We start from the raw sequence: 55074 nt of genomic DNA on the forward strand, positions 1-55074 counted from the left end.
CCCGCGATCGAGCCCTCTGTTGCTGGGTCGAGCCGGCGCGTTTCGACCCAGCAACTCAGGACTCGAGCGCGGGGCGGGGCGTGCGAGTGGGCAGGGGCAGGAGGGCAGGGGCGGTCAGGGTTTGGCGAGGGGCGCGAAGCGGGCGCCGGTCGCGCGCTGGAGGTCGCCGGGCGTGAGCTCGATGTCCAGGCCGCGCTTGCCGCCCGACACGAAGACGGTGTCGAACAGCTGCGCGGTCTCGTCGACGACCGTCACATGCTCGGTCTTCTGCCCGACCGGGCTGATGCCGCCGACGACGTAACCGGTGCGGCGTTCGGCGACGACGGGGTCGGCCATCGTGGCCCGCTTGGCTCCGATCGCGGCCGCAAGGGCTTTCAGGTCGAGCATCCCGGTCACCGGGACGACCCCGACGACGAGCCCGAGGTCGGTTTCGGCCAGCAGGGTCTTGAAGACGCGCTCCGGCTCGACGCCCAGCGCCTCCGCCGCTTCGAGCCCGAACGACGGCGCCGCGGGGTCGTGGTGATACGGATGCACGGTGAACGGGATTCCCGCCGCGGTCAGCGCGACCGTCGCCGGCGTTCCGGCCGAGGCCTTCTGCTTCGCCACTAGCCCGCGTCCGTGTCGCCCGCCGGCGTGTAGTCGGTGTGATCCGTCACGGCGTGATCGGTGTCCGTGTGCGCGCCCGCCTGTTCGCCGGGCGGGAGCGCGGCGCGCTTCTCGCTCGCCTGCGCCTCGGCTGCGTGGCGCTCCGCGGCCTGCTGGTCGCCGGCGTGCACGTCGTCGCTCTCACGCTCGGTCGGATGCTGCGCCCGGGCCGGCTGGACGGGCTCGACGCGGGGACCGTTCGCCCGATACAGCTGCATCGACGTGCCGCCGACGAGCCTGCGCGTGCCGGGGGCGAACTCCGTCGCGTCCTCCTCGATCGGCACCTCGGTCGCGCTGTCCCAGAGCAGCTGGTACGTGGTCACGCCGGGGGCGACGGGCAGGGCCACCTCCACGTCGTCCTCCACGCCGTGCACGATCAGCAGGATCCGGTTGAACTCCTCCTGATCGGGCGTCGACGCCGCCAGGTACTGCAGGGTGCGGTTCTCGGGGGAGTTCCAGTCCTCGTCGTCCATCAGGGCGCCGGTCGCGTCGAACCAGTCCATGTGGCTCGCGTTCTTCGTCGTCTCGCCGAAGACCGCGTACTCGCTCGGCCGCAGTGCGGGGTTCGCGCGGCGGAGCTCGAGGAGGCGCTTGGTGGTGGCGTAGAGCTCGCGCTCGTCCCGGGTGCGCAACCAGCTCATCCAGGTCAGTTCGCTGTCCTGGCAGTAGGCGTTGTTGTTGCCGCGCTGGCTGCGGCCGTACTCGTCGCCCGCCGTGATCATCGGCACGCCCGCCGAGAGCAGCAGGGTGCCCATCAGGTTGCGGATGGCCTTGTGCCGCTGCAGGAGGATGGCCTCGTCGGTCGTCACGCCTTCCATGCCGTGGTTGAACGAGCGGTTGTTGTCGGTGCCGTCGCGGTTGTTCTCCCCGTTGCCGAGGTTGTGCTTCTCGTCGTAGGCGGTGAGGTCGGCCATGGTGAAGCCGTCGTGGGCGGTGGCGAAGTTCAGCGAGGCGAGCGGTCCGCGCTCCGGTGAGAAGGTGTTGGAGGAGCCGGCCAGCCGGGTGGCGAAGCCGCCGATGCCGACGGGAGCCTGACCGTTGCGCCGTGCCTCGGCGATATCGGCCAGCCAGAAGTTGCGCACCCGATCGCGGTAGCGGTCGTTCCACTCGGAGAATCCGTCGGGGAAGTTGCCGGTCTGCCAGCCGCCCATGCCGACGTCCCACGGCTCGGCGATCATCTTGACGCCGGCGAGCTGCGGGTCGTGCAGGATGCCCTGGAGGAGTGGATGCTCGGGCGTGTACACGACGTCGCCGTCGCGTCCGAGGGTGGCGGCGAGGTCGAAGCGGAATCCGTCGACCTGCATCTCGTTCGCCCAGTAGCGCAGCGAGTCGAGCACCAGCCGCACCGGGACGTCGTGCCCGAAGTTCAGCGTGTTGCCGCATCCGGTGACGTCGATGTACGCGCCGTGCTCGTCCTGCCGGTAGTAGGTGGCGTTGTCGATGCCGCGGAAGCTGGTGCGCGGCCCGCCGATGCCCTCTTCGGCGGTGTGGTTGTAGACCACGTCGAGGATGACTTCGAGCCCGGCCTGGTGGAGGAGCTTCACCATGCCCTTGAACTCGGCGAGCACCGCCTCCGGGCCGGCGGCCTGAGCCGAGCGCGACGCATACGGCGCATGCGGGGCGAAGAAGTTGAGAGTGTTGTAGCCCCAGTAGTTGGTGAGGCCCTGCTGCAGCAGCCGCTGCTCCGAGATGAAGGCCTGGACGGGCAGCAGCTGGACGGAGGTGACGCCCAGGTCCTTCAGATAGCCGATCGTCGACTCGTGGGCGAGACCGGCGTAGGTTCCGCGCAGCTCCTCCGGGACATCCGGGTTCAGTCGGCTGATGCCTTTGACGTGTGCCTCGTACACGACAGTGTGATCGAGCGGGATGCCCGGCTTGCGCACTTCTCCCCAGTCGAAGCCGTCCTCCACGACGCAGCCCCGCCACTCGTTCGGCCCTACACGCACCAGGCCGCGGGCGTACGGGTCGAGCAGGAGGGTCTCGGGGTTGAACATGTTGTTCGGGCTCGCCGGACCCGAGACGCGGATGGCGTAGCGGGTTCCGACGGTGAGGGTGCGCGAGCGTCCGACCCAGACGTTGTTCGCGTCCTTCGACATCGGGACGGTCTTGACCAGCCAGTCGGGGTCTTTGTCGTCGAAGAGGCACAGCTCCATGCCGTCCGCATGCTCCGACCACACGCGCAGCTCGCCCCCGTGCTGGCTCAGGCGGATGCCCAGATTGCGCAGAGGATCGGCAGAGGTCATGCGATCTAGAGTAGTGAATACGCAAGCGCTCTCAGTTTCGAGGAGAAGAAGTGCCGGTCTACCTGGATCATGCGGCCACGACGCCGATGCGCCCGGAGGCCATCGCGGCATACGCCGAGGCCATGGGCGTCGTCGGCAACCCCTCGTCGATCCACAGCCAGGGGCAGCAGGCGAAGCGGATGCTCGAGGAGGCGCGCGAGACGGTGGCGGCCACGCTCGGCTGCGACCCGATCGAAGTGGTCTTCACCTCCGGCGGGACCGAGGCCATCAACCTGGCGCTCAAGGGTCTGTACTGGGCACGGAACGGTGCGGGCGACTCCCGGCCCCGTCGCCGCATCCTGGCTCCCGGGGGCGAGCACCACGCCACGATGGACTCGCTCGAATGGCTGGAGCGGTACGAGGGGGCCGAGATCGAGTGGCTTCCGCTGGACGCCGAGGGGCGCATCCGGATCGACGCGGCACGCGAGGCGCTGGCCCGCGACCCCCAGTCGATCGCCCTGCTGACGTACCTCTGGGTCAACAACGAGGTGGGCACCGTCGAGCCGGTCGCCCGGCTGGCGGCGCTCGCCGCGGAGCACGGCGTTCCGGTGCATGTCGACGCGGTGGCGGCCTACGGACACGTGCCGATCGACTTCACATCCCTCGAGCGCGCCGGGGTGAGCGCGCTGAGCGTCTCGGCCCACAAGATCGGCGGACCCGTCGGCATCGGCGCCCTGGTGCTCGGTCGCTCGGCGAGCGTCGTGCCGCTGGTGCACGGCGGCGGACAGCAGCGGCAGGTGCGCAGCGGCACCCAGGACGTCGCGGCCGCCGTCTCGTTCGCGGTGGCGGCGCGGGCGGCGGCGGGGGAGCTCGCCGCCGAGCGGGCGCGTCTCTCCGCCCTGCGCGACCGGCTCATCGCCGGGGTGCTGTCGGCGGTTCCGGATGCCCGGCTCAGCGGTCTCCCGGCGGGAGACGCCGACCGGGTCGCGTCGAACGCCCACTTCACGTTCCCGGGCGCCCAGGGCGACTCCCTACTCTTCCTGCTCGACCTCGCCGGGATCTCCGTCTCCACCGGCTCGGCGTGCCAGGCGGGCATCCCGGAGCCGTCGCACGTGCTGCTGGCGATGGGGCGAGACGACCGCGACGCCCGCAGCGCCCTGCGCATGACTCTCGGGCGCACGACGACCGAGGCGGATGTGGACGCGCTGATCGCCGCGCTGCCGGCGGCGTACGAGCAGGCCTCGCGGGCCGGTCTCGCCGAGCGCACGACGCGCCTCGGCCACTAGCGTCGCCCGCGTGGCGCCAGCGTGCGCGCGGCTGTCGTGACGCGTGGTCCAGCCCGCACTCGGCATGGGGGTCGTAGAATTCTCCGGTGAGAGTTTTAGCAGCGATGAGCGGTGGCGTGGATTCCGCGGTGGCGGCGGCCCGTGCCGTCGACGCCGGACACGACGTGGTCGGCGTGCACCTGGCGCTCAGCCGGATGCCGGGGACGCTCCGCACCGGGAGCCGCGGCTGCTGCACGATCGAGGACTCGATGGATGCGCAGCGGGCCGCCAACATCATCGGCATCCCGTACTACGTGTGGGACTTCTCCGAACGGTTCAAACTGGACGTCGTCGACGACTTCATCGCCGAGTACAGCGCCGGCCGCACCCCCAACCCGTGCATGCGCTGCAACGAGAAGATCAAGTTCGCCGCGCTGCTCGAGAAGGCGCTCGACCTCGGTTTCGACGCCGTGGTCACCGGCCACTACGCCACGATCCTCACCGACGCCGACGGCTACCGCGAACTGCACCGGGCGAGCGCCTGGGCAAAAGACCAGTCGTACGTGCTGGGGGTGCTCACGTCGGAGCAGCTCGCGCACGCGATGTTCCCGCTCGGCGCGACGCCCTCGAAGGCCGAGGTGCGCGCGGAGGCCGCCGAGCGCGGCTTCAGTGTGGCGAACAAGCCGGACTCGCACGACATCTGCTTCATCCCCGACGGGGACACCCGCGGCTGGCTCGCCGAGCGCGTCGGCGCCGAGACGGGCGACATCCTCGATCGCGAGGGCACCCGGCTGGGCAGCCACGAGGGAGCGCACGCGTTCACGGTCGGGCAGCGCAAGGGACTCAACATCGGTTTCCCGTCCGACGACGGCAAGCCGCGGTTCGTGCTCGAGGTGCGGCCGAAGGACAACACCGTCGTCGTCGGGCCCAAGGAGGCCCTCGACATCGCGGAGATCGCCGGCTCCCGCTTCACCTGGGCCGGCCGCGCGCCGGAGCACGCGGACGAAGCGTTCGCCTGCGAGGTGCAGATCCGCGCCCATGCCGACCCGGTTCCGGCTGTCGCAGTGGTCCGCCCGAGCGAGGACGGCGCCGCCGAACTGGTGATCACCCCCGGCATGCCGCTCAACGGCGTCGCCCCCGGCCAGACGGCCGTCGTCTACGTCGGCACGCGCGTGCTCGGCCAGACCACGATCGACCGCACGGTCTCCGCCGTCCCCGTCGGCTGACGCCGGCTCTGCGCACGGCGACTCGGCGGTGTCGGCGGCATTCCCTAAGCTGGGCGCGTGGCGAATGACAGTAACGACGACCTCGGCGCGGCCCAGGCCGAAGCGCAGGCGCTGACCACCCGCATCCTCGAACTCCGGGACGCCTACTACGAGCGCGACACCGTGCTCGTGAGCGACCAGGAGTACGACCGGATGCTCCAGCGGCTCGAGGAGCTGGAGCGGCTCTTCCCCGAGCTGCAGAGCCAGGACAGCCCGACGCAGACGGTCGGCGGTCGCGCCCAGACCACGCTGTTCGCGCCGGTCGAGCACGCCGAGCGCATGCTCAGCCTCGACAACGTCTTCTCGATCGCGGAGTTCGAGGCCTGGGCCGCCAAAGTCGAACGCGACTCCGACCGCGCGGTCGACTACCTCTGCGAGCTCAAGATCGACGGGCTCGCCATCAATCTGCGCTACGAGAACGGCATGCTCGTCTCGGCCGCCACCCGCGGCGACGGCGTGGTCGGCGAAGACGTCACCGAGAACATCCGGTACATCCCGGCGATCCCGGCGCGACTGAGCGGCTCCGGGCATCCGCCGCTCGTCGAGGTCCGCGGAGAGGTGTTCTTCCCGGTAGCCGAGTTCGAGGCGCTCAACGCCGCCCAGCTCGACCTGGGCGAGAAAGTGTTCGCCAACGCGCGCAACGCCGCCAGCGGCTCGCTGCGGCAGAAGGCCGAAGGCAAGAACCCGGCACAGCTCGCGCTCATGCGCGCCCGGCTGAACCGCCTGCACATGCTCGTGCACGGCATCGGCGCGTGGGCGAACCCCCCGGTCGACAGCCAGTCGAAGACCTACGAGCTGCTGAAGGAGTGGGGTCTGCCGACGTCCACGCACTACCGCGTGGTCGACAGCGCGAAGAAGGCCGCCGAGTTCATCGAGTACTACGGGCAGCACCGCGACAGCGTCGAGCACGAGATCGACGGCATCGTCATCAAGGTCGACGAGCTCGCCCTGCACGATGAACTGGGTGCGACGAGCCGCGCGCCGCGCTGGGCGATCGCCTACAAGTACCCGCCGGAGCAGGTGAACACCAAGCTGCTCGACATCGTCGTGAGCATCGGGCGCACCGGGCGTGCGACGCCGTTCGCCGTGATGGAGAAGGTGCGGGTCGCCGGTTCCGAAGTGCGGCAGGCGACCCTGCACAACCAAGACGTGGTGAAGGCCAAGGGCGTGCTCATCGGCGACACCGTGGTGCTGCGCAAGGCGGGTGACGTCATCCCCGAGGTCCTCGGGCCGGTGGTCGAACTGCGCGACGGCACCGAGCGCGAGTTCGTGATGCCGGAGAACTGCCCGATCTGCGGCACGAAGCTCGCTCCGGCCAAAGAGGGCGACATCGATCTGCGCTGTCCCAACGCGGAGTTCTGTCCCGCCCAGGTCTGGGGGCGCGTCGAGCACATCGGCTCGCGCGGAGCCCTCGACATCGAGGCCCTCGGCGAGGTCGCCGCCGCGGCGCTCACCCAGCCCGTGCATCCGTCGACCCCGCCGCTGCCGACCGAGGCGGGACTGTTCGGGCTGACCATGGCCGACATCTTCCCGGTCCAGGTGGTCGTCAGAGACCCCGAGACCGGGCTCGCCAAGCTGACGGATGCGGGCCAGGAGAAGACCGACACCCCGTTCCGCCGACGACGCCAGAAGAAAGACGGCCCGTACGATCCCGACGCCTCCGAGTTCTCGGGCGACGCCGACTACGTGCCGTCGAAGAACGCGACCGAGCTGCTCGCCAACCTGGCGGCCGCGCGCGTCAAGCCCCTGTGGCGCATCCTGGTGGCCCTGAACATCCGGCACGTCGGCCCGGTCGCCGCACGCGCCCTCGCCAACCACTTCGGTTCGCTCGACGCGATCCGCTCCGCCACCCGGGACGAGCTGGCGGCGGTCGACGGCGTCGGCGGGATCATCGCCGACGCGGTGCTCGCCTGGTTCGACGCCGACTGGCACCGCGAGATCGTCGAGCGCTGGGAACGCGACGGCGTGCAGTTCGTCACGCCCGGGCATCCGGGGCCGGGCGCAGCCGCCGAAGCCGGGGGAGTGCTCGCCGGGCTCACGGTGGTCGCGACGGGCTCGCTCGTCGGGTTCACCCGCGAAGGCGCGCAGGAGGCCATCATCGCCGCCGGTGGCAAATCGGCGTCGAGCGTCTCCAAGAACACCGACTTCGTCGCGGCCGGACCAGGGGCGGGGTCCAAATTGGCGAGGGCCGAACAGCTGGGACTCCGGATCATCGACGCCGACGGCTTCCGCCGACTGCTCGAAGGCGGGCCCGACGCCGTGTGACCCGACGCGGTTCGACCCGACGGGCGCATGGGGTGGACATCCGGTGCCGAAACAGCGGGATGCGCAACATTTTTTACGGCGGGACCGGCTGGTCTACTCCACAACAGGGGGTAGAACGAGCAGCCTTGGGGGAGAGAGCTACCGATAGGCTCAGGGCGTGCGCTCGCCCGGGGCGCACTGCAAGGGCTTAGCTCGTCGCTCTCGGAGGGACCCGGACGGAGTGCTGGTCGGCTTTGCAGCTATCGTCACGTTAACCTCGGTCATCGCAGGGATGACCGGGGTCACAGCTGTGCCCGCGGACGCCGCTCCGGCCACAGCGTACTCGGTGGTGGGAGACGCTCCGGCCGGCAGCAGCAACGGCTCCGCGGCCCTGGCGGGCGGAACGGTCCTCGAGTCGCTGACCCGGCTGAGCGCCTCGGAGCTCCCGGCCTTCGTCGACTCCCACCGGCCCGACCTCGACCGGCTCCTCTCCAATCCACCCCAGGCCGGAGATGTCAGCGGTGTGTGGCGGCTGCTCGACCCGGTGAAGCAGTCGGCACTGGTGAAGACGGCGCCGCATGTGATCGGCAATCTGGAGGGCATCCCGTACTCGGTGCGCGGCAAGGCCAACGCTCTCGACCTCAGGCTCACGATCGCGGACACGACGAAGCGCCTCACGACCGAGCACGGCAAAGCGGTGCGCATCGAGCTGCAGCGTCAGCTCAGCACCCTCGCGAATGTGAAGAAGGCGCTGGCCTCGAAGGACGGCGTGAAGCGCACCCTCGTCGCGCTCGACACGTCGGCCGACGCCCGCGCGTCGATCGTGATCGGCGACCTGGCGACGGCGCACTACGTGAGTGTGCTCGTGCCCGGGATGTACATGTCCGTCGGCGAGCAGGTGGTCGACTGGGCGAAGACCGCACAGAACCTCTACGACCAGCAGACCGACTGGCTGCGCCGCGTGCTCGGACCGCGGGGCGGCCACAGCATTCCGGGCGTCGCGACGGTCGCCTGGATCGGCTACCAGACACCGGTGCTCATGAACATCGGCGGCCTGGCGCTCGCCACGCAGGGAGCGAACAGCCTGGAGCGGACGCTCGAGGGGCTGCAGGCGATGCGCCAAGGCGACCCGCCCTACCTGAGCGTGTTCGCGCACTCCTACGGCTCGACCGCAGCGCTGCTCGCGCTGCAGCGGCATACGGTCACCGTCGACGCCCTGGCGCTGATGGGCTCGCCGGGCAGTGACGCGCAGTCCGTCCGAGCGCTGAGCGTGCGCGGCGGCAACGTCTTCGTCGGCCAGGCGAGCCTCGACCCGATCGTGCACAGCGCCTTCTTCGGCAGCGACCCCGGGTCGCCGTCGTACGGAGCGCAGCGGATGGGCGTCGACGGCGGGGTCGACCCCCTCACCGCCGCGAAGCTCTCCGGCTCTTCGGGGCACAACGAGTACTTCACGGCCGGCACGGAGTGCATGCGCAACCTGGCCCTGATCGGAATCGACCTCGGCCGACTGGTGATGAGCGACACGACGCCGACCGCACCGCCGACGGTGCAGAACGCCGCACGCTGGGTCGACCGATCGTGAGCGTCGGATCGAACGCGTTCGGCCGGGTCGAAAGCCGGGGAGTCGGTCTCCCCGGAACGACTGAATAGAATTGACGTATCCACCCACCGACGCACAGCACGGAGACGCATGTCCGAAATTAGTGCAGAGCAGGTCGCGCACCTGGCGAGTCTCGCCCGGATCGACCTCAGCACCGAAGAGATCGAGAGCCTGACGAGCGACCTCGGCCAGATCGTGGAAGCGGTCGCCAAGGTGACCGAGGTCGCCGGACCGAACGTTCCCGCCACCAGCCACCCGATGCCGCTCACCAACGTGTTCCGCCCGGATGTCGTGGTCCCGTCGCTCACGGTCGAGCAGGCGCTCTCCGGCGCACCCGACCGCCTCGGCGACAAGTTCAAGGTCGCGCCCATCCTGGACGAAGAGTAGGAGCCCCGCAGATGACAGACCTGACCAGGCTCTCCGCCTCGGCCCTCTCCGGCCTCCTCGCCTCGGGCGACGTGTCGTCGGTCGACGCCACACGCGCCCACCTCGACCGCATCGAGTCCGTCGACGCCGACGTGCACGCCTTCCTGCATGTGGCCGGCGAGAAGGCACTCGCCACCGCCGCCGCCGTCGACGAGCGCCGTGCATCCGGTGAGCGGCTCGGCCCTCTCGCGGGCGTCCCCGTCGCCGTCAAAGACGTGCTCGTCACGAACGACATGCCCACCACCGCGGGGTCGAAGATCCTCGAGGGCTACCTGCCGCCGTACGACGCCACCGTGGTCCGCAAGCTCCGCGAGGCCGACCTCGTGCTCCTCGGCAAGACCAACATGGACGAGTTCGCCATGGGCTCCTCGACCGAGCACTCGGCGTACGGCCCCACCCGCAACCCGTGGGACCTGGAGCGCATCCCCGGCGGTTCCGGCGGCGGTTCGGCCGCTGCCGTCGCCGCGTTCGAGGCGCCTCTGGCCCTCGGCTCCGACACCGGCGGCTCGATCCGTCAGCCTGCCGCGGTGACCGGCTCGGTCGGCGTCAAGCCCACCTACGGCGGCGTCAGCCGTTACGGCGCGATCGCACTTGCGAGCTCGCTCGACCAGGTCGGCCCCGTCTCGCGCACCGTTCTCGACGCCGCGCTGCTGCACGACGTGATCGGTGGCCACGACCCGCTCGACTCCACCTCGCTCAGCGACAGCTGGCCCTCGATGGCGGATGCCGCGCGCGCGGGGGTCGTCGACGGCGCCCTCCGCGGCGTGCGGGTCGGCGTGATCAAGGAGCTCTCCGGCACGGGCTTCCAGGCGGGCGTCACGCAGCGCTTCGACGAGGCGCTCGCCCTGCTCCAGAGCGCCGGCGCCGAGGTCGTCGAGGTGAGCGCCCCGAGCTTCGAGTACGCAGTCGCCGCGTACTACCTGATCCTGCCGGCAGAGGCCTCCAGCAACCTGGCGCGCTTCGACTCGGTGCGCTTCGGGCTGCGGGTCGACCCGAAGGACCCGCCGGTGACCGTCGAGCGCGTCATGGCCTCCACCCGCGACGCCGGGTTCGGCCCCGAGGTCAAGCGCCGCATCATCCTCGGGACCTACGCGCTGAGCGCCGGGTACTACGACGCCTACTACGGCAGTGCGCAGAAGGTGCGCACGCTCATCCAGCGCGACTTCGCCGCCGCCTTCGAGAAGGTGGATGTGCTGGTCAGCCCGAGCGCGCCGACCACTGCCTTCAAGTTCGGCGAGAAGCTGGCCGACCCGATGGCGATGTACCTCAACGACGTCACGACCATCCCGGCCAACCTCGCCGGCGTGCCCGGCATGGGCCTGCCGATCGGTCTGGCGCCGGAAGACGGACTGCCCGTCGGCCTGCAGCTGATGACACCGGCCCGCGCCGACGCGCGGCTGTACACGATCGGCGCCGCACTGGAACAGCTCCTGGAGCAGAAGTGGGGTCACACCCTGCTGAGCCAGGCGCCCGACCTGAGCGCCACTGAGATGTTCGCGAGCGAAGAGGGAGCCGTCTGATGGCCAAAGCGGAACTGATGGACTTCGACGAGGCCCTCGAGCTCTTCGAGCCGGTGCTCGGCTTCGAGGTGCACGTCGAGCTCAACACCAAGTCGAAGATGTTCTGCGGCTGCGCCAACGAGTTCGGCTCCGGTGCGAACACGAACACCTGCCCCACCTGTCTCGGGCTTCCGGGCGGGCTGCCGCAGGTCAACGCGAAGGCGATCGAGTCGAGCATCCGGCTGGGTCTGGCGCTCGATTGCCAGATCGCCGAGTACAGCCGCTTCGCGCGCAAGAACTACTTCTACCCCGACACGGCGAAGAACTTCCAGACGTCGCAGTACGACGAGCCGATCGCCTTCGACGGCCGGGTGACCATCGAGCTGGAGGACGGCCGCGAGGTCACGGTCGAGATCGAGCGTGCGCACATGGAGGAGGACGCCGGCAAGCTGACCCACGTGGGCGGTGCGACCGGCCGCATCCAGGGCGCCGACTACTCGCTGGTCGACTACAACCGCGGCGGCGTGCCGCTGGTGGAGATCGTCACCAAGATGATCGAGGGCGCCGAGTCGGACGCCCCGGAGCTCGGCCGCACCTACGTGCGGGCGATCCGGGACATCGTGAAAGGGCTCGGCATCTCGAACGCCCGCATGGAAGAGGGCAACGTGCGCTGCGACGCGAACGTGTCCCTCCGCCCGCGCGGCTCCGGCACGCTCGGAACGCGCACCGAGACGAAGAACGTCAACTCGCTGCGCTCGGTCGAGCGCGCCGTGCGTTACGAGATCCAGCGTCAGGCGGCCATCCTCGTCGCGGGCGGAGTGATCGTGCAGGAGACCCGGCACTGGCACGAAGACACCGGCACCACGAGCGCCGGGCGCCCGAAGAGCGACGCCGACGACTACCGGTACTTCCCGGAGCCCGACCTGGTCCCCGTCGCGCCGGCGCGCGAATGGGTCGAGGAGCTGCGTGCCACGCTGCCCGAGCAGCCGACGGTCCGCCGCAAGCGCCTGACGGCCGAGTGGGGCTTCACCGCGCTCGAGTTCCAGGACGTCGCCAACGCCGACCTGCTCGACGAGGTCGAGGCGACCATCGCCTCCGGAGCGAGCCCGGCGGCCGCGCGCAAGTGGTGGACAGGTGAGATCGCCCGCCTCGCCAACGCGCAGGGGGTCTCCGCCGGCTCGCTGGTCTCGGCCGAGCACGTGGCCGAGGTCGCGAAGCTCGTCGACGCCGGAACGCTCACGGACCGGCTGGCGCGCCAGGTGCTCGAAGGCGTGATCGCCGGCGAAGGATCGCCGCAGGAGGTCGTCGACGCCCGCGGGCTCGCGGTGGTGTCGGACGACGGCGCCCTGATCGCGGCCATCGACGAGGCGCTGCAGGCGCAGCCCGACGTGCTCGCGAAGATCCGCGACGGCAAGGTGCAGGCGGCCGGCGCGGTGATCGGTGCCGTCATGAAGGCGATGAAGGGGCAGGCCGACGCCGCCCGGGTGCGCGAGCTGGTGCTCGAGCGCGCCGGAAGCGCGGAGTAGTCCCCGGGTGCCCTCGATCGCGATCGAGCAGGCCGGCGGTCACGAGGTGGAGGCGATCGCCTCCGCACTCGCGCCGGTGCTGATCGACACGATCGAGGGCGGAGCGAGCGTGGGCTGGATCGAGCCGCCCACGCTTGCCGAGGCGGAGCTCTGGTGGTCGGGGGTACTCGCCGATCCCGGGTCCGTGACCTGGCTCGCCCGAGACGGGGAGCGCATCCTGGGCACCATCACGCTGGTGCGCGCGTCGAAGCTCAACGGGCCGCACCGCGCCGAGGTCATCAAGCTGATGGTGCACCGCGACGGGCGCGGGCGCGGCATCGCGCCGGCGCTGCTGGCCGCACTGGAGGAGTACGCCGCGGCAGAGGGCCTCACGCTGCTCGTGCTCGACACGCACACCGGCAGCCTGGCCGAGAGCCTGTACCGCCGCTGGGGCTGGCAGGCCGTCGGGGTCATCCCCGATTTCGCAGTGAGTCCGGACGGCACCCTCGGCGGCACGACGGTGATGTTCAAGCGGCTGTGACCGACGAGCGGCTGTGAAGGTGTCGGATCCGGTTGGCGTTCCCGACGTGGGTGCTGCACATTAGGAACATGGGCGTCTTCACACTCGGTGGTCTGACCACGGTTCCCGCATCCTCGGACACCGCGCTGCTGGCGCTGACCACCGCCGGAGCGCTCACCGTCGCCGGGCTGCTGGACGACGTCGGTGTGGTCGAGATCGACCCGTCGGTGTCCGACACGGCCGCCACCCGGGAGCAGTTCGGACTCGACGCCGCCACCCTCGCCAACTGCGTCGTCGTGGCGGGCAAGCGCGAAGGCGTCGAGAAGATCGCGGCGTGCGTCGTGCTGTCGACGACGCGTGCCGACGTGAACAACGCCGTCAAGCGGCTGCTCGACGTGCGCAAGGCCTCGTTCCTCTCGATGGACCGCGCGGTCGAGCTCACCGGAATGGAGTACGGCGGCATCACCCCGATCGGTCTGCCCGCCGAGTGGCCGGTCTACGTCGACCGCCGCGTGGCCGACACCGACGTGGTGATCATCGGCTCCGGTGTTCGCCGATCCAAGATCCTCCTTCCCGGCCGGATGCTCGGCGAACTGCCCGGCGCGCAGGTGGTCGACGGGCTCGGCCTCGACGTGGCGACCGGATGACCGGTGTTCTCGGCCCCGTCCGTTCGAGGCTGATCGAGACGCTCGCCGGTCAGTCCGACGAGGTGCCGGCGTGGGTGCTCGCCCTCGGCGATGGCCTCGACGCGGGCTGCTTCGGACCGCAGAGCGCATGCTGGGTCGTGCACGGCGGCATGCCGACGCTGGTCGCCGGTGTGCGTGCGCTGCTGCTGCAGGCGCTGCATCCGGGGGCCCTCGCCGGAGTGCGCGAGTTCTCCCGCTACAAGGAGGATCCGCTCGGCCGGCTCGCCGGGACCATCCGGTGGATCCACACCGTGACCTACGGCGGAACAGAGCAGGCCATCGCGGGCTCGACGATGGTCAGGGCGATGCACGAGCGGGTGACGGGCACGTACCGCGACGGGCACGGGATGCTCCGCCCGTACGCGGCGAACGATCCCGACCTCGCGTCGTGGGTGCACCTCGCCTTCACCGACTCGTTCCTCGCGGCGCATGAGCGCTGGGGCGGCCCCATCCCGGGCGGCGGCGACGCCTACGTGGCCGAGTGGGCGACGGCGGGCGAGCTGATGGGCGTCGCGAACCCGCCGCGGAGCGTGGCCGGGCTGCGCGACCAGCTCGCCGCGTTCACGCGAGCCGGCGAGCTCCGGGGCGGCGCCGAAGTCGACGAGATCGTCCGGTTCGTGCGCAGGCCTCCACTGCGCCGGATGCTCCGGCCGACGTACCGCGTGCTGTTCCGGGCCGCTGTCTCGACGCTGGAACCGGAGCATCGTGCCCTCCTCGGCTATCCGATCACCCCGTGGGAGCGCGCGCTTCCGCTGCACCGGGCGACCGCGCTCGTGCTCGACGGCGCCGGGACTCTCCTCGGGCCCGCCACCCAGGCCGAGCTGGCCGCTCGTCGGCGGCTGAGCCGTCTCGCAGACGAAGCTGCCGCCGGCTGATCCCATTTCGGGCGTTTCGGAGTTAGCCTGAGTCCAGCCGGCCCGCTCATCGGTGAGTGGACCCGTGTCGGTGGGAGAGCATGATGAGTGCGACCGGAACCTCCAGACCCGAACAAGTGGAGTCCAAAGGGCTGAAAGACGGTGCCCTGGGCCTCACCTCCGCCGTCGTCGTCGGCGTGGCCTCGACCGCTCCCGCGTACAGCCTCGCCGCGAGCCTCGGCTTCATCGTGGTCGGCGGCACGTTGGCAGCGGGGGTGAAGGCGCCCGGCATCGTCCTGCTGGCGTTCATCCCGATGTACCTCATCGCGGTGGCGTACCAGGAGCTGAACAAGGCGGAGCCCGACTGCGGCACCACGTTCACGTGGGCGACCAGGGCTTTCGGGCCGATCACCGGCTGGATGGGCGGCTGGGGCATCATCGTCGCCGACGTGATCGTGATGGCGAACCTCGCGGCGATCGCCGGAGCGTATTCGTTCACGTTCGTCGGGAGCTTCGGCCTCCCGCAGGTGGCGGAGCTCGCGAACAACACCGTCGCGACCACGATCGCCGGTCTGCTCTGGATCGCCGTCATGACCTGGATCTGTTACCGCGGCATCGAGATCTCAGCGCGCCTGCAGTACGTGCTGCTCTCGTTCGAGGTGCTCATCCTGATCTTCTTCGCGGTGTTCGCGCTGGTGAAGGTCTACACCGGCAACGCGGAGCCGTACTCGCTGATCCCGCAGTGGAACTGGTTCAATCCGTTCACGCTCGACTTCAGCCAGACGATCGCTCCCGCCATGCTCACTGCGATCTTCATCTACTGGGGCTGGGACACCGCGGTCTCGATCAACGAGGAGACGAAGGACCCCGGGAAGACGCCCGGCCGCGCGGCGATCATCAGCACGCTGCTCCTCCTCGCGACCTACGCCGTCGTCACGGTCGCAGCCATCGCGTTCGCCGGGGTGGGCGACAAGGGCATCGGGCTCGCCAACCCGGACAACTCGAACGACGTCTTCGCGGCGATCGGCCCGACCCTGTTCGGCGGCGGTGTCGTCGGATCGATCCTGATGGCGCTGCTCGGCTTCTCGATCCTCACCTCGGCGTCCGCCTCCACACAGACCACCATCCTGCCGACCGCGCGCACGGCGCTCTCGATGGCCGCGTACAAGGCGATCCCGGAGCGGTTCGCCCGGATCCACCCGAAGTTCCTCACCCCGACCTGGTCGACGATCGGCATGGGCATCGTCTCGGCCGTCTTCTACCTGATCTTCACGTTCATCAGCCCGGTGCTGCTCAACGCGCTGATCGGCTCGATCGGCCTGATGATCGCCTTCTACTACGGTCTCACCGGCTTCGCCTGCGTCTGGTACTACCGCAAGACCCTCTTCACCTCGTTCCGTCACGCCATCATGCGCGGCCTGTTCCCGCTGGTCGGCGGGATCATGCTCCTCTGGGTGTTCGTCTACGGGCTGATCAACTTCGCGGCGCCGGACTGGCTGGTCGACGACAACGGCAAGAACGTGACGATCTTCGGGATCGGCGCTGAGGCGGTCGTCGGTATCGGCGGCCTGCTCATCGGCGTGGTGCTCATGGGGATCTGGTGGTGGCGCAAGCCCGACTACTTCCGCGGCCGGACGCTTCCACGCCGCTCGGACGACCTCGTGCTCGCACCGGCCGGCGGGCCCAGCTTCGGGCTTCCCGACTCCGGCAGAGAGGCGACCCTGATCGCCCCCGACCTCTCCAACCTCCCTCCCGGACGGATCGCGGTCAACGCGGAGACACTCGAGCCGGTCGAGGAGCCGTCGGAGCTGCCGCCCGCCGACCCGAGCCTGCCGCGCGACCCCGAGCACAATCCCGACCTCAGGCGCTCCGCCGACCACGACAGAAAGGATGACGCGTGACCGAACGCACACGGCTCGTCGAATGGGAGGACCCGGCGCCCGGCGTCGCGGTGATGCCCACCATGAGCGGGCTCGACTACCTGAGGTCGATGCTCGACGGTGAGCTCCCGCCTCCGCCGATCACCAGCCTGATGAGCATGAGGCTCACGGAGGCGGCTCCGGGGACGGCGACCTTCGTGTGCGACCCGGACGAGTCGCATTACAACCCGATCGGGACCGTGCACGGCGGGCTGGTGTGCACGCTGCTCGATTCGGCTCTCGGATGCGCGGTGCAGACGACGCTGCCCCAGGGCCAGGGCTACACCTCGATCGAGATCAAGGTGAACTATCTGCGGCCCGTGCTCGCCGGCTCCGGACCCCTGACATGCGTGGCCACGGTGACGAAGCCCGGCAACCGGGTCGCCTTCGCCGAGGGGACGGTCACGGACGCGTCGGGCAAAGCGGTGGCGACGGCAAGCGGCTCTCTGCTGGTGTTCCCGATCGGCTAGCCGGCGCCGGGGCGAGCTGCACCCGTCTGGCCGGCGCCTGCCTGGCCGGCGAGGAGCTGGTCGCGCACCTTGCGCCGGATGACCTTGCCCACGATGGACCGCGGGAGCTCGTCGACCTGCACCACGTGCTTGGGCACCTTGTAGGCGGTCAGCGAGTCGCGGGCGAACGCCCGGATGGCGGCCTCGTCGAACGAAGCGCCCGGCTCCGTGACGACCGCGGCCACCACGTCCTCACCGCCGCGCGGGCTGGGAAGGCCCACGACCGCGACGTCGGCGACGCCCTCGAACGCCCGCACGGCGTCTTCGACCTCGGTGGGGGACACGTTGAAGCCGCCGGTGACGATGAGCTCCTTGATGCGGTCGACGATCCGCACGTAGCCGTCCTCATCCATGGTGACGATGTCCCCGGTACGGAACCAGCCGTCGTCGGCGAAGACCGTGGCCGTCTCGTCGGTCTTGCGCCAGTAGCCCGAGAAGACCTGCGGTCCGCGCGCCAGCAGTTCGCCCTCCTCGCCGAACGCGCGGTCGGTCGACGGGTCGTCTGGGTCGACGACGCGCAGCTCGGTGCCCGGCAGGGCGAGCCCGACCGTCCCTTCGCGGCGGGTGCTGCCCACGGGGTTCGCCATCAGCACCGGCGAGCACTCGGAGAGCCCGTAACCCTCGACCAGGTAGCCGCCCGTCTTGCTCTCCCAGAGCTTCACGATGCTCTGCGGCAGGCTCATCGCGCCCGAGATGGCGATCTCGATCCCGGAGAGCGAGACCTTGCGCTTCTCGGCAGCCGCGACCAGTCGCTCGTAGATCGGCGGGACCGCGGGCAGGAAGGTGGCCGGATGCTTCTTGACCACATCCAGCACCAGGTCCGGGTCGAACTTCGGGAACAGCACCAGCCGCGAGCCCATACTCATCGCGAAGGTCAGGCACAGCGTCAGACCGTAGGCGTGGAAGAGTGGGAGCACGGCGTAGACCACCGACGTGCCGCGCTCGATCGACGGCACCCAGGCCCTGGCCTGCGCCGCATTGACACCGAGGTTGAGGTGGGTGAGCATCGCCCCCTTGGGCTGCCCCGTGGTGCCACTGGTGTACTGGATGAGCGCAAGGTCGTCGCGTTCCGGCCGAGGGTACGACGCCTTCAGCTTCTTCGAGGAGAGGAGCGTCTCCCACGTCACCGTGCCGGAGACCTTGGCCGTGAGCTGTTCGCGGGCCTTGCGCGCCGCCGGCACGGGCAGTCGCAGGGCGAAACGTTTCGAGGCGGGCATCCCGCGCGTGATGTCGATCGACACGACGGTGGTGACGCCGAGGTCGGCCGGCAGGTCTTGCACGGTCTTCGCGACCTTGTCCCACACGATGGCGACCTGGGCGCCGTGGTCTTCGAACTGGTGGCGCAGCTCGCGGGCCGTGTAGAGCGGGTTGTGCTCGATGACCACGGCTCCGAGGCGCAACGCCGCGTAGAAGGCTACGACGTGCTGCGGGCAGTTGGGCAGCACGAGCGCGACCCGGTCCCCCTTGCGGACCCCCAGCTTGCGCAGCCCCTCCGCGGCGCGCGCGATCTGCTCGCCGAGCTGGGCGTAGGTCGTCGTCGCTCCGAAGAACTCGAGGGCGACGTTCGCGCCGTACGTGGCGACCGACTCGTCGATGAGGTGGGCGAGGGAACCGGCGGGCGGTTCGACATCGGAGGGGACGCCCGGGGCGTAGTTCGGCAGCCAGGGGCGTTCAGAGTAGATGCTCACGCCGAAACTCTACGCGGGCGTGACCAGCGCGCGCACGGCGTCGGCGATGGGGGTGTCGCCGCCGATGACCTCCCACTGGTGGCCGATCGAACCGGGCTGCGCGATGCATTCGGCGATGAGCTCCGCGACGTCCGCGCGGGGGATGGAGCCGCGCGGAACGCTGTCACCGAGGGTGATCGCGCCGGTGCCCTCGTCGAAGGTGAGGCCGCCCGGACGCAGGATCGTCCAGTCGAGCCCCGACTGCCGGAGCACCGCATCCGCATCGCGTTTCGCCTCGACGTAGGCTCGCCAGCTCGGTTCGGTGCCCTCGGGGAGAGGGGTGTCGACGCCCCACGCCGACACCTGGACGAACCTCCGGATGCCCGCGATCACGGCCGCCTGCATCGACTTCACCGATCCGCCGTAGTCGACGGTGCGCTTGCGCTCGATCCCGGAGCCGGCGCCGGCGCCCGCGGTGAAGACGACGGCCTCGCAGCCGGAGAAGGCGGCGGCGAGCTCGTCGGCCGTGGCGGTCTCGATGTCGACGAGCACGCCCTCGCCGCCGAGACGATAGACGTCTTCGGCGTGGTCCTCATTGCGCACGACGCCGACGAAATCGTCCCCTCGGTCGTAGAGGACGCGCATCAGCTGCTGTGCGACTTTTCCGTGGGCACCGACGATAGCTACACGAGTCATGCTTCCATCATGGCCCTTGCGACACGGATGCGCCCACGGCGAACACCTCGCGACGAAACGGCCGCGATTTGTTAGCGTCATCACCATGATCCCGTTCCTCGAGCTCGTCGGGCGCCTCTTCGCGTCCACGCTCGAGACGGTGCTGAGCGCATCGAGCCCGGCGAGTGTCATCGCCCTCGCCGGTATGGCGGGCGCCATCGGCCTGTTCGCCGTACTGGCGGCTGCCGGGGTGCGCTCGATCGTCGCGCTGGCGGCATCGCTGCGCCTGACGGGCCGGCTCGAACAGCCGGTCGAGCCCGCCGATCGCGGTGAGCTGCTCAGTCAGTCGAATCCGGATGCCGACGGCCGCCCGCGCCCGCGAGCGCCCGGCTTCACCCTGCAGACCGCGTAGCGGGAGCCTCTGCTCCCTGCCGCACGCGGTCAGACGGAACATCCACCTCCGTTCGACAGCAGGGACTCTCTCATGGACATCTTCTCTTCCGGGCCCATCGCGGCCATCCTCGACGCGGCCTACGGCTTCGTCACCGGACTCTCGACGGCGGTCGCACCGATCGCCGGAACGGCGAGCGGCCTGGTCGCCGTCGTCGTGCTCACCATGCTCGTCCGCGCACTCCTCGTCCCGGTCGGGATGAGCCAGGTGCGCGCCGAGTTCACCCGTCGGCGCCTCGCGCCGAAACTCGCCGAGCTGCAGCGCAAGCACGGTAAAGACCGCGAGACGCTCGCCCGCAAGACCATGGAGCTCTACCGGACCGAGAAGGCGTCGCCGTTCGCGGGGATGCTGCCGCTGCTCCTGCAGCTCCCGGTGATCTCGCTGGTCTACGCACTCTTCACGCATCCGATGATCGCGGGCCATGCGAACGCCCTGCTCGCCGAGAAGGCGTTCGGCGCACCGCTCGGAACGAGCTTTGTCGGGCTGACGAGCGCCGGGGCGGCCGTCTGGCCGGCCATGCTCGTCTACCTCGTCACCCTGGCGCTCATCGCGATCGTCACGACCGTCTCGCGGCGGGTACTCGCCCTGCCTCAGGCCGACGGGCAGACACAGCCGGCAGGCATCATCCGGGCGCTCTCCTTCCTGCCCTACGTGACGGTCGTCTTCGCGGCCTTCGTGCCGCTGGCTGCGGCGGTCTATATCCTGACGTCGACGGCGTGGACCGTTGCCGAGCGGTTCATCCTGCGCCGCCTGCTCGACCCCGAGCGCAATCCGCCGTCCGGAAGGATCGAACCATCGACATCGCACTGACTCCGACGCCGGTCCTGACCACCGCGCGGCTCCGGCTCGAGCCCTTGGGCCCGGCGCACTTCGACGGAGCCTGGGCGGCGCTCCAGGACGCCGAGGTCAGACGGCTCACCGGCACGCACGCGTCGTTCACCGAGGAGACCATCCGCACCTGGCTGGCCTCGCTCGGGGCGCGCGACGACCGCGCGGACTGGGCGATCATCCGGGTGTCCGACGGCGAGTACCTCGGCGAGGTCGTGCTCAACGATCTCGACGACGACAATCGCTCGGCGGGATTCCGGATCGCGCTCGGGTCGTCCCGCTGGTTCGGCCAGGGGTACGGCACCGAGGCGACGCGGGCCGTACTCGCCCACGCCTTCGGAACCGGTGGGCTGCACCGCGTCGAACTGGAGGTCTTCGCGTTCAACCCCCGGGCCCTGCGCGCCTATGAGAAGGCGGGCTTCGTGGTCGAGGGTCGGCGCCGCGACGCGCTGCTGTGGGACGGCGAGTGGGTCGATGCCATCGTGATGGGATGCTTGAGCGATGAGGAAGCGTAGCGAACAGCCCGACTCGGATCCGCGATTCGGCATCGGCGTGCAGGTGCACGTGAGCGAGCCGGATGCCGCGGGCGGCGACGACTGGGTGGGGGAGCCGACCGGGGTCATCGTGGCTCCCGGAACGGCGAGCCTGCGGTCGGTGAACCTTCCGGCCGGCTCCACGACGAACTGGGTGGTCGCGTTCGACGAGCCGCAGTACCGCCGTGACGGTCGCGGGCCGTTCGAGCGGGCCTCCATCGAGCAGCACCTGCTGGTGGTCGCCGAGCCGATCGAGGGCTGACGGATGCACGGAGTGGGCCTCGTGCGCGGCATCAACGTCGGCCCGACCACCCGGGTCGCCAAGGGAGACCTCCTCGCCGCCTTCGAGGACGCGGGGTTCACGAACGCGAAGACGTTCCTCGCGAGCGGCAACGTCGTGTTCGATGCGGACCGGGCGCCGGGCGGATCCGAGACGTCGATCGTCGAGGAGGGCATCCGGAGCCGTTCGCGTGTCTCTGCGCGCGTATTGCTCGTCGATGAGCTCGAGTTCCGGCGGATCGCGCACGAGAACCCGCTGCTCGGCGACGGGGACGACTTCTCGAAGCTCATGGTGACGTTCCTCGGCGCCGAGCTGCCCGACGGTTTCGCGCTGCCGCCGGCCGCCGACCTGGCACCGGAGCTGGTGCGCACCGGCACGCGCGCGATCTACCAGTGGTGCCCGCTCGGCGTCTCGAAGTCGAAGCTGAAGCCGTCGTTCTGGAAGACGGCGGGGGAGTTCGCGACGGGGCGCAACTGGCGCACGGTGCTGAGGCTGCTCGAGGAGCTCGACGCGCGAAACTGAGAACTCGCCACTAATAGTGCATTTATGAATTGTTGCAGTTGCGCAATGTTACGCGCACCGCAACAATTGAAGAGTGACCAACGAATCCCTCGGACTGCGTGAGCGCAAGCGCCTCGAAACGCGCGCGCAACTGGAACGCGCCGCCGTCCTGCTCGCGCGGGAAGCGGGGCTCGAGAACGCCACCGTCGACGCCATCTGCGCGTCCATCCCGGTCTCGCCCCGCACGTTCTTCAACTACTTCGAAAGCAAAGAAGACGCCATCCTCGGCGTCCGCGACATCCCGATCGACGACGCCTTCGTCGCGGCGCACCTGGCCGAGACCGCCGGGCAGTCGCTGACCGAGCAGGTCATCGCGCTGCTGCTGCGAGCCCTGGGGCCGGGCATCGCCGACACCGAGCTGCACGAAGCGCGTATGGAGCTCATCAAGGAGCATCCGGGGCTTCTCAGTCGCCAGATCGCTCAGATGACCCGCATGGGGGAGCAGCTCGCCACGGCGACGTCCGCCCTGCTCGCTCACGATCCTGCGTTCGCCGGCGCCACCGCCGACGAACGGAACACCCTCGCCGAACTGATCCTCCCGCTCTGCGGAGGCGCCGTGCGCGTCGCCGTCAAGGAATGGGTCTCCACCGGCGCAGAGCGTTCACCCCACGAACTCCGCATGCGGGCCGTCGAGCTCGCAAGAAAGGCAATCGAGACACTCAGATGAGCTCACCGACCACGACGGCGACCGCGGAGAAGACCTCCGCGGGTTCACCGCAGAAGCGCACCATCATCCTGCTGTTCGCAGGACTCATGGTCACGATGCTGCTCGCATCGCTCGACCAGACCATCTTCAGCACCGCCCTCCCGACCATCGTCGGCGAGCTCAACGGCGTGGACCACATGCTGTGGGTCACCACGGCGTACATCCTCGCCTCCACCATCATGCTGCCGGTCTACGGCAAGCTCGGCGACCTGATCGGCCGCAAGGGCCTCTTCATCGGGGCGATCGGGCTGTTCATCGCCGGATCGGTCGTCGGCGGCCTCGCCCCCGACATGACCTGGCTCATCACCGGGCGCGCCATCCAGGGCCTCGGCGGCGGCGGTCTGATGATCCTGTCGCAGGCGATCATCGCCGACGTCGTCCCCGCCCGCGAGCGCGGCCGTTACATGGGAGTCATGGGCGGCGTGTTCGCCCTCTCCTCCGTGGCCGGACCGCTCCTCGGCGGCTGGTTCACCGAGAGCATCGGATGGCGCTGGGCGTTCTGGATGAACATCCCTCTCGGCATCCTGGCCATCGCATCGGCCGTGGTCTTCCTCCGCCTCCCGAAGGGTGCGCAGCGCAAGCCGCGTCTCGACTTCGCCGGCATGGGCCTGCTCGCCATCGCCTCGACCTGCCTCGTGCTCGTCACCACCTGGGGTGGGACGACCTACGACTGGGACTCGGGCGTCATCATCTCGCTGATCGGTGGAACGGTCGTCGCCGGCCTCGCCTTCGTGCTCGTCGAGAGCCGGGCCGCCGAGCCGATCATGCCCCTGAAGCTGTTCCGCGACCGCAACTTCAACCTGACCACGATCGCCGGCCTCATCATCGGCATCGCGATGTTCGGTGCGCTGGCCTACCTCCCGACCTACCTGCAGATGGTCACCGGCGCCAACGCCACCGAGGCCGGCCTGCTGATGATCCCGATGATGGCCGCCCTGCTGATCACGTCGATCGTCGCCGGACAGCTGGTGAGCAAGACCGGCCGCTACAAGTGGCTGCCGATCGTCGGAACCGTGATCGTCGCCGGCTCGCTGGTGCTGCTCTCGACCATGACCCCGAGCCTGCCGGTGTGGGTGCTCTGCACCTTCCTCGCGGTGATGGGCATCGGGCTGGGCATGAGCATGCAGATCCTGATCCTGATCGTCCAGAACTCGTTCCCGGTGTCGCAGGTCGGAACGGCCACCGCGTCGAACAACTACTTCCGCCAGATCGGGGCCTCGCTCGGCTCCGCGATCGTCGGCAGCCTGTTCGTCGCCCGCCTCACCGGACTGCTCGCCGACCGGATGCCCGCCGGAGGCTCCGACGCCAGCGGATCGAGCAACTCGTTCACCCCGGCTATCGTCAAGGCGCTGCCGGGTCCGGTGCGCGACGTGATCGTCGGCGCGTACAACGACGCGCTCACCCCGGTCTTCCTCTACATGGTGCCGCTCGTGCTGGTCGCCGCTGTGCTGCTCTGCTTCGTGAAGGAGAAGCCGCTGGCCACGACCGTCGAGCGCGACGTGCTGCCGACCACGCTCGAGACGGACGGATCGACGCATCCGGTGCTCGACCCGGCCGACGCCGACCGCGACAGCACCACCGCACCGGAGGGGTTGTCGCCCGACACGGCGAACGACCTCGACGGCGACGAGCGCGAGCGGGAACTCGTGACCCGCTGACGCACTCGTCGTGACACGCGAACCGCCCTCCGACAGGCTTCCGGAGGGCGGTTCGTCATCGTTGTGCCGACATCCACTGGTGGGTGTCACCGGCGCCTTCTACAATGACGGCATGTTCGTCGAAGGGACCCTTCGATGGCAGGTCACCGAGGATTGTCCGTGGGACCTGCTGATGGCGCTCGCCCTCCGCGACCTCGGGCACCTCGCGCCTGTCGGGACGACGACCATCCCGCGGGTGTCTCCGGACGTCGCTCCGGTGCTGCACGCGGCCGGCGGGACGCTCCCGGTGCAACGCGGCTCCGTGCATCCGCGGGCCGAGAGGGCGGACGGCGGGGCGGGCGCCGACCGGACGGCAGGCGAACGGACGGCAGGGGATCCGGGCAGCGGCATCTCGCTGGAACAGCAGTGGCTGGCCTGGTTCGAGCTGACGGTGGACCGCGAGCGGCGACCGATCGGGAGCCTGCTGCATCCGCCGCACTTCGAGGCCTTCGATCGCGCGATCGAGCTGCAGGACCTGGTGATGGAGCACTACGAGGAGGCGCTGACCTGGACGCGCGACCGGCACGCCGAGTACGCGCGGACGAGCGAGGAGCAGCACGCCAGGAGGGCCGCGGACATCGTGGACGTGGTGCGCGACCGCGAGCACGTCCTCCGGCGTCAGGCGGGCTACTTCCGCCTGGACCTGTATGTGCTGCCGCTGGCCGAGCCGGGGGCCTGGATCGTCGGGCCGCACACGGTGATCGTCAGCACGTCGCTGCGGGACGACTCGGCGGCGTTCCGCGAGTGGTTCACCCCCGTCGTCGCTGCGCTCGTCTGAGCGCCCCGTCCGCCGCGCGGGGCGGACGGGGCGGAGCGGACGCCGGTCAGGCGGGACGGCGCGCCGGGGAGAGGGTGAGGGCCGGATCGGTCACGGAGACGTCGCCGACGGCCTCGTCGATGCGGGCGAGCACGTCCGCGGAGAGCACGATGCCCGAGGCGGCCGCGTTCGACGCCACCTGCTCGGGCCGGGATGCTCCGACGATCGCGCCGGCCACGTTCGGGTTCTGCAGCACCCACGCCACCGCCAGCTGGGCCATCGTGATGCCGAGCTCGCCGGCGATCGGCGCGAGGCGCTGGACGGCGGTGAGCACGTCATCCCGCATGAAGTCCTTGATGGCGTTCGCGCCGCCCTTCTCGTCGGCCGCACGGCTGCCGGCGGGAACCTGGGCCCCCGGCTGGTACTTGCCGGTGAGCACGCCCTGCGCCACGGGCGACCAGACGATCTGCGAGATGCCGAGCTCGACGGAGGTCGGGACGACGTCCTTCTCGATCACGCGCCAGAGCAGCGAGTACTGCGGCTGGTTCGAGATGAGCTGGATGCCGAGGTCCTTCGCGAGGGCGTGGCCGGCGCGCAGCTGGTCGGCGTTCCACTCGGAGACGCCGATGTACAGCGCCTTTCCGGCGCGGACGACGTCGGCGAACGCCTGCATCGTCTCCTCGAGCGGAGTCTCGCTGTCGTACCGGTGCGCCTGGTAGAGGTCGACGTAGTCGGTGCGGAGCCGGCCGAGCGAGCCGTCGATCGACTCCAGGATGTGCTTGCGCGAGAGCCCGACGTCGTTGTGACCCTTGGGTCCGGTGGGCCAGTAGACCTTGGTGAAGATCTCGAGCGAGGCGCGGCGCTCGCCCGCGAGTGCGTCGCCGAGCACTTCCTCCGCCGCGGTGTTCGCGTAGGCGTCGGCAGTGTCGAACGTGGTGATCCCCGCATCCAGGGCCGCCCGGACGCTCTGCGTCGCGATGTCGTTCTCGACCTGCGAGCCGTGGGTGAGCCAGTTGCCGTAGATGATCTCCGAGATCTTGAATCCGCTGTTTCCGAGGTATCTGAATTCCATGGCTCAACGCTACGCCCAGCGGCGGGCCCCGGATGTCGGGGGAGCGTGGCAGGCTGGGGGAGTGGGACGAGCGGACGGCAGTGACAGGCGGGTGAGCACGTCGGCCGTCGACGACTCCACGGCCACCATCCTGCACGTCGACATGGACGCCTTCTTCGCGTCCGTCGAACTGCTCGATCATCCGGAGGCGCGTGGAAAGCCGGCGATCGTCGGGCATCCGGGGCCGCGTTCGGTCGTGACCAGCGCCACCTACGAGGCGCGACGCTTCGGCGTGCGCTCGGCCATGCCGGTCGCGCAGGCGCTGCGGCTGTGCCCGCAGGCGATCATCCTGCCGCCGCACATGCACAAGTACAAGGAGTACTCCGACGCGGTGATGCGCATCTTCTCGGAGGTGACGCCTCTCGTCGAGCCGTTGAGCATCGACGAGGCGTTCCTCGATGTCGCGGGGGCGCGCCGGCTGCTCGGGTCGCCGCGCCGCATCGCCGAACTCATCCGCGCCCGGGTCTTCGCCGAGACCGGCCTCACCTGCTCGGTCGGCGCCGCCTCCACCAAGTTCGTCGCCAAGCTGGCGTCAGGTCGTGCCAAACCCGACGGCCTCCTGGTGATCCCGGCGGCGGCGACGCTCGACTATCTGCGGCCGCTCCCGGTCGGCGCGTTGTGGGGCGTCGGCGCGAGCACGCAGGAGTCCCTCGCCCGGCTCGGACTGCGCACGGTTGCCGACCTCGCCGACACACCGCTCCACGTTCTGCAGAAGGCGGTGGGCGACGCGTCGGGGCGCAAACTGCACGAGCTGGCCAACGGCCGGGATGCCCGCAGCATCGTCACCGAGTCGCGGGAGAAGAGCGTCGGGCACGAGATGACCTTCGAGGTCGACGTCACCGACCAGGATCGCCTCCGGCGCGAGCTCCTCCGGCTCTCGAACCAGGTCGGCGCGCGCTTGCGCACGCACGAGCTCGTGGGCCGCACGGTCGCGCTCAAACTGCGGTTCTCCGACTTCCGCACGGTGAGCCGCTCCCGCACGCTCGGCGAGGCGACCAACGTCGGCAGGCGCATCTTCGAAGAGGTGTGGCAGGTGTACGAGGCGCTCGACCTGGGGCGCACGCCCATCCGGCTGATCGGGGTGCGGGTCGAGCAGCTCAGCGACAGCGGCGGAGATCGTCTCGCGCTCTGGGATCCCGATGAGGAATGGCGCGAGACCGAGCGCACACTCGACGCGGTGAGCGCGCGCTTCGGACGGGGCATGATCGGGCCGGCGTCGCTCGTGAAGCCGGGGCGCGACGCCGACGCGGCTGCCGACGACGGCCGAAATCCGCGCTGGCTCAGTGACTAGCTGCGCCTGGCCTGGGTGGCCCGTCGGTTGCCACCAGGTGCCGGCGACACGTCCGCGATGACGACAACGAGCGGCAAACGGCAGGCGTTCAGCGCAGGCCGACCAGGATCCCGCGGTGGTCGCTCCCGTTGTCGGGGAGAACCGTGCTCGACACGGTGGTCACGCCGCGGACGAGGGCGTGGTCGAGCCGCGCGACCGGGAACTTCGCCGGCCAGGTGAAGCCGAGCCCGAGGTCGCTGTCCGGGGCCTCCGTCATCGCCGACAGCAGCGGCGTGAACTCGCGGTCGGTCGTCGCCGCGTTGAAGTCGCCGACGACGACGACGCGATCGGACGTGTCGGCCTTCAGGGTGCTGTTCAGCCGGCCGAGCATGGTGTCGCGCTGCTCGTACTGTCCAGGCCGCACGGAGGCGAGGTGCACCGCGTAGAGACGCGTCGAGACGCCCGGCGTCGCCAGGTCGATCGAGAGGGCGCGATCCCAGCCGAGGCCGAGATCGAGACGCTGCTCGTCGGTGATCGCGAACCTGCTCCACACGCCGACCGTCCCGACGACAGCACTGTGGGGGTAGGCCGCGTCGAGCACGGACGACACGGCCTTCCGCGAGGTGTCGTCGAGCTCCTGCAGGGCGATCACGTCGGCACCGCGTGATGCGAGGTCGCGGGCGATGCTCGCCGCGGCCGAATTGTCGGCATGGATGTTCTCGCTCGCGACGGTGATGCCGGCCGATCCCGAGCCCATCCCGGGCAGCAGCGAGGGGACGAAGATGCCGGCCCAGATCGCGGCCGCCGCGGCGACGCAGAGACCGGCGAACAGCGAGAGACGCAGGAGCGCCGCGAGACCGAGCGCGAGGATGACCGCCCCGAGCCACGGGAGGAACGTCTCGAACAGGGATGCGGAGCCGGCGAGATCGGGCAACAGCCCGTGCCAGAGCAGCAGAGCGCCGACGCCGAGTGCGAGGAGACCTGTCATGACACCACGGGGGCCAGGGCGGGAACGGAGCATCGACACTCGGACGATTATTCAGGGTGAACCACCGAGAACACGCCGCAAACGCTGTGCGCGGCCTGGGGGATGCCCTGGTGACGCTGGGAGCAGAAGGGTAGCGTGGCCACCATGACGAACATCTCGCTGAAGCTCGCGGAAACCATCACCTCGAACGGCATCAAGGCGGTCTACGGCGAGCCCGTCGTGATCGACGGCACCACGATCGTGCCGGTCGCTGCGATCCAGTACGGCTTCGGCGCCGGCTCCAGCGGCGAGGGAGACGACGCCGCACCGGGCGTGGCAGGCGGCGCAGGTGGCGGTGGAGGCGGCGTGAGCATTCCGTTCGGGGCATACGTGAGCGACGAGCGCGGCGTGCGCTTCCGGCCGAACCTCATCACGCTGCTCGCCGTCGGCATCCCGTTCCTCTGGGTGGCCGGTCACGCCTGGTCGCGCGTCATCCGCGCGCTGAAGAAGTAGCGCGAGCCTCCGGGCGGCTCGAACCGCACTAGACTGATCGCGAACACGGGAGTCCGGTGAGCCGGGCTGAGAGGAAACTTCTCAAGTTTCGACCGTTGAACCTGATCTGGATCATGCCAGCGCAGGGAGACATTCTCATATCCCGTGCCCCATTTCACGAGTGAAAGGGCACGATCAGTGCATTCGACAATCGCATCCACAACCGCAGCGCGTCCCACGCGCATCCTCCGCTGGCGGGTCGTCGACATCGTCGTCGCCAGCGTCATCGCCGTCGCGAGCGGCGTCGTCTTCTGGGCCTGGGGTCAACTCGCCACGCCGATCTCGGCACCGCTGCAGGCGGCGCTCCCCGGGCTGCAGGGACTCGCGAACGGCCCGTGGCTCTTCGCCGGGGTCCTCGGAGCTCTCGTCATCCGCAAGCCGGGCGCCGCGATCTTCACCGAGCTGGTCGCGGCGAGCGTCTCGGCACTGATCGGCACGCAGTGGGGTGGCCTCACACTGCTCTCCGGGCTGGTTCAAGGCCTCGGCGTCGAGATCGTGTTCGCCCTGTTCCTCTACGCCAACTGGCGGCTGTACGTCGCGCTGATCGCCGGTGCCGGCGCAGGGATCGCCGAGTCGATCCTCGACCTGACCGTCTGGTACCCGGGCGCCAAGGTCGAGTTCGCCATCGTGTACACGATCTCCACCATCGTCTCGGGCATCGTGATCGCGGGGCTGGGTTCGTGGCTCCTGGTCCGGGCGCTCGCGCGAACAGGCGCCTTGAGCCGGTTCGCGGCGGGCCGCGAGGTGACGGGACGGGTCTAGCCATCGACGCTCGATCGAGGTCGTCGGTCCCAGCCGCCGTTCGGGTCGGCGGCTGGGGCTGGCGCTATTCCGGCCGCAGGGCGTGGGCGGTGCGCGACCTGACGGTGAGCATCGAGCCGGGCGAGCGCGTTCTGCTGCTCGGAGCATCCGGAGCGGGCAAGAGCACTCTGCTCGCCGCACTCGCCGGCGTGCTCGGCGGCGACGACGACGGCGAATCGCAGGGCTCGCTCTCGGTGGCAGGCGAGTCACCGCTTGCGGCGCGCGGCACGAGCGGGCTTCTGCTGCAGGATCCGGACTCGCAGGTCATCCTGGCCCGTGTCGGAGACGACGTCGCGTTCGCCTGCGAGAACCTCGGGGTGCCGCGCGAGCAGATCTGGCCGCGGGTGCGGGAGGCGCTCGACGCGGTGCGGTTGCGGCTGCCGCTCGACCATCCGACGGCCGCGCTCTCCGGCGGGCAGAAACAGCGCCTCGCACTCGCGGGCCTGCTGGCGATGCGACCGGGACTGCTGCTGCTCGACGAGCCGACCGCGAACCTCGACCCCGACGGCGTGGGCGAAGTGCGCAGCGCGGTGGAGTCGGCGCTCGAGTCGTCCGGCGCGACGCTGCTCGTCGTCGAGCACCGGGTCGGCGTCTGGCGGGACCTGGTCGACCGGGTGATCGTCCTGGCCGCGGACGGGGGCGTTCTCGCGGACGGGCATCCGGATGCTGTGCTGGCCGACACCTCGAGCGAGTTGCGACGGGCGGGCGTCTGGCTTCCTGACGAGCCGGTGCCGACGGCGCCGCCTGTCGCGACCGGCGAGCGGCTGCTCACGGCGGACGACCTCGTGATCGGACGCGGCCCCGCCGTGCGCAGGAGGCGTCGCAAGGGCGCGCCGGCGGTCGAGCCGCTCGCGCTCCGCGTCGGGCTGGGAGTCTCCGAGGGATCGGCCGTCGCGCTGATGGGTCCCAACGGCGTCGGCAAGTCCACGCTCGCCCTCACCCTGGGCGGCCTGCTCGCGCCGCTCGGCGGAACCCTGCGCGCCGAACCGGTCTTCGCCGGTGACGCGGGGGCAGAACCGTCCGCGTGGCGCTCCAGCGAGCTCCTCACCCGGATCGGCAGCGTCTTCCAGAATCCGGAGCACCAGTTCGTCGCCTCGACCGTCCGCGACGAGCTGGCCGTCGGGCCGCGCGCCCTGGGGGAGTCCCCGGCCGACGTCGGCAGGCGGGTCGGCGAACTGCTCGACCGTCTCGGGCTCGCCGGTCTCGCCGAGGCGAACCCGTTCACGCTCTCGGGCGGCCAGAAGCGGCGGCTCTCGGTCGCGACCGCGCTGGCCACCCGACCCCGGATGCTCGTGCTCGACGAGCCGACGTTCGGCCAGGACGCCGTCACCTGGGCCGAGCTCGTGACGATGATCGGGGAACTGCGGGCCGAGGGGCACGCGATCGTGGCCTCGACGCACGACGCCGAGTTCGTCGCCGCGATCGGCGCGGAGGTGCTGCGCCTCGACGGGCCGGCCACCGGGACCGGGAACCGTGGGACGGGGAACGTCGGCGCCAGACGCATCGGCGGCGACCGTGCCGGGGAGGCGGCGGCATGAGCATCCTCGCGCCGGTCCGCCAGGGGCCCCTGGCAGCGATCAACCCCGTCGCCAAGCTCGGCGCCACGCTGCTCATCAGCGTCGTCCTGCTGATCTCCATCGACTGGGTCTCCGCCGCGGTCGCCCTCGTGCTGGAGCTGGCGCTGCTCACCGTCGCGGGCATCCCGTTGCGCACGCTCGTCGTGCGGACCGCTCCGATCTGGATCGCCGCGCCGCTGGCGGGACTCACCACGGTCCTCTACGGGCAGACGAGCGGGACCGTGTACCTCGACTGGTGGCTGGTGGAGGTGAGCGACGGGTCGATCGCGCTCGGCCTGGCGACGATGTTGCGCATCCTGGCGATCGGGCTCCCCGCTGTGCTCCTCTTCATCACGATCGACCCGACCGACCTCGCGGACGGTCTCGCTCAGGTGCTGCGCCTTCCGGCGCGATTCGTCCTCGGCGGGCTCGCGGGACTGCGCCTGGTGGGATTGTTCGTCGACGACTGGCGCGCGCTCACTCTCGCCAGGCGGGCGCGCGGCATTGCGGAGACGGGGGCGGTGCGCCGGATGCTCGGCCAGGCGTTCGCCCTCTTCGTGCTCTCGATCCGCCGCGGCAGCAAGCTGGCGACGGCGATGGAGGCGCGAGGGTTCGGCGCGCCGGTGACGCGCACGTGGGCCCGGCCGTCCGTGTTCCGCGGACGCGACTGGGCGACCCTCGCCATCGCACTCGCGGTGGCGCTGATTGCAGCCGGAGTGGCCATCGCGGTAGGGAGCTGGAATGTCGTTCTCGGGTCCTGAGGCGGCGGCGGCGCTCTGGACGGCGGTCGCAGCGGCGGTCGCCGGAGCCCCCGGGCGCGCCCCGGTCGTGCTCATCGACGGGCCGAGCGGCGCGGGGAAGAGCTCGCTGGCCGACTTCGTCGTCGCGGGGTGGCCGTTCGACGGTGAGCCTCGTCTCGTGCGGATGGACGACCTCTACCCGGGCTGGGGAGGTCTCGACGCGGCGAGCGACGCCCTCGGGCGGGAGTTGCTCGCGCCGCTCCGCGTCGCCGGCCACGGGCGCTGGCGGCGGTGGGACTGGGCGGAGGACCGTCCGGCCGAGTGGCACGCGGTGCACGGCATCCGGCCGCTGGTGGTGGAAGGCTGCGGGACGCTCGCGGGTGCGAACGCCGCGAATGCCGACCTGCGGCTCTGGCTCGACGCCGACGACGCTCTGCGCAAGCGTCGCGCCCTCGCGCGCGACGGTCTCGCCTTCGAAGCGCACTGGGACCAGTGGCAGCACGAGTTCGAGGAGTACGTCGAACGCGAGCATCCGCGTGACAATGCCGATCTGGTGCTCGACGTGACGGAATGGCCGCTCTCGGTGCGCCGCTCGTCGCCCGTCGAGGGCTAAGTTTGAGGCATGAGCGATGCGAACCAGACCGAGACCGAATACATCGTCGAGTACGCCGACGGACCCCTGGCGGGGACGACCGAACGGCGACTCCTGATCGGTGGCAAGGTCGACGACCGCATCGGAGCCGTCGCCGCGATCGAGGGGCTGGAGTCCCTCTTCTGGTATGTCGCGGGCGAAGAGCGTTCGGTCGGCGGCGAGAAGTACGTCAAGTACCACTTCGACGCGCCCGACAGCGACCCGGTCGAGGCCGACCTGGAGGACGAGTCGCTCTAGCGGGTCGCGCCAGCGGGTCGCGCCTCCGCGGCCGCTAGGCCCAGCCCAGTTCGTGCAGGCGGTCGTCTTCGATGCCGTAGAAGTGGGCGATCTCGTGCACCAGCGTGATGTGGATCTCGTCGCGCAGCTGCTGCTCGTCGTCGCAGATCGCGAGCAGCGGCTCCCGGTAGAGGATGATCCGGTCGGGCATCTCGCCGAACCCGTAGGTGTCGCGCTCGGTGAGCGCTACGCCGTCGTAGAGCCCGAGCAGGTCGAGGGAGCCGTCCTCGGGGCGGTCCTCGACGACGAACACGACATTGTCGAGCCCGTCGACCATCTCATCGGGCAGCTCGTCGAGCTCGTCGGTGACGAGAACCTCGAAGGCGTCGGCATCCAGCTCGAGCATCCGGGTCACCAGGCGTCGGCGACGGCTGCGTGCAGGTCGAGGAGTGCGGGTGTGCGCTCGGACGGGCCGCGGCCGAAGCCGCACTCCGTCGCGACGCCGAAGCGGGGCTGTGCCGTCGCGGCTGCGGCCGCGCGTCTCCGGGCACCGTCGACGCCGTCCTCGTGGTGGAGCAGGCCCAGGTAGAGCTCGGTTCCGGCCGGGAGCTCGACGGAGGCGAGCGGGGCGAAGAAGGCCTCGTCGTCGCGCTCGATCGGCACGGGGAGATGGAACCACGAGATCGGCCGGGGTGCTGCGTCGAGGACACCGGCCACGACGTCGGCCAGGTGACCGGCATCCGTCGGCTGCACGAAGTGCGCTTCCTCGACGTCGCCGTAACAGAGGTGGTAGCCGACCTGGACGTCGGCGGGGACGGCGCCGGCCTGGCGCGCCGCGCGCTCGACGACACCGCCGAGCACGTCGTCGAACCAGGGCGTGATCGCGTGGGTCGACCGGATGTTCGCCGACTCGAGCAGGGCGAACTCCACGGCCGTGTCCCACTGGATCGCGAGACCTTCGTGAGGAATGCCGTCGACGATGCGATCGAGCTCGGCGAACAGGGCGCGCTCGTACGCCGGCTCGAACGCGGCCCGGTCTGCGGCGACCACGAACGCTCCGGTGATCGCGGCCGGGGTGGGGAGCGAGACCTGGAAACGGGTGCCGGGAGCGATCGCGCCCTCGTCTCGCAGGCGGGCGAAGGTGGCGTACGACGCGAGCGCCGCATCCGCGTAGCCGAGATCGGGGAACACCAGGTCGTCGGCGGACACGCCCTCGTCGATGACGAAGGGCCGCCCGTCGAAGATGCCGCGGATGTAGAAGGGCTCGACCGGGATGCGGGAGAGGCCGCTCATCGTGTCGAATCGCTTCGTCTGGAACTGGATCCAGTAGAAGCGCTCACCCACCTCCCCGTCGGGGATGCGGCGCATGCGGTCGCCGAGGTGGGTGCTGACGGAACGGAACACGCTCTCGGCGTCGGGCAGATTGACACTGCCGACCAGATGCGCGCCCTGGATGACGGGGATGCTCACCCGGCGAGTTTACCGGTCGGTGCGCCGGCCCCGGAGATGCTCGGACGCCCGGGAGGTCGGTCCCGGGCGTCGGAGAGTGTGTCGGTAGGGGAATCAGTACCAGTTGACGGACTGCGAGTGCGACCACGCGCTGCACGGAGTGCCGTAGGAGCGCGCGATGTAGTCGAGGCCCCACTTGATCTGCGTGCCGGCGTTCGTCTGCCAGTCGCTGCCCACGGTCGCCATCTTGCTTCCGGGCAGAGCCTGGGGGATGCCCGTCGCGCCGCTGCCGGCGTTGTAGGCCTGGTAGTTCCAGCCCGACTCCTTCTGCCAGAGATTGCTCAGGCAGCTGAACTGGTCGCCGCCCCAGCCGTAGGAGTTCGCGGCGATCGTGCGGGCGGTCGCCTGCGCGCCGGCGGGGGTGTTGGCGATGGCTGCGGCGTGGGCGGCAGCAGCTGCTGCTGCGGCTGCGGCGGCAGCGGCCTTGCGCTGCACCTCGGCGGCGGCAGCGACCACAGCGGCCGTTGCGGCCTTGGTGTGGTCGATGGTCTTGCGGAGCTTCGTGTCGTCGAGCTTCTTGTAGTCGTCCAGACCGGCGATGGCGGTCTTGGCGGCCGACGTGTCGACCTTGGCGGCGTGCGCGGCGACGGTCGAGGTGGCGCCGGCGAGGGTCTTCTGGGCTTCGGCTTCGAGGCGATCGCGGACGATGCCCTCGTAGACGGAGAGCTGTTCGTGGTGCATTCCGGTCGCCTCGGAGAGCTGGGCGGTCGAGGCCACGCTCTGCTGTTGCGCGAGGGCGGGGCCGATGAGGGTGGCGGTCGCCAGGACGGCGGCGACTCCCTTGACGATGCGGCCGAAGGGGACGGAGGTGTTGCGGATGGTTCTGAGCATTCTCTTCCAGTGTTCGGGCGATCCCGTTCGCCGGTCTCACGGCGTGGCCGTGCGACAGCGTGGACCGTCCCTCCCTCTCGGGTGGAGAGAGTGCGATCCTGCGGGTTGGTGACCGCGTCTGGACGCACGAGAACGACCGTCGACCCGGTGGGCCAGAGGACGCGCGATGCGCGACGCGGGTGTGTCACGCGACAGAGGGCGGGCATCCGGGGTATTCGGGGGTGGATGCGCCGCATACGCGACACGACGGCATACGGTGCTGCCAACCCCACAACAGTACGAGGTCAATCTGGACAGAACAGGCACATAGCCTGGGAGGGTCGTGTGTACGGGCATCCGGGGGCGGATGCTCAGCGGGACTCTGCGGTCAGGCGAGGACCTTGTGCTCGGCGTCGGCCATGTGCTTGTCAGTGACCCAGATCATCCCGACCAGCAGGCCGAGCGCCAGCACTCCCATGATGAGGAAGGTCGCCGGGAAGCCGAGGAATTGCGCCAGGACCCCGCCGACGATCGCGCCGAGGGGGATCGTGCCCCACGCGACGAGCCGATAGGCGCTGTTGAGCCGGCCGAGCAGGCGGATCGGTGTGATGCGCTGACGCAGCGACACCGTGATCACGTTCCAGGTCGAGACCGTGACGCCGCCGATGAAGAAGCCGGCGGCGATCACGTAGGGGTTGGTCGTGAACGCCGGGGTGGAGAGGCTGATGAAGCTGCCCAGGATGGTGATGGAGAGGGTGCGCGCCCGCCCGAACCGCTGCTCGAGGCGCTCGGCCAGGAAGGAGCCCAGCACGCTGCCGGCGGCCGAGGCGGTGAGCAGCAGACCGTAGCCGGGGTCGGTCAGGCCCATCGCCGAGGACGGACCGACGGCGTAGAGCACCAGGACGGTGAAGGTTGCGTTCCCGGCGAAGTTGAAGACGCCGACCATGATCGCCAGGACACGGAGCAGGGTGTTGTCCCACAGGAAGCGGAGCCCTTCTGCGATGTCGGTGCGGATGGTCGTGGTGCGCGGATGATCGGTGCTGAAGTCGCCGCGCATCAGGAGCAGGATCCCGACAGCGAGCACCCAGAGGATGACCGGCAGGCCGAACGCGACGGCGACGCTGGCGGCGACCAGGAACCCTCCGAGAGGCGGCCCGATGAACTGGTTGGCGGTCAGCTCGGCGACATTGAGGCGGCCGTTGGCGCGCGAGAGGGCGTCGCGCCCGACGACCTGAGGCAGGATCGACTGGGCCGACGTGTCGTAGATCGTCTCGGCGACGCCCACGCAGATCGCGGCGACGTAGAGCACCCAGATCGACCCGATGCCGAAGAGCGCCGCGACCGTGAGGATGCCGAGGAAGGCGGCTCGTGCGCTGTTCGCGATGAGCATGAGCCTGCGACGGTCGAAGCGGTCGGCCAGCGCGCCGGCGGTCAGGGAGAAGAGCAACCAGGGGAGCGTGAACGCGAGGGTCAGCCCGGCGATCAGCGTGGGGGAGTCCGTGAAGCGGATGGCGACGAGCGGCAGCGCGACTTTCATCACACCGTCGGCGAGGTTGGAGAGGGCGGACGAGGTCCAGAGCTTCCAGTACGCGGCGCCGAGTGGAGAAGGCATAATTGAAGAATCCCACATCGATTGAGAAAATTCAATCGATGGGGAAAAGTCATTTCAGGCGTATCCTGTGAGCATGGACCAGTCCGAGAATCCGGTCGACGCCAAGCGCCGGCCCGCCACCGTCAAAGAGGCCAAAGCTCTGGCGCACCCCCTGCGGGTGAGGATGGTGCGCCTCCTCGGGCAGTACGAACTGACCAACAAACAGCTGGCGGACAGGCTCGGCATCGACCCCGGCACGGCGCACTACCACGTGAAGCAGCTTCTCGACGCGGCCTTCATCGAACAGGCCCCGGTTCGCACCGGCGAGAGCGGAGCGCTCGAGAAGCCGTACCGTTCGACGCGGCGCACGTGGTGGCTCTCCGACGCGCTCGACGTCGCCGACCTCGACGAATCGTTCGCACCCATCGAGGCGTTCCAGCAGGAGCTCGCCGAGGCCGGCCCGCGCTCGATAGCGACGTACGCCCGGTTCTCCCTTCATCTCTCGCCCGACGACGTGGCCGAGCTCGACCGACGCATCGTCGCGGTGCTCGACGACTACGTCGAGACCGACGACCTCCGGTCCGAGTCGCCGGTGCACGGCGGACTCTTCGTGCTGCACCGCTCGGCCGACTGAGACAGTGAGGCCGGGCATCCGCCCGAATGGATGCCCGGCCTCGATCTCCCTCAGCGCGTCAGTTCCACGGAGAGGGCGCAGGCGGAACGACCACCGGCGGCCGGTCGTCGCAGGTGATGGTGTTCGGCAGCTCCCACGCGGCCAGCCACGGTCCCGTCGTGCCGCCGCCGTCGTTCCCGCCGAGATCGGTGAGTGAGAACTCGGAGCCGGCCGGCGTGAAGTTGAACGACCCGCAGTTGTTGACGCCGACGGCGCCCACGTTGCGGGCATCCACGTTCTGGAAGCTGGCCGAACCGGCCGAGCGGGCGCTCACCACCGACGTGCCGGTGCCGTCCACCCGGATGTCGGCGAAGTGCACGTTCGTGATCCGGTACTGGTCTTTCACCGGGAAGTCGGTGACCAGCATGATCGCGTTGTACGTGTTGTCGAGGAAGTGGTCTCCGACGACCTGGATGTCGGCGTCGATGTTCCTCTCCAGCGCGTAGAACCAGATCGCGCCCAGTCCGATCTCCCAGTTGAGCTCGTAGGTCCCCGCCCGCACCGTGGTGTTGTCCGTGATCCACAGATGCCCGGCGAACGGTTCGGCACCGAACCGCGAACCCACCTGGATGCCGCTGCCCTCGCGGAGCGGATCGGCCACGAGGTTGCCGGACACGGTGTTGTCGGTTCCGCCGTAGATCGCGATGCCGTTCGCCAGGGTCGGCGTCTGCACCGTGTTGTGGTCGAACGTGTTCCCGGCGTCGGTGCTCTTCTCCGACCACATCGCGAGCCCGTCGTCACCGGTGTTGCGGATGAACGAGTTCGAGACGCTCGAGTGCGTCACCCCCGTGTGGAAGTTCACGCCGTCGGCGATCTGGTCGGCGATCACGGTGTTCGTGATGTGCGTGTCGTGCATGGGCCCGTCGAACCAGGCGCCCACCTTCGTGTGGTGGATGTAGAGGCCGTCGATCGTCGAGTCGCTCATCGCCCCGCCGATCCCATTGACCTGGTCGGTGTCGATGCGTTCGCGCACGTCGCCCTCGATGGCGAACCCGGAGAGGTGCACATTCGTCGATCCGCCCGCCGAAGCGTCCTTGCCGTAGAAGCCGACACCCGTGTGGATCGAGCCGTCCGGCGCCGGGGCGGCCAGCGTCACCTGCGCGCCCTTGATGATCGTGTACCAGCTGCCCGCACCCTCGACCGTGACGTCGTCGACGATGATGTGCCGGTTGACCTGGTACGTGCCCGGCGGCACGTAGACCTTCAGGTGCGCCTTCTTGGCGAACGCGATCGCCTTGTCGAAGGCGTTCGCGGAGTCGCGCTTGCCGCGGGGGTCTGCGCCGAAGAGCAGAACATTCGCGGCGACGACCCGGATGTGCGGAGCGCCCACCAGCTGCGAGTCCAGCAGGTCGATCGTGGTCGTCGACGCGCTGGTCCCCTTCGGCGCCGTGAGCCGCACCGTCGAGCCCGCGGCGTAGGTGTGACCGAGCAGCAGCCGCTGTTCGTCGTAGAAGTGCATCGGCCGGAACGGCTTCGAGATGACCGGCGCCGGGGTGGTCTGCGACGGGACGCACTTGCACTCGGTGATCCACCAGTCCGCGTGCAGCAGGTCGGCGTTCGGGTCGTTGGTGAACGAGTACTGGTTGTACAGCCAGGAGTACTGCGACGTGAGCGTCATCGACTGTTTGGCGCCGCCGTTCACCGTCACGGCGAGCGGCGCGGTGATGCCGCCACCGGTCGGGGCATCCGGGATGCTGTAGCGCACAGTGATCGCATTGGACGCCTTGGGCAGCCTGAACTCGACGTACTCACCGGGCTTCAGGGAAACCGCGGACCGTCCAGAGGCCTCGGCGGGGAGGGTGTACGCGGTCCGGTCAGGGCCGATGATGGTTCCGTTCGTCGTCGCCTTCTCGGCTTCCTGCTCGACGAAGTCGACGGCTGCGCCGCGTCCGGTCACGAGTGATGGGTCGAGCGCAGCCCGGGTGACAGGGCTGGGTGCGGCCGGCGCGGCCGGCGTGGCCACTGCGGGCCCCGTGAATCCGACGATCGAGATGGTCGTGGCGAGCGCAGCCGTCGTGGCGAGGGCCGCGGTCCACCGCGTGCGTCGGGAGAGACCGCGTGGGGGGGCCGGGTCGTTGCGTGTCATCGTTGACTCGTTCCTCTCGGAAGGGTGTACGTCGTTGGACACAATCGGGACGCAGGGCGTCCGGAGAGTTGGCCCGACGATACGACCCCTGCGAGCCGATCCACAAGACCTTCAGAGCAATTGTCGACGATTTGTCGATTTCTTGCATGGAAGAGTGCAAAACGATGAAAGCATTGCGTTGTTCCGTCACCGCGGGGTGGCGTGCGAACCGCCCAGCCGGATGCTAGTTCGTGCGAGTCGCCGGCGGAGTCGCGTTCGGGTCTTCCGGTGCCGCCGAGTGGCGCGCGCCCTCGGGGGTGGCGGCCGGAGCCGCGGTCGGAGCTGCGGTCGGAGCTGCGGTCGGAGCCGCGGTCGGAGCCGCGGTCGGAGCCGCGGTCGGAGCTGCGGCCGGGGCCGCGGTGCTCGTGCCGTCTGCACGGACATCCGGGTCGATTCCGTCGGCCTTGCGAAGCTTCTCGTCGGAGGCGGTGCGAGCCTCGGCAGCAGCGTCCTGCCTCGATGCCGCCTCCTGGCGGAGGCGTTCCGCGTCGACTTCGGCCTGCTGCGCGTCGGCGGCGGCGCGGGCCGCCGTCGCCTCGCGTTCGCGGGCGGCGAGGTCGTCCTCGACGGCTGATTGACGCAGTTCGCCTGCGCGCTTGCGGTCGGCTTCGGCCTTGCGACGGCGCCCGACGGTGGCAAGGACGATGATCAAGGCGATCACCAGGACCACGACGACGATGATCACAACGATGAGTGCGGTCGTATTCATGCCTCGGAGAGTACGCGCACCAGCCCATTCCGCCAGGGGCACCTTCGGAGTCCGTCGAGGGCATGGACCGGCCGGGATCCCGGCTCAGACCGGTCGGTGGGTCAACGTCGCGCGGGCCTGCTCGACGCGGACCAGCAGGTAGAGGGTGAGGAGGCACAGCATCGCGGCCACGATGCTCACGAAGTACGCCACGAATCGCGGCGATCAAGCCAAAAGGTCGGCGATCAAACTATTGGGGTGAGTAACGGGGCTTGAACCCGCGACCTCCTGGACCACAACCAGGCGCTCTACCAACTGAGCTATACCCACCATGTCTTCAAGCGTCTCATGCGATTCGCTCAAAGCAACTTGACGATTCTATTACATCTGAGGCGTCCATTTTTCCACCACGCTCGCGGAGACCGCTTGAACGTCTTCGGTGGTGGGTCCCGGCTCGCTCACGAAGGCGGCCAGGCGGTAGTACTCGAGCTCGCGGATCGACTCCAGGATGTCGGCCAGGGCGCGGTGGCCGCCGTGCTTCTCGGGCGCGTTGAAGTAGATGCGGGGGTACCAGCGGCGCGAGAGCTCTTTGATCGACGAGACGTCGACGCTGCGGTAGTGCAGGTGGTTGTCGAGGCGCGGCATGTATTTGGCGAGGAACATGCGGTCGGTGCCGATCGTGTTGCCGGCCAGCGGGGCGGTGCGGGCGCTGGGCGCGAACTTGAGCACGTACTCGAGCACCTCGTATTCGGCTTCGGCCAGGCTTTTGCCCTTGGGGATCTCTTCGATGAGTCCGGAAGCGGTGTGCATGTCGCGCACGAACTCGCTCATATTGGCGAGTGCCGACGCGTCGGGCTTGATGACGATGCTGAGTCCCGGGTCGAGCACGTTCAGTTCGAAGTCGGTGATGACCACCGCGATTTCGACGAGTTCGTCGACCTCGAGGTCGAGTCCGGTCATTTCGCAGTCGATCCAGACCAGTCGATCCGAGGAATTAGCCATGCGGAAAGTCTAGTGCTGGGGTCCGACGGGGTAGGGCACGGGGCGTTTGGCGTCGAGTCCGTCGCCGGCCGAGATGTGCCGCAGTCGGCGGGCGACCCAGGGGATCGCGTACAGCCGCAGCCAGGTGCGCATCGGCAGTGATGGGGGAGGCTCCGGCGGCGGCTCCGCTGTGTTCGTGGCCGCGATCTCGGCGTAGGGGACCCCGAGCGTGTGTGCGGCCCTGGCGGCCAGCAGCCGGTGCCCGCGGGCGCTCAAGTGGACCCGGTCGGATGCCCACATCGAGCTTTCCTGGAATTCGCGCACACCCCACACGTCCAGCACGACGGCCTGGTTGGCCCGGGCGATGCTCCAGATGTTGGCATTGAACACGGCCGCGCGTCCGCGGAACGGTTTGAGGAAGAAGGCGAACTGCGGGTCGAAGATGTTGGCGAGCAGCACCGTCGCCCCGCTGGCTCGCAGGGAGCGGATGCCCGTGTCGAGACGCTCGGCCAGAGCATCCGGATCTGCCGCCGGACTCATGAGGTCGTTCCCTCCGACCATCACCGAGACCAGGTCGGCGCCGAGGTCGAGCGCGTGGGGGATCTGATCGTCGACGACGTCGGAGATGCGCCGGCCTCGCACGGCAAGGTTGGCGAACTCGAACTCGTGGCCGCCCAGCCGCGCGTCCCCGTCGAGGATGGCGGCGAGCCGGTCGGCCCAGCCCAGCAGCACCGTCGGATGCCCGGGAGCAGCATCGCACAGGCCCTCGGTGATCGAGTCCCCGAGGGCGACGTAGCGGGTGTATGCGGCGCGGCTCACATCTGCGATTGTCGTCATCCGGGGCAAACGCGAGGTGTCCGGCGCGTGACTGTCGCCCGATGGTCTCCGGATGTTCGCCGGACGTACACTGAGGGAGTGGATTCGATATCGGCGGTTCGCCGTCGCGTCACTGATTCGGGAGCGTGAGCGGCGTGAAGCTGACCTTGTACACGTCGGCGTTCTGCGAGCCGTGCATGCAGACGCGGGCGGTCCTCGCCGAGGCGTCGCGGCTGGTGCCGGAGGCGTCGGTGACCGAGCTCGACATCGCCCGCAACGAGGATCGCGCCGAGGCCGACGGCATCCGGGTCACACCGACCGTGATCGTGAGCACGGCGGCGGGCGAGGAGGTCTTCCGTGCGGAGGGCGTGCCGACCTTGGCGCAGGTGCTGGTCGCCGCGGCGAAGGCGCTCCCCGTCGACTGAGCGCCGCCGACCCGGTGGTTTGCCACTTGTTGCGGCCGACACGCCCGGGATGACGACACCTAGTCGCAAACGACGCCGTTGGGGTCGGGTGCCCTCGGCAGGAATCGAACCTGCGACCAAGAGATGAGAAGGAGCCGCGATCAGACGCTCCGGGTGCCCTCGGCAGGAATCGAACCTGCGACCAAGAGATTAGAAGGCTCCTGCTCTATCCGCTGAGCTACGAGGGCGGGGCGCTTCCACGATACCGTAGCCCGCCCGGCCGTCCCGGCAGCGGCCCCTGCGGCTGCCCGGGGCGCAGGCCGTCAGAGGCGCGCGCTGGTCTTCCCGGCCCGGTTGACGATGGCGATGCTCGGCCGGCGTCCGCGCAGGCTGACCTTGAGCCGGAGGCTGGCACGGCGCGCGATCAGCAGCGCGATCACGACGGCCGCCGCCGCGGGCACCAGCCCCGAGATCATCATCGCGATGTGCGGGCCAGCCGTTTCGACGATCCAGCCCATGAGCGGGCCGCCGAGCGCCTGACCGCCGAGCAGCACCAGGATGTACAGCGAGATCACGCGGCCGCGGATCTGTACGTTCGACGACATCTGCACGAGGGAGTTCGCTCCGGTGATGAACAGCAGGTTGGCTACGCCGATCCCGACGAGCAGCGCCCCGAACCCGATCTCGCCGGGCGCGAATCCTGCCGCCGCCTGCACGATCCCGAGGGCGGCGGCCGTGCCGACCACCATGCTCAACCGGATGCTCGTGCGACGCGTCGACGCCAGCGCGCCCACCAGCGCCCCCGCGGCCACCAGGGCGTTGAAGAGCCCGTAGCCCTGGGCGCCGACATCGAACACGTTGTTCGCGTAGGCCGCCAGGAACACCGGCATGTTGAACGCGAAGACCGCGACGACGGCGACCATCACCACGGTCCAGAAGATCATCGGTTTGCTGCGCACGTAGCGCATCCCCTCGATCAGCTGGCCTTTGGCGCGCGGGGCGGCGGGGGAGGCGTGCAGCTGCGAGCGCTTGAGCGAGATGAGGGAGCCGACGACAGCGAGACAGGCGACCGCGTTGATCGCGAACGACCAGCCTCCGCCGACCGCCGTGATCAGCACGCCGGCGACGGCCGGCCCGATGAGGCCGCCGAGCTGGAAGATCGACGAGTTGAGGCTGATCGCGTTGCGCAGGTAGTGCGGGCCGACGAGTTCGCTCACGAACACCTGGCGGGTGGGGTTGTCGACGACCGTGACGAGACCGAGTGCGAACGAGATCGCGTAGACGTGCCACACCTGGACGGCTCCGGTGAGGGTGAGCACGGCGAGGAACGCGGCGAGCAGGGCGGCGATCGACTGCGTGACGATGAGGATCTTCTGCTTGGAGTAGCGATCGGCGATCACGCCGCCGTAGAGACCGAAGACCAGCATCGGGGTGAACTGCATGAACACAGTGACGCCGACGGCGGCGACGCTGCCCGAGAGCTGCAGGACGAGCCAGTCCATCGCGATGCGCTGCATCCACACCGCGGTGTTCGCGACGAGGTTGCTCGCGGCGAACCGGCGGTAGTTGGGGACGCGGAGCGAGACGAAGGTCTCACGCCACGGCGGCCGTGCGGTGAGCACGGGCATTGGTCCGGTGGGAGGGGCTGCTGCAGTGTAGTGGGCCACGAATATTCCTGCGTGTCTAGTTACGTATGCTGATCTGTCCTCTCGACGTTACGCAGGTCGCGGTATTCTTGCAGCGAATTGAACCTATAACTCCTATTGGCTTTTCGAATGGATGCTCGATGCTCGACCCCGTCCTCCTCCGCACGTTCCTGGCGGTCGCCGACACCCGCAGCTTCACCAAGGCGGCCGCTCGTCTCGGCATCAGCCAGCCGACCGTCAGCCAGCATGTGCGGCGGCTGGAGCTCGCCGCGAAGCGTCAGCTGATCGCGCGCGACACCCGGGATGTCCGCCTCACCGACAACGGGGATGCGATGGCCGGATTCGCCCGCACCATCCTCGCCGCGCACGCCGAGGCCGACCGCTACTTCAGCGGTTCCGCCATGCGGGGACGGCTGCGGTTCGGGGCGGCGGACGACCTCGCGATCACGACGCTCCCGCGCATCCTGCGGCACTTCCGGCAGCAGCATCCGCAGATCAACCTCGAGCTGACCGTCGACCAGTCCGGCCCGCTGCACCGGCGGCTGAAGGGCGGGCACCTCGACCTCATCTTCATCAAAGAGAACCCGGGCACCACGGACGGGACCATCGTCGCGACCGACGACCTGGTCTGGGTCGGCCAGGAGAAGACCGTGATCGAGCCCGGGGATCCGATCCCGCTCATCGCCTACCAGAGCCCCAGCCTCAGCCGGCAGATCACGATCGACGCGCTGGAGGCCGCCGGCCGCACCTGGCGCATCACGTGCAACACCCGCGAGGTGAACGGCGTGATCGCAGCGGTGCGCGCGGGCATCGGTGTCGCGGTGTTCCCGCGGTCGCTCATCCCGTCCGACCTGGTCAAGGTGACGAATCGGTTCGCGCTGCCGGAACTCGGGCAGGTCGACTTCACGCTGCTGTCGAACCCCGCCGCGCCGCGCGAGCCGATCGAGGCGCTGACCGCCGCGATCCTCGGGCGCGCGCTCACGCGCATCCCGTAGCCGTCGCGCCGACGCGCCCGCGCCTCCGTCGAAGGGCGGCCAACGCATCCGAATCGGCGGATTTCGGCTGCGTTCGCCACCCCTAAACGGCCGGGGGCGGCTAGCCGACGGTCGGCACGCGCTCGAGGTCGGGCGGCCGCAGACCGCCGTCGCTCGAGCGCTTGCGCAGGGTGAGCGCGATGATCGGGAACAACAGCACCGACAGCATTCCGGCCCCCAGCAACGCGGTCGCCGTACCCTTCTCGAGGGCGTGGTCGGCGAGCGCGATGTTCGTCACCGCGACGATGATCGGCAGGCCCGTCGCGCTGAATAGCGTGAGCGCGCTGCGGTCCGCGAACGTCGAGCCCGGCGGGACCGCGAACGAGCCCGGGATGCCGCGCACGACCAGCAGCAGCACGAGGAAGATCGGCAGAAGCAGGAGCGCGTGCGGGTCGCCGATGAGGGCTTGCAGGTCGAAGCCGATCCCGGTGTTGATGAAGAAGACCGGCACGAGCACGCCGAAGGCGACGGCTTCGAGCTTGGTCTCGATGAGTTCGGCGTCCGGTTTGCTGGCTCCGGAGAGGAGCACGCGGCAGATCACCCCGGCCGCGAACGCGCCGAGCAGCATGTCGAGCCCGAGGGCGACGCTCAACCCGACCAGGGCGGCGATCACCAGCACGACGAAGCGCACGGCGAATTGACCGCTCGTGTGCAGTGTGGCGCTCACCAGCCGGTGGAAGCGCTCGTGGGCGCCGCGCGAGGCGAGCCAGATGGCGACAGCGGCGACCAGGGCGAACCCGATCAGCACCAGGGCGGCCGCCAATGGCTTGCGCCCGCTGAGGAACAGCGAGATCGCCAGCAGGGGGCCGAACTCTCCGACGGCGCCCACCGCGGTCACCGCGAGGCCGAACGGAGTCTTCAGCTCGCCGGCATCCCGCAGCACGGGCATCAGGGTGCCGAGGGCCGTCGAGGTCAGTGCGATGCCGATGTAGACGCCCGCGATCGGGTCGGGGGCGAGCAGGATGCCCAGCAGGACGCCCAGCACGAGCGACACCAGCCACCCGAGCGAGGCCCGTTTGAGCGGCCGGCCCTTGATGGACGCGAAGTCGATCTCGTTGCCCGCCATGAAGAAGAGGAAGGCCAGGCCGAAGTTCGCGACGAAGTCGAGCGCGTCGGTCTTCGGGATCCAGCCGAGCACGCTCGGACCGACGATCAACCCGAGCACGATCTCGAAGACGACCAGGGGGATCTTGGCGACCTTCCCCACGACGTTGGCCAGCAGCGAGGCGGCGACGGCGAGCAACGGGACGAGGACGATGGTACCGACGGTGGGATCCATGCGGCGATGCTACTGCGGGGGAACATCCGGCCGGGAGCATCCGGAAGGCGTTCACATGACGGAAATGCGGCGGCGCTAATGTGGCTCCATGCGTGATCTTCAGGCCAGAATCATCGAAGAGCTCAACGTCCGCGCGACCATCGACCCCGCCGCCGAGGTGGAGAAGCGCGTCGGATTCCTCGTCGAATACCTCACGACGACGGGCGCCTCCGGCTTCGTGCTGGGCATCAGCGGCGGCCAGGACTCCTCCCTCGCGGGGCGCCTCTGCCAGCTCGCCGTCGACCGCCTCGGCGCGCAGGGAGTCGACGCCGAGTTCATCGCCGTGCGGCTGCCCTACGGGGTGCAGCACGACGAAGACGACGCGCAGCTCGCGCTCAGCTTCATCCAGCCGAAGCGCGCCGTCACCTTCAACGTCAAGCGCGGCGTCGACGGCTTCGAGGCCGAGTACGCCGACGCGGTCGGCGAGGCGATGAGCGATTTCACCAAGGGCAACGTCAAAGCACGGGCCCGGATGATCGCCCAGTACGCGATCGCGGGCCAGCGCCGCCTCCTCGTCGTGGGCACCGACCACGCGGCCGAGGCCGTCACGGGATTCTTCACCAAGTACGGCGATGGAGGCACGGACATCCTGCCCCTCACCGGCCTCACCAAGCGGCAGGGCCGTGCCCTACTCGAACACCTCGGCGCACCCGACCGCCTCTACACCAAGGCGCCGACGGCCGACCTGCTCGATCACACGCCCGGCCAGACCGACGAAGACAACCTCGGGCTCAGCTACGCCGACATCGACGCCTTCCTCGAGGGCGGCGACGTTCCGGATGCGGTGGCGAGCGCCATCGAGGCGCGCTACCTGGCCACGGAGCACAAGCGCCGGGTCCCGGCGAGCATGTTCGACGAGTGGTGGCACCTGCGCGGCGACTACACGGAGCAGCGCACCCACTAGACCGATCTCGACAACGAGAGAGCGCCGGCGGTGTGACCGCCGGCGCTCTCTTCGTCGGGTGGAGTGTCGTGCCTCAGACCGGCTGTGACAGCGTCGAGGTGGGGGAGGTATCCGGGTTCGCATGACGCGTGGCGACGGGAACCGTGTCGGAGGCGGCGAACGCCGCCGCCTCGTCGCGCGTCTCCACGTCGGCGCCCGCAGGAGCATACTGCTGGTGGTGCTGCTGCGCCACCCACGCATCCTGCTGCTCGATCAGCGCGCGTTCGCTGTCGTTGTTCTCGAATCGCCAGCGCTCCAGGTCGCCCTGGAAGATCTTGCGTGCACGGCCCGGCTTGTTCTGCCATTCGATCAGCCGGTCGCGGAACTCCGCGACCGCCGGGTCGAGTTGGTAGCCGAAGGTCGCCGACGCGCGCTTCATCTCGGCGAGCTGGTGGCCGGCCCAGTTGGCGGCGATGCCGGCGCCCTTGATCGGGAGCAACCGCACCATGATGTCGGCCTGGCCGACGGCGCGGTCCGAGAGGACCTGCTCGCCGGGGGTCAGGGAGTTCCACACGGATGCCTCGGTCGCCGCATCCACGAGGGCCGCGATGGCCGACGCCTTCTGCTGACGATCGGTGCGGGAGAGCAGACCCTTGATCGCGCCGCGCGCGATCAAGGCTGCGAGCAATCCGGCGACGATCACGGCGACCGCGAGCACCACCGCATTGAAGACCATCGGCTGAGCCGCCGACGATGTGAGCCAATCAACGAAGTCATTCCACCACTGCATGGCGTGATGTTAACTCGGCCGACGCCCAGACCCTCGGAGATCGGCCGCAGTGTCGCGGACTCGTGGTGCAGCCTGTGACGACGAGTCGCGCCGGATCGGCGTTCCGGATGCCCGGCTCCGCGCGATCCGGCGCGATGGAGTGCCGCTCGCTACTCGAGCTGCTCGGTTCCGTCCACGGCGAACGGGTCGATCTCGGCGACCTCGTCTGGAGTGAGCGGGGGAGCATCCAGTGTCGCCACGTTCTGTTCGAGCTGCCGCACGCTCGACGCGCCGATCAGCGCGCTGGTGACCGTCGGCTGCCGGAGCACCCAGAGGAGGGCGAGCTGCGCGAGCGACTGGCCGCGGCGTGCGGCGATCGCGTTCAGGGCGCGGGCGCGCTCGAGGTAGGTCGGGCTGAGCTGCTTCTCCGAGAGGAAATTGCTGGTGGCGGCACGGGAGCCGGCTGGGACGGTGCCGTCGAGGTAGCGGTCGGTGAGCATCCCCTGCGCGAGTGGCGAGTACACGATGCTGCCGGCGCCGATCTCGTCGAGCACCGGGAACAGGCCGCCCTCGATCTCACGATCGAACATCGAGTAGCGGGGCTGGTGGATGAGGAGGGGCACCTTGTGCTCGGCCAGCGCGGCCGCAGCGGCACGGGTCTCCTCCGGGTTGTAATTCGAGATGCCGACGTAGAGCGCCTTGCCCTGCTTCACGGCCGTCGCGAGCGCGCCCATCGTCTCCTCGATCGGGGTCTCGGGGTCGGGCCGGTGCGAGTAGAAGATGTCGACGTAATCGAGGCCGAGGCGCCCGAGGCTCTGGTCGAGGGACGACAGCATGTTCTTGCGGGAGCCGTACTCGCCGTACGGACCGGGCCACATGTAGTACCCGGCCTTCGTCGAGACGACGATCTCGTCGCGGTACGGGCGCAGGTCTTCGCGCAGCAGCCGGCCGAAGTTGGTCTCGGCGGTTCCAGCGGGCGGTCCGTAGTTGTTGGCGAGGTCGAAGTGGGTGATGCCCAGATCGAAGGCGCGACGCACGATCGCCCGCTGCGTCTCGATCGGGCGCTCGTCGCCGAAGTTGTGCCAGAGGCCGAGCGACAGGGGCGGGAGCTTGAGCCCGCTCCGTCCGCTCCGGTTGTACGTCATCGTGTCGTAGCGGTTCTCCGCGGGAACAAAAGTCATGACCTCATCGTAGGAGAATGGTGCTCGTCGAATGAGAGGAAACCCCATGCAGACGTTCGTCCTCGCCGGAGGCTGTTTCTGGTGCCTGGATGCGGTGTACCGCGTCCTGCGCGGCGTAAAGGATGTCGTGTCCGGCTACACCGGCGGCACGGTCGCCGGGCCGACCTACGAAGAAGTGTGCACAGGTCGCACCGGCCATGCCGAGGCGGTCGCCGTCACGTTCGATCCGGAGGTCATCCCGGCCTCGGTCATCCTGGACGTGTTCTTCACCCTGCACGACCCGACCCAGCTGAACCGTCAGGGCGCGGATGTCGGCACCCAGTACCGTTCGGCCATGTTCTACGACGGTCCCGAGCAGAAAGAGCTCTTCGAGGCCGCGATCGAGCGGGCGAAGACTTACTGGGACGGCACGATCGTCACGACCCTCGAACCGCTCGGCGAGTGGTACCGCGCGGAGGAGTACCACCAGGACTTCTTCGCCAAGAACCCGGGACAGGGCTACTGCCTGGCGGTCGCGCAGCCCAAGGTGAACAAGATCCGCACGTCGTACGCCGAGTACGTGATCGCGGCGTAGCGGGCATCCTCCGCAGGGCTGGGTTCGGCGTCCTCCACAGGGCCTGGATCAGGGGAGTTCTCCCCAGATCCGGGCCCTCTCCGTTTGTGCCGGCGTTCGCACCCGAGACTCGGTGTACCCGCCCGATCGGCGGCCGACCGAAGGAGAGCACGATGAACGATTCCCTGTCCACCCGCGGCTTCGTGGCCACGACGCCCAACCATCTCGTCACCAGCGAAGGGCTTCCGATCACGACCTTCCGGCTCGCCACGACGCGCCGCAAGTTCAACCGCACCACCAAGTCGTGGGAGAACGGCGACCCGTACTCAACGTGTCGCGCTAGTCGTGTCACCAGTCTGGGGGAGTCGCTGTGAGGGCACTCTCAGTCAGCATGAGCCGCGACTTTATCGAAGTGCTGCTGGAGGAGGTACTTGATCTCGACGTGAATTCAGGCGGTTATACGCCCCGGGCTCTGGACGTGCTTCGCCTACGCCTTTGGATGGAACTGTCGCCCGGGGACTAGCGACGAGTGACGGGCCGAGGGTCAGGCCCGGCGCGAACCCGGGCGCTAGCTCGACTTCTTCTTGCTGACGTAGCCGTAGTTGTAGCGCACTTCTCCGTGGGACGACGTGTAGCGCCTGTATGACTTCTTGACTCGCTGAACGCGCTTCTTTGCCGCCGCTTCGGCTCTAACTGGATTCGACGGGTTGGCGCGGTTCTCGCGCCGTCGCGCGGCCCTCTCGGTCGTGCGCCACTTGCGGAGAGGCCGGTAGCGAGAGACCCAGCCATATATCTCCTCGCCGGGTGGGACATGGTTTGTCTGCTCGTCCGTGAAGGTCCAGGACAGCGCTCCGTGGGGCTCAATGCGCGCGGGCACTGTCGGCCCGTCGACGGTGCCGCCATCCAAGACGATGCCGCTAGCACTGGTTATGTCTTCGCCTTCACGGCGACTGAGGCCGACGTCCCAGATAGTCGACGGCTCGCTTCCTGTGTTGAGGGCTGTCACGGTGAAGAGGAACGCGATCATGTCCGCCTCGACCTTCATGGTTATTGACTCGCCCGCAGGCAGCGGCGGGATCGCGGGTACCGTTATCGTCGCGCGCCTATCGATCTCGGCGTGGAGGCGCGGTCGCTGTAGCCAGAATGTGTTGAATATCCCCCACAGGACGCCGACTATGGCGACGCCAAGTGCAAGCCAAGCAACCATGCACGACCTCCGAGCGTTGAGGGACGTCGATCTTCTCTGCGCCACTGCTGAGCATCGCGTCCGCTGTCGCGAGCGTATTACCTGTGCATCTCTTGCAGGCAGTCAATCACGGCGGTATCGTTCACGGTCGGGCGTGCTCGACCTCGGCGAGCGCCGCGAGTAGCTCACGCTTTACGGCCGCGAACTCGCTCAGGAGGCCCGCACGCACGGACGAAGGCACGCCGCGATTCTGGTCGTCCAGGAGCGCCGCGTGGGCCGCCTGGGCGATCGCCTCGCGGAGGTCGTCCTCGGGGCGTGCGGCAATAGCCGCGATGGTCTCGTCGCGTGTCACTCGGTCACGGTATCGCGGGGGGAGTGCCGCGAGCTGTCGCCCGTTTTGGGGGTCGGCGATCCAGATCGGCGGAACTTCGCAGGTCGCCGGGTGCCGCCGCGCGAGGCGTCTTACGTGACGCAAGCGGAGCGTCCGCGGGGTGTGTTTGACTTCCCTCGGCGCTGCCACTGGGGCGACGCCGAAGGGAGATCGAATCATGTACGAAGACGCCGCACTCGCGGTTCAGACCCTATTCGGAGACACGATCGGAGACGTCGAATTCTCCGCGCTCGTCGACGCAGTCGTCGCCAGCCGGATGACGCGCGAAGCGTAGGACGGCCCCGAGCTAGGACTAGTAGCTCGGGGCCGCGCCTCCGATGATACTGAGGCGCTGTGCGCCCGTCAGATACACGAAAAGGCCCCCGGCCGAGCACTGAGCTCAGCCGAGGGCCTTTCGTGCGCGAGCGAGGCGCACGCGATTTGTCACACGGTGTCCACGGTCACTTCCTGATTGCGGACTTCAGGCGACGGGATGCGCAGCGGACTACTGCCCGAGCTAGCGGCAGCCGCGGGTATCTCGGCTGAGCGTCGGGTCGACCCTGCGCGGGAGTAGGGTCACGGCATGACGACCTGGCGAGCTGCGGGCAATGGCTGAGGAAGATGCAACGGGTTACTGGGGAGCTCCTGAAGATATAGTCACCGAAGTGGGGCGCATTACGATCAGCGGCACGGCGCTAGAGGCGGCTCTTTACAGGCTCGCGGGCGGCGTGGGCGCGGGAGACCTACGCAACAAGCCCGCAAGTGTCGCGGCGTCGAAACTCGCGGCGAAGGCGACCGAGCTGGCGGCCCAGCGCGGGCTAGAAGATCATCCGAAGCTCGCCGCATTCCTCGTGCGGCTGGAGCGCTTCCCGACGACAGCCAGCGACGCGCTGGAGGAGCGCGGGCGCGTTGTTCATTCGACGTATGTGAGCTACCGCGGAGACGACAGCGACGAATGGGAACCGGGGCATAGTCGAACGCGAGAAGGGACGTACGAGGCGATTCGGCCCGTTGTCCGCGCCGAGTTCGAGGCGGTTCGGCGACAGGTCGAGGAAGCGGCCCTCGAAGGCTGGTCGCTGTTCTCGATGCTATTCAAGGGAGAGCTGGACTAGCGCGCTGCGCGAGACGTCACGGGTCGGCGCGCTGTGCGGCCTCTTGAGTGACGAAGGGCTCCGCTGCTGGTCATTGCACCTGGACGGGGCTTTCGTGCGTCAGACGATCTGTCGTGATTTGTCGGTGGCCTGGTGACGGGGTTGTGTAGCGCCTACCTATCGGCGGACGGACAGACCTTGTGATTCTCGTCCCACCAGAGCAAATAGAACATGTGGTCGTCGGGCAGGATCACGCCCCAGAGACGCTTCAGATTGCCGAGGCGGAAACGGAAGAGGCGGTCCTGATCGTCGAGCTCGATTTCTTCAAGTCGGTCGCGCGCTTCCTTGCACAGGTGAGCAACCGGAATGAATTTGTGCTTCTCGTCGCGCCGATTGTTCCCGCCGGCCATGTCGCGCCGGATCTCAGCCCACGTACGCTTTTCCATCTGGGCAAGGAAGCTCATGATCTCCATGAGTTGTGGCTGTCCGATTGTCCAGGACCAGTCGCCCGTAACCTCGTGGTCCACGATCTGGAGGCCCCAGGCGGGCCGGGCGTCGAGCCAGTCGGCTGCGTGTCGATTGCTGCCCTGGCTGGCCAGCTTGCGGGGGATGCGCCCGGCTGAGGTCGTCGCCGCTTGGGGTACGGCCTTACGCTTCGGCGCTGCCACTCGTGAGCCGCCTAGACAGGCTCGGAGTCGGCAGACGTGAGGAGGCCCTCGTAGAAGGCTTTGATTGCCTCGTCGGTAATCGGCGACTGGCTACGCGCACCGTCGGGGATACCTTTGCGGGCGTCACGCCACGGCGATTCGCGGTGCGTTAGCTCACTGAGCTCTAGTGCCGACTTCTCGCCATACGCGTCTAGTACGGCATCGATCGTGGCCTTCTGATCCTGGGACAGGTTCGCCGAGGCGCCTCCTGCGGGCGTTTCGATCATGTATTCGCGGTGATACGTCGAGTACAGCGAACGGCAGACGGGGCCATTCGCCCAAGCTTCGATGCGTTCGCCAAATAAAGGATCGTCGTCCCAGACGAGCGACCAGGCCTTCGAGTAGTAGACGAGCTTGTGCAGCTTCATTGCCTCGGTAAGGCCGCGCTTTTCAAGGATGTAGGCGGCGACGTCTTGGGCAGTAGCCATGACGGTTTCCTCCTCGCGCATGGTCAGTTGTGGGGGTGGTAGCGCTCCACAGTGTAGTAGTGGCGCCCGACAAATGGCCCCAGGCGCTCGCGCCGATCCTCGCTCGCATGAGAGCGGACGCGTTTCGTGTGGGCTGGCTTACCTTCTGGGCAACTCGATACGCCTGTGGGTTGACTTGCCGAGCGTGCGAGCGCTGCTGGAACTTGAAGGACGACGCCGTAATGAAAAGGGGCCCCGGCCGCTTGTGTGTGGGCGAGGGGTCCCCCGTGCGCGAGCGGCTCAGAACGGCGCGTTGTGGAGGTCGTCGTCGGTGTCGAGCTGGGCGCGTGCGTCGAACGTATCGCGGAAGCGGTCGACGCCGGAGAGGCGCTCGACGTTCTCGGCGCGCTTGACCTCGGGCAGCTCGCGCATGAGGGCTGCGTACGCGACCTTTGTCACGCGGCGGACGTCGGAGGGAAGGGACACCGCGACGGCGTAGCTGTGGGCCCCGTCGAACACGTCAGCGGGTGTCCACCCGTCACGGGGCAGTGACGGGTGCCACACGGGCAGGTCGCCGGAGGAGTCACGCGGAATGAGGATCAGTACGCCGCGCCTGTCGACTGCTGCGGGCCGCCTCACTTCGAGTACCTCGCTCGCGCCGCGTCTCGGCCGCGCTGGGAGCTCGTTTTCGGTCCTGAGGTGGGCGGGACGAGTCTGGAGAGGATCGCCGCTGAGGCGGTCCGGGCGAGACGCGCTTCGACGACGGCGGGGTGAACAATGGTTTGTCCCGTCGAGCCGGTGGCGATCATCCCGGCATCCTGGGCGACGGCGTCGAGCCGTTCGGCGGACGCGTGGAGTGAAGCGGCTTGCTCCAGGGAGCCGAGCTCAGCTCCGGCCAGATCAGGGCGCTGGTCGATGACGCCGAGGAAGAGCTCCCGCGCGCCGTCGGTCCAGCTTTCGGGGAGCTCCCAGTCGTCGGACGGGGGCGTGGTGGCAGTCAAATGAGGTCCTTTCGATGGGGCGGGGTTGTGGGGCAGCGATTCAAAAAACAGAAGGCTGCCGGTAGAAAGCGGCAGCCGCTATGCCGTAACGGGCTGGGGCGACGGGGGCGGGGGGAGGTAGGCCCCCAGGGGTGGGCGGGTTGCTTGCGGGG

58 protein-coding genes, 2 tRNA genes and 1 riboswitch are annotated in these 55074 nt (G+C 69.1%); of the genes, 34 read left to right on the forward strand and 26 right to left on the reverse strand.

Annotated elements, in window-relative coordinates:
* Positions 1 to 114: 114 nt before the first annotated feature.
* Complete coding sequence (ybaK, locus tag ACFVV5_RS18460) at positions 115 to 606, reverse strand: Cys-tRNA(Pro) deacylase (RefSeq protein WP_387247044.1); 492 nt, start codon at positions 604 to 606, stop codon at positions 115 to 117.
* Positions 606 to 2888, reverse strand: a complete 2283-nt coding sequence (glgX, locus tag ACFVV5_RS18465; protein ID WP_387247045.1) for a glycogen debranching protein GlgX — start codon at positions 2886 to 2888, stop codon at positions 606 to 608. The genes ybaK and glgX overlap by 1 nt, the downstream gene beginning before the upstream one ends.
* A gap of 50 nt (positions 2889 to 2938) precedes the next feature.
* Between glgX and ACFVV5_RS18470 the strand changes: the two genes are divergently transcribed.
* The 12 genes from ACFVV5_RS18470 to ACFVV5_RS18525 all read left to right on the forward strand — a co-directional run bounded on the left by ACFVV5_RS18470 (position 2939) and on the right by ACFVV5_RS18525 (position 17120).
* Positions 2939 to 4153, forward strand: coding sequence for a cysteine desulfurase family protein (locus tag ACFVV5_RS18470; protein WP_387247046.1), 1215 nt, complete (start codon positions 2939 to 2941; stop codon positions 4151 to 4153).
* 86 nt (positions 4154 to 4239) lie between these two features.
* Positions 4240 to 5358, forward strand: coding sequence for a tRNA 2-thiouridine(34) synthase MnmA (gene mnmA / locus ACFVV5_RS18475; RefSeq protein ID WP_387247047.1), 1119 nt, complete (start codon positions 4240 to 4242; stop codon positions 5356 to 5358).
* A gap of 57 nt (positions 5359 to 5415) precedes the next feature.
* Positions 5416 to 7662 carry an NAD-dependent DNA ligase LigA gene (gene ligA, locus ACFVV5_RS18480; RefSeq protein ID WP_387247048.1) on the forward strand — a complete coding sequence of 749 codons (2247 nt, stop codon included), beginning with the start codon at positions 5416 to 5418 and terminating at the stop codon, positions 7660 to 7662.
* Positions 7663 to 7933: 271 nt separating this feature from the next.
* Positions 7934 to 9223 (forward strand): alpha/beta hydrolase, encoded by a 1290-nt coding sequence (locus ACFVV5_RS18485; RefSeq protein WP_387247050.1) that lies wholly within the window; start codon positions 7934 to 7936, stop codon positions 9221 to 9223.
* A gap of 108 nt (positions 9224 to 9331) precedes the next feature.
* The gene (gatC, locus tag ACFVV5_RS18490; protein ID WP_387247052.1) at positions 9332 to 9628 is read left to right on the forward strand and encodes an Asp-tRNA(Asn)/Glu-tRNA(Gln) amidotransferase subunit GatC; all 297 of its coding nucleotides are present in this window, start codon (positions 9332 to 9334) and stop codon (positions 9626 to 9628) included.
* An 11-nt stretch (positions 9629 to 9639) separates the two neighbouring features.
* Positions 9640 to 11187, forward strand: a complete 1548-nt coding sequence (gatA, locus tag ACFVV5_RS18495) for an Asp-tRNA(Asn)/Glu-tRNA(Gln) amidotransferase subunit GatA (protein WP_387247053.1) — start codon at positions 9640 to 9642, stop codon at positions 11185 to 11187.
* A complete protein-coding gene (gene gatB / locus ACFVV5_RS18500) occupies positions 11187 to 12692 on the forward strand; it encodes an Asp-tRNA(Asn)/Glu-tRNA(Gln) amidotransferase subunit GatB (protein WP_387247054.1) in 1506 nt (501 codons plus the stop codon). The genes gatA and gatB overlap by 1 nt, the downstream gene beginning before the upstream one ends.
* A gap of 7 nt (positions 12693 to 12699) precedes the next feature.
* On the forward strand, positions 12700 to 13212 hold the full coding sequence (locus ACFVV5_RS18505) for a GNAT family N-acetyltransferase (protein ID WP_387247056.1): 513 nt from the start codon (positions 12700 to 12702) through the stop codon (positions 13210 to 13212).
* Between the two features lie 68 nt (positions 13213 to 13280).
* Positions 13281 to 13838: a YbaK/EbsC family protein gene (locus tag ACFVV5_RS18510; protein ID WP_387247058.1), complete on the forward strand. Its 558-nt coding sequence runs from the start codon at positions 13281 to 13283 to the stop codon at positions 13836 to 13838.
* Entirely contained in the window at positions 13835 to 14752 is a 918-nt protein-coding gene (locus ACFVV5_RS18515; RefSeq protein WP_387247060.1) for an oxygenase MpaB family protein, read from the forward strand. The genes ACFVV5_RS18510 and ACFVV5_RS18515 overlap by 4 nt, the downstream gene beginning before the upstream one ends.
* Before the next feature lie 83 nt (positions 14753 to 14835).
* Positions 14836 to 16632, forward strand: coding sequence for an APC family permease (locus ACFVV5_RS18520; RefSeq protein WP_387247062.1), 1797 nt, complete (start codon positions 14836 to 14838; stop codon positions 16630 to 16632).
* Positions 16633 to 16685: 53 nt separating this feature from the next.
* Entirely contained in the window at positions 16686 to 17120 is a 435-nt protein-coding gene (locus tag ACFVV5_RS18525) for a PaaI family thioesterase (protein ID WP_387247151.1), read from the forward strand.
* Here the strand turns inward: ACFVV5_RS18525 and ACFVV5_RS18530 are convergent.
* Positions 17117 to 18847 carry a long-chain-fatty-acid--CoA ligase gene (locus ACFVV5_RS18530; RefSeq protein ID WP_387247064.1) on the reverse strand — a complete coding sequence of 577 codons (1731 nt, stop codon included), beginning with the start codon at positions 18845 to 18847 and terminating at the stop codon, positions 17117 to 17119. The two genes, ACFVV5_RS18525 and ACFVV5_RS18530, sit on opposite strands and share 4 nt — an antisense overlap.
* A 9-nt stretch (positions 18848 to 18856) precedes the next feature.
* Positions 18857 to 19522 (reverse strand): SDR family oxidoreductase, encoded by a 666-nt coding sequence (locus tag ACFVV5_RS18535; protein WP_387247066.1) that lies wholly within the window; start codon positions 19520 to 19522, stop codon positions 18857 to 18859.
* An 85-nt stretch (positions 19523 to 19607) separates the two neighbouring features.
* Here ACFVV5_RS18535 and ACFVV5_RS18540 point away from each other — a divergent pair, with 85 nt between their 5' ends.
* The 8 genes from ACFVV5_RS18540 to ACFVV5_RS18575 all read left to right on the forward strand — a co-directional run bounded on the left by ACFVV5_RS18540 (position 19608) and on the right by ACFVV5_RS18575 (position 25335).
* Positions 19608 to 19913 (forward strand): DUF6412 domain-containing protein, encoded by a 306-nt coding sequence (locus ACFVV5_RS18540; RefSeq protein WP_387247068.1) that lies wholly within the window; start codon positions 19608 to 19610, stop codon positions 19911 to 19913.
* Between the two features lie 72 nt (positions 19914 to 19985).
* Positions 19986 to 20762 (forward strand): YidC/Oxa1 family membrane protein insertase, encoded by a 777-nt coding sequence (locus tag ACFVV5_RS18545; RefSeq protein WP_387247070.1) that lies wholly within the window; start codon positions 19986 to 19988, stop codon positions 20760 to 20762.
* Between the two features lie 14 nt (positions 20763 to 20776).
* Positions 20777 to 21295: a GNAT family N-acetyltransferase gene (locus ACFVV5_RS18550; protein ID WP_387247153.1), complete on the forward strand. Its 519-nt coding sequence runs from the start codon at positions 20777 to 20779 to the stop codon at positions 21293 to 21295.
* Positions 21282 to 21575 (forward strand): hypothetical protein, encoded by a 294-nt coding sequence (locus ACFVV5_RS18555; RefSeq protein WP_387247072.1) that lies wholly within the window; start codon positions 21282 to 21284, stop codon positions 21573 to 21575. The genes ACFVV5_RS18550 and ACFVV5_RS18555 overlap by 14 nt, the downstream gene beginning before the upstream one ends.
* 3 nt (positions 21576 to 21578) lie before the next feature.
* Positions 21579 to 22115, forward strand: coding sequence for a DUF1697 domain-containing protein (locus ACFVV5_RS18560; RefSeq protein WP_387247074.1), 537 nt, complete (start codon positions 21579 to 21581; stop codon positions 22113 to 22115).
* A 73-nt stretch (positions 22116 to 22188) separates the two neighbouring features.
* Positions 22189 to 22821, forward strand: coding sequence for a TetR/AcrR family transcriptional regulator (locus ACFVV5_RS18565; RefSeq protein WP_387247076.1), 633 nt, complete (start codon positions 22189 to 22191; stop codon positions 22819 to 22821).
* The gene (locus tag ACFVV5_RS18570; protein WP_387247078.1) at positions 22818 to 24518 is read left to right on the forward strand and encodes an MDR family MFS transporter; all 1701 of its coding nucleotides are present in this window, start codon (positions 22818 to 22820) and stop codon (positions 24516 to 24518) included. Before ACFVV5_RS18565 ends, ACFVV5_RS18570 begins: the two co-directional genes overlap by 4 nt.
* 112 nt (positions 24519 to 24630) lie before the next feature.
* Complete coding sequence (locus ACFVV5_RS18575) at positions 24631 to 25335, forward strand: hypothetical protein (RefSeq protein ID WP_387247080.1); 705 nt, start codon at positions 24631 to 24633, stop codon at positions 25333 to 25335.
* Positions 25336 to 25381: 46 nt separating this feature from the next.
* On the opposite strand, the gene ACFVV5_RS18580 is transcribed toward ACFVV5_RS18575, so the two are convergent.
* Positions 25382 to 26386 carry an aldo/keto reductase family protein gene (locus ACFVV5_RS18580; RefSeq protein WP_387247082.1) on the reverse strand — a complete coding sequence of 335 codons (1005 nt, stop codon included), beginning with the start codon at positions 26384 to 26386 and terminating at the stop codon, positions 25382 to 25384.
* Between the two features lie 61 nt (positions 26387 to 26447).
* Between ACFVV5_RS18580 and dinB the strand changes: the two genes are divergently transcribed.
* Positions 26448 to 27716 carry a DNA polymerase IV gene (dinB, locus tag ACFVV5_RS18585; RefSeq protein ID WP_387247155.1) on the forward strand — a complete coding sequence of 423 codons (1269 nt, stop codon included), beginning with the start codon at positions 26448 to 26450 and terminating at the stop codon, positions 27714 to 27716.
* 88 nt (positions 27717 to 27804) lie between these two features.
* Here the strand turns inward: dinB and ACFVV5_RS18590 are convergent, their stop codons facing one another.
* Positions 27805 to 28683 carry an endonuclease/exonuclease/phosphatase family protein gene (locus tag ACFVV5_RS18590; protein ID WP_387247084.1) on the reverse strand — a complete coding sequence of 293 codons (879 nt, stop codon included), beginning with the start codon at positions 28681 to 28683 and terminating at the stop codon, positions 27805 to 27807.
* A gap of 144 nt (positions 28684 to 28827) precedes the next feature.
* On the opposite strand from ACFVV5_RS18590, the gene ACFVV5_RS18595 reads away from it, so the two are divergent.
* From ACFVV5_RS18595 to ACFVV5_RS18620, 6 genes are all read left to right on the forward strand, one after another.
* A complete protein-coding gene (locus ACFVV5_RS18595; protein WP_387247086.1) occupies positions 28828 to 29175 on the forward strand; it encodes a spore germination protein GerW family protein in 348 nt (115 codons plus the stop codon).
* Between the two features lie 44 nt (positions 29176 to 29219).
* Positions 29220 to 29320: riboswitch (TPP riboswitch) on the forward strand.
* Between the two features lie 32 nt (positions 29321 to 29352).
* The gene (locus ACFVV5_RS18600; RefSeq protein ID WP_387247088.1) at positions 29353 to 29976 is read left to right on the forward strand and encodes an ECF transporter S component; all 624 of its coding nucleotides are present in this window, start codon (positions 29353 to 29355) and stop codon (positions 29974 to 29976) included.
* An 89-nt stretch (positions 29977 to 30065) separates the two neighbouring features.
* Complete coding sequence (locus tag ACFVV5_RS18605; protein WP_387247090.1) at positions 30066 to 31553, forward strand: ABC transporter ATP-binding protein; 1488 nt, start codon at positions 30066 to 30068, stop codon at positions 31551 to 31553.
* Entirely contained in the window at positions 31550 to 32332 is a 783-nt protein-coding gene (locus ACFVV5_RS18610; RefSeq protein WP_387247092.1) for an energy-coupling factor transporter transmembrane component T family protein, read from the forward strand. The genes ACFVV5_RS18605 and ACFVV5_RS18610 overlap by 4 nt, the downstream gene beginning before the upstream one ends.
* Positions 32313 to 32924, forward strand: coding sequence for an ATP-binding protein (locus ACFVV5_RS18615; RefSeq protein WP_387247094.1), 612 nt, complete (start codon positions 32313 to 32315; stop codon positions 32922 to 32924). Before ACFVV5_RS18610 ends, ACFVV5_RS18615 begins: the two co-directional genes overlap by 20 nt.
* Before the next feature lie 9 nt (positions 32925 to 32933).
* Positions 32934 to 33200, forward strand: coding sequence for a hypothetical protein (locus tag ACFVV5_RS18620; RefSeq protein WP_387247096.1), 267 nt, complete (start codon positions 32934 to 32936; stop codon positions 33198 to 33200).
* Between the two features lie 34 nt (positions 33201 to 33234).
* On the opposite strand, the gene ACFVV5_RS18625 is transcribed toward ACFVV5_RS18620, so the two are convergent.
* The 4 genes from ACFVV5_RS18625 to ACFVV5_RS18640 form a co-directional block, all read right to left on the reverse strand.
* Positions 33235 to 33585 carry a metallopeptidase family protein gene (locus tag ACFVV5_RS18625; RefSeq protein WP_387247157.1) on the reverse strand — a complete coding sequence of 117 codons (351 nt, stop codon included), beginning with the start codon at positions 33583 to 33585 and terminating at the stop codon, positions 33235 to 33237.
* Between the two features lie 5 nt (positions 33586 to 33590).
* A complete protein-coding gene (locus ACFVV5_RS18630; RefSeq protein ID WP_387247098.1) occupies positions 33591 to 34649 on the reverse strand; it encodes a hypothetical protein in 1059 nt (352 codons plus the stop codon).
* Positions 34650 to 34742: 93 nt separating this feature from the next.
* The gene (locus ACFVV5_RS18635) at positions 34743 to 35519 is read right to left on the reverse strand and encodes a hypothetical protein (RefSeq protein ID WP_387247100.1); all 777 of its coding nucleotides are present in this window, start codon (positions 35517 to 35519) and stop codon (positions 34743 to 34745) included.
* A 367-nt stretch (positions 35520 to 35886) separates the two neighbouring features.
* Positions 35887 to 37110: an MFS transporter gene (locus ACFVV5_RS18640; protein WP_387247101.1), complete on the reverse strand. Its 1224-nt coding sequence runs from the start codon at positions 37108 to 37110 to the stop codon at positions 35887 to 35889.
* A gap of 73 nt (positions 37111 to 37183) precedes the next feature.
* On the opposite strand from ACFVV5_RS18640, the gene ACFVV5_RS18645 reads away from it, so the two are divergent.
* Positions 37184 to 37723, forward strand: coding sequence for an ArsR/SmtB family transcription factor (locus tag ACFVV5_RS18645; protein ID WP_387247103.1), 540 nt, complete (start codon positions 37184 to 37186; stop codon positions 37721 to 37723).
* A 58-nt stretch (positions 37724 to 37781) separates the two neighbouring features.
* Here ACFVV5_RS18645 and ACFVV5_RS18650 read toward each other — a convergent pair whose 3' ends face one another.
* The 5 genes from ACFVV5_RS18650 to ACFVV5_RS18670 all read right to left on the reverse strand — a co-directional run bounded on the left by ACFVV5_RS18650 (position 37782) and on the right by ACFVV5_RS18670 (position 42375).
* Positions 37782 to 39848, reverse strand: coding sequence for a glycosyl hydrolase family 28-related protein (locus tag ACFVV5_RS18650; RefSeq protein ID WP_387247105.1), 2067 nt, complete (start codon positions 39846 to 39848; stop codon positions 37782 to 37784).
* Between the two features lie 223 nt (positions 39849 to 40071).
* Positions 40072 to 40596: a hypothetical protein gene (locus tag ACFVV5_RS18655; protein ID WP_387247107.1), complete on the reverse strand. Its 525-nt coding sequence runs from the start codon at positions 40594 to 40596 to the stop codon at positions 40072 to 40074.
* A 233-nt stretch (positions 40597 to 40829) separates the two neighbouring features.
* Positions 40830 to 40905 (reverse strand) — tRNA-His (locus ACFVV5_RS18660).
* A gap of 51 nt (positions 40906 to 40956) precedes the next feature.
* Entirely contained in the window at positions 40957 to 41577 is a 621-nt protein-coding gene (gene orn / locus ACFVV5_RS18665; protein WP_387247109.1) for an oligoribonuclease, read from the reverse strand.
* 9 nt (positions 41578 to 41586) lie between these two features.
* A complete protein-coding gene (locus tag ACFVV5_RS18670; RefSeq protein WP_387247111.1) occupies positions 41587 to 42375 on the reverse strand; it encodes an SGNH/GDSL hydrolase family protein in 789 nt (262 codons plus the stop codon).
* 152 nt (positions 42376 to 42527) lie between these two features.
* On the opposite strand from ACFVV5_RS18670, the gene ACFVV5_RS18675 reads away from it, so the two are divergent.
* Positions 42528 to 42797: a thioredoxin domain-containing protein gene (locus tag ACFVV5_RS18675; protein ID WP_387247113.1), complete on the forward strand. Its 270-nt coding sequence runs from the start codon at positions 42528 to 42530 to the stop codon at positions 42795 to 42797.
* 154 nt (positions 42798 to 42951) lie between these two features.
* Here the strand turns inward: ACFVV5_RS18675 and ACFVV5_RS18680 are convergent.
* Positions 42952 to 43024 (reverse strand) — tRNA-Arg (locus tag ACFVV5_RS18680).
* 75 nt (positions 43025 to 43099) lie between these two features.
* Positions 43100 to 44404: an MFS transporter gene (locus ACFVV5_RS18685; RefSeq protein WP_387247159.1), complete on the reverse strand. Its 1305-nt coding sequence runs from the start codon at positions 44402 to 44404 to the stop codon at positions 43100 to 43102.
* A gap of 158 nt (positions 44405 to 44562) precedes the next feature.
* Here ACFVV5_RS18685 and ACFVV5_RS18690 point away from each other — a divergent pair, with 158 nt between their 5' ends.
* Positions 44563 to 45417, forward strand: a complete 855-nt coding sequence (locus ACFVV5_RS18690; RefSeq protein WP_387247115.1) for a LysR substrate-binding domain-containing protein — start codon at positions 44563 to 44565, stop codon at positions 45415 to 45417.
* A gap of 100 nt (positions 45418 to 45517) precedes the next feature.
* Here the strand turns inward: ACFVV5_RS18690 and ACFVV5_RS18695 are convergent, their stop codons facing one another.
* The gene (locus ACFVV5_RS18695; protein WP_387247117.1) at positions 45518 to 46735 is read right to left on the reverse strand and encodes a cation:proton antiporter; all 1218 of its coding nucleotides are present in this window, start codon (positions 46733 to 46735) and stop codon (positions 45518 to 45520) included.
* Positions 46736 to 46823: 88 nt separating this feature from the next.
* Between ACFVV5_RS18695 and nadE the strand changes: the two genes are divergently transcribed.
* Positions 46824 to 47678 carry an ammonia-dependent NAD(+) synthetase gene (gene nadE / locus ACFVV5_RS18700; RefSeq protein ID WP_387247119.1) on the forward strand — a complete coding sequence of 285 codons (855 nt, stop codon included), beginning with the start codon at positions 46824 to 46826 and terminating at the stop codon, positions 47676 to 47678.
* A gap of 73 nt (positions 47679 to 47751) precedes the next feature.
* Here the strand turns inward: nadE and ACFVV5_RS18705 are convergent, their stop codons facing one another.
* Entirely contained in the window at positions 47752 to 48447 is a 696-nt protein-coding gene (locus tag ACFVV5_RS18705) for a hypothetical protein (protein WP_387247121.1), read from the reverse strand.
* A 149-nt stretch (positions 48448 to 48596) separates the two neighbouring features.
* Complete coding sequence (locus ACFVV5_RS18710) at positions 48597 to 49607, reverse strand: aldo/keto reductase (protein WP_387247123.1); 1011 nt, start codon at positions 49605 to 49607, stop codon at positions 48597 to 48599.
* Between the two features lie 46 nt (positions 49608 to 49653).
* Here ACFVV5_RS18710 and msrA point away from each other — a divergent pair, with 46 nt between their 5' ends.
* Positions 49654 to 50181, forward strand: coding sequence for a peptide-methionine (S)-S-oxide reductase MsrA (gene msrA, locus ACFVV5_RS18715; RefSeq protein ID WP_387247125.1), 528 nt, complete (start codon positions 49654 to 49656; stop codon positions 50179 to 50181).
* A 152-nt stretch (positions 50182 to 50333) separates the two neighbouring features.
* Positions 50334 to 50534 (forward strand): hypothetical protein, encoded by a 201-nt coding sequence (locus ACFVV5_RS18720; protein ID WP_387247127.1) that lies wholly within the window; start codon positions 50334 to 50336, stop codon positions 50532 to 50534.
* 194 nt (positions 50535 to 50728) lie between these two features.
* Here the strand turns inward: ACFVV5_RS18720 and ACFVV5_RS18725 are convergent, their stop codons facing one another.
* On the reverse strand, positions 50729 to 51367 hold the full coding sequence (locus ACFVV5_RS18725) for a hypothetical protein (protein ID WP_387247129.1): 639 nt from the start codon (positions 51365 to 51367) through the stop codon (positions 50729 to 50731).
* A 121-nt stretch (positions 51368 to 51488) separates the two neighbouring features.
* Positions 51489 to 51698, reverse strand: coding sequence for a hypothetical protein (locus ACFVV5_RS18730; RefSeq protein WP_387247131.1), 210 nt, complete (start codon positions 51696 to 51698; stop codon positions 51489 to 51491).
* A gap of 626 nt (positions 51699 to 52324) precedes the next feature.
* On the opposite strand from ACFVV5_RS18730, the gene ACFVV5_RS18735 reads away from it, so the two are divergent.
* On the forward strand, positions 52325 to 52828 hold the full coding sequence (locus tag ACFVV5_RS18735; RefSeq protein WP_387247133.1) for a hypothetical protein: 504 nt from the start codon (positions 52325 to 52327) through the stop codon (positions 52826 to 52828).
* 152 nt (positions 52829 to 52980) lie between these two features.
* Here the strand turns inward: ACFVV5_RS18735 and ACFVV5_RS18740 are convergent, their stop codons facing one another.
* The 4 genes from ACFVV5_RS18740 to ACFVV5_RS18755 all read right to left on the reverse strand — a co-directional run bounded on the left by ACFVV5_RS18740 (position 52981) and on the right by ACFVV5_RS18755 (position 54922).
* Positions 52981 to 53475, reverse strand: coding sequence for a hypothetical protein (locus ACFVV5_RS18740; RefSeq protein WP_387247135.1), 495 nt, complete (start codon positions 53473 to 53475; stop codon positions 52981 to 52983).
* Between the two features lie 11 nt (positions 53476 to 53486).
* A complete protein-coding gene (locus ACFVV5_RS18745) occupies positions 53487 to 53942 on the reverse strand; it encodes a Panacea domain-containing protein (RefSeq protein ID WP_387247137.1) in 456 nt (151 codons plus the stop codon).
* 279 nt (positions 53943 to 54221) lie between these two features.
* Positions 54222 to 54560, reverse strand: a complete 339-nt coding sequence (locus ACFVV5_RS18750) for a hypothetical protein (protein WP_387247139.1) — start codon at positions 54558 to 54560, stop codon at positions 54222 to 54224.
* Positions 54557 to 54922, reverse strand: a complete 366-nt coding sequence (locus ACFVV5_RS18755; protein WP_387247141.1) for a hypothetical protein — start codon at positions 54920 to 54922, stop codon at positions 54557 to 54559. Before ACFVV5_RS18755 ends, ACFVV5_RS18750 begins: the two co-directional genes overlap by 4 nt.
* Positions 54923 to 55074 lie beyond the last annotated feature (152 nt).

The organism is Leifsonia sp. NPDC058248, from assembly GCF_042881905.1.
Classification (GTDB): Bacteria; Actinomycetota; Actinomycetes; order Actinomycetales; family Microbacteriaceae; genus Leifsonia.

What these genes read in the sequence shown, in the direction of transcription:
- glgX (WP_387247045.1), bottom strand. Translation starts at nt 2,888, where the DNA reads ATGACCTCTGCCGATCCTCTGCGCAATCTGGGCATCCGCCTGAGCCAG.
- ACFVV5_RS18485 (WP_387247050.1), top strand. Translation starts at nt 7,934, where the DNA reads ATGACCGGGGTCACAGCTGTGCCCGCGGACGCCGCTCCGGCCACAGCG.
- gatC (WP_387247052.1), top strand. Translation starts at nt 9,332, where the DNA reads ATGTCCGAAATTAGTGCAGAGCAGGTCGCGCACCTGGCGAGTCTCGCC.
- gatA (WP_387247053.1), top strand. Translation starts at nt 9,640, where the DNA reads ATGACAGACCTGACCAGGCTCTCCGCCTCGGCCCTCTCCGGCCTCCTC.
- gatB (WP_387247054.1), top strand. Translation starts at nt 11,187, where the DNA reads ATGGCCAAAGCGGAACTGATGGACTTCGACGAGGCCCTCGAGCTCTTC.
- ACFVV5_RS18510 (WP_387247058.1), top strand. Translation starts at nt 13,281, where the DNA reads ATGGGCGTCTTCACACTCGGTGGTCTGACCACGGTTCCCGCATCCTCG.
- ACFVV5_RS18515 (WP_387247060.1), top strand. Translation starts at nt 13,835, where the DNA reads ATGACCGGTGTTCTCGGCCCCGTCCGTTCGAGGCTGATCGAGACGCTC.
- ACFVV5_RS18520 (WP_387247062.1), top strand. Translation starts at nt 14,836, where the DNA reads ATGAGTGCGACCGGAACCTCCAGACCCGAACAAGTGGAGTCCAAAGGG.
- ACFVV5_RS18525 (WP_387247151.1), top strand. Translation starts at nt 16,686, where the DNA reads ATGCCCACCATGAGCGGGCTCGACTACCTGAGGTCGATGCTCGACGGT.
- ACFVV5_RS18535 (WP_387247066.1), bottom strand. Translation starts at nt 19,522, where the DNA reads ATGACTCGTGTAGCTATCGTCGGTGCCCACGGAAAAGTCGCACAGCAG.
- ACFVV5_RS18540 (WP_387247068.1), top strand. Translation starts at nt 19,608, where the DNA reads ATGATCCCGTTCCTCGAGCTCGTCGGGCGCCTCTTCGCGTCCACGCTC.
- ACFVV5_RS18545 (WP_387247070.1), top strand. Translation starts at nt 19,986, where the DNA reads ATGGACATCTTCTCTTCCGGGCCCATCGCGGCCATCCTCGACGCGGCC.
- ACFVV5_RS18555 (WP_387247072.1), top strand. Translation starts at nt 21,282, where the DNA reads ATGAGGAAGCGTAGCGAACAGCCCGACTCGGATCCGCGATTCGGCATC.
- ACFVV5_RS18560 (WP_387247074.1), top strand. Translation starts at nt 21,579, where the DNA reads ATGCACGGAGTGGGCCTCGTGCGCGGCATCAACGTCGGCCCGACCACC.
- ACFVV5_RS18570 (WP_387247078.1), top strand. Translation starts at nt 22,818, where the DNA reads ATGAGCTCACCGACCACGACGGCGACCGCGGAGAAGACCTCCGCGGGT.
- ACFVV5_RS18575 (WP_387247080.1), top strand. Translation starts at nt 24,631, where the DNA reads ATGTTCGTCGAAGGGACCCTTCGATGGCAGGTCACCGAGGATTGTCCG.
- ACFVV5_RS18580 (WP_387247082.1), bottom strand. Translation starts at nt 26,386, where the DNA reads ATGGAATTCAGATACCTCGGAAACAGCGGATTCAAGATCTCGGAGATC.
- ACFVV5_RS18590 (WP_387247084.1), bottom strand. Translation starts at nt 28,683, where the DNA reads ATGACAGGTCTCCTCGCACTCGGCGTCGGCGCTCTGCTGCTCTGGCAC.
- ACFVV5_RS18595 (WP_387247086.1), top strand. Translation starts at nt 28,828, where the DNA reads ATGACGAACATCTCGCTGAAGCTCGCGGAAACCATCACCTCGAACGGC.
- ACFVV5_RS18610 (WP_387247092.1), top strand. Translation starts at nt 31,550, where the DNA reads ATGAGCATCCTCGCGCCGGTCCGCCAGGGGCCCCTGGCAGCGATCAAC.
- ACFVV5_RS18615 (WP_387247094.1), top strand. Translation starts at nt 32,313, where the DNA reads ATGTCGTTCTCGGGTCCTGAGGCGGCGGCGGCGCTCTGGACGGCGGTC.
- ACFVV5_RS18620 (WP_387247096.1), top strand. Translation starts at nt 32,934, where the DNA reads ATGAGCGATGCGAACCAGACCGAGACCGAATACATCGTCGAGTACGCC.
- ACFVV5_RS18625 (WP_387247157.1), bottom strand. Translation starts at nt 33,585, where the DNA reads ATGCTCGAGCTGGATGCCGACGCCTTCGAGGTTCTCGTCACCGACGAG.
- ACFVV5_RS18635 (WP_387247100.1), bottom strand. Translation starts at nt 35,519, where the DNA reads ATGCTCAGAACCATCCGCAACACCTCCGTCCCCTTCGGCCGCATCGTC.
- ACFVV5_RS18640 (WP_387247101.1), bottom strand. Translation starts at nt 37,110, where the DNA reads ATGCCTTCTCCACTCGGCGCCGCGTACTGGAAGCTCTGGACCTCGTCC.
- ACFVV5_RS18645 (WP_387247103.1), top strand. Translation starts at nt 37,184, where the DNA reads ATGGACCAGTCCGAGAATCCGGTCGACGCCAAGCGCCGGCCCGCCACC.
- ACFVV5_RS18650 (WP_387247105.1), bottom strand. Translation starts at nt 39,848, where the DNA reads ATGACACGCAACGACCCGGCCCCCCCACGCGGTCTCTCCCGACGCACG.
- ACFVV5_RS18655 (WP_387247107.1), bottom strand. Translation starts at nt 40,596, where the DNA reads ATGAATACGACCGCACTCATCGTTGTGATCATCGTCGTCGTGGTCCTG.
- orn (WP_387247109.1), bottom strand. Translation starts at nt 41,577, where the DNA reads ATGGCTAATTCCTCGGATCGACTGGTCTGGATCGACTGCGAAATGACC.
- ACFVV5_RS18685 (WP_387247159.1), bottom strand. Translation starts at nt 44,404, where the DNA reads ATGCCCGTGCTCACCGCACGGCCGCCGTGGCGTGAGACCTTCGTCTCG.
- ACFVV5_RS18690 (WP_387247115.1), top strand. Translation starts at nt 44,563, where the DNA reads ATGCTCGACCCCGTCCTCCTCCGCACGTTCCTGGCGGTCGCCGACACC.
- ACFVV5_RS18695 (WP_387247117.1), bottom strand. Translation starts at nt 46,735, where the DNA reads ATGGATCCCACCGTCGGTACCATCGTCCTCGTCCCGTTGCTCGCCGTC.
- nadE (WP_387247119.1), top strand. Translation starts at nt 46,824, where the DNA reads ATGCGTGATCTTCAGGCCAGAATCATCGAAGAGCTCAACGTCCGCGCG.
- ACFVV5_RS18705 (WP_387247121.1), bottom strand. Translation starts at nt 48,447, where the DNA reads ATGCAGTGGTGGAATGACTTCGTTGATTGGCTCACATCGTCGGCGGCT.
- ACFVV5_RS18710 (WP_387247123.1), bottom strand. Translation starts at nt 49,607, where the DNA reads ATGACTTTTGTTCCCGCGGAGAACCGCTACGACACGATGACGTACAAC.
- msrA (WP_387247125.1), top strand. Translation starts at nt 49,654, where the DNA reads ATGCAGACGTTCGTCCTCGCCGGAGGCTGTTTCTGGTGCCTGGATGCG.
- ACFVV5_RS18720 (WP_387247127.1), top strand. Translation starts at nt 50,334, where the DNA reads ATGAACGATTCCCTGTCCACCCGCGGCTTCGTGGCCACGACGCCCAAC.
- ACFVV5_RS18725 (WP_387247129.1), bottom strand. Translation starts at nt 51,367, where the DNA reads ATGGTTGCTTGGCTTGCACTTGGCGTCGCCATAGTCGGCGTCCTGTGG.
- ACFVV5_RS18735 (WP_387247133.1), top strand. Translation starts at nt 52,325, where the DNA reads ATGGCTGAGGAAGATGCAACGGGTTACTGGGGAGCTCCTGAAGATATA.
- ACFVV5_RS18745 (WP_387247137.1), bottom strand. Translation starts at nt 53,942, where the DNA reads ATGGCTACTGCCCAAGACGTCGCCGCCTACATCCTTGAAAAGCGCGGC.